The sequence below is a fragment of the Gammaproteobacteria bacterium genome, from assembly GCA_036383255.1.
Classification (GTDB): Bacteria; Pseudomonadota; Gammaproteobacteria; order Natronospirales; family REEB76; genus DASUBN01.
On the sequence record DASVOS010000009.1, the window covers coordinates 1 to 56,057 of the forward strand.

At 66.7% G+C, this 56,057-nt stretch carries 55 protein-coding genes and 3 tRNA genes (1 of these 58 running past the window's edge); 39 read left to right on the forward strand and 19 right to left on the reverse strand.

Annotated elements, in window-relative coordinates; genetic code table 11:
• The first annotated feature begins 157 nt into the window (after positions 1-157).
• Entirely contained in the window at positions 158-1,366 is a 1,209-nt protein-coding gene (locus VF651_04615; protein ID HEX7964982.1) for a UbiH/UbiF/VisC/COQ6 family ubiquinone biosynthesis hydroxylase, read from the forward strand.
• A 129-nt stretch (positions 1,367-1,495) separates the two neighbouring features.
• Here VF651_04615 and acs read toward each other — a convergent pair whose 3' ends face one another.
• The 4 genes from acs to queF all read right to left on the reverse strand — a co-directional run bounded on the left by acs (position 1,496) and on the right by queF (position 5,649).
• The gene (gene acs / locus VF651_04620) at positions 1,496-3,436 is read right to left on the reverse strand and encodes an acetate--CoA ligase (GenBank protein HEX7964983.1); all 1,941 of its coding nucleotides are present in this window, start codon (positions 3,434-3,436) and stop codon (positions 1,496-1,498) included.
• Positions 3,437-3,603: 167 nt separating this feature from the next.
• On the reverse strand, positions 3,604-4,494 hold the full coding sequence (gene gluQRS / locus VF651_04625) for a tRNA glutamyl-Q(34) synthetase GluQRS (GenBank protein ID HEX7964984.1): 891 nt from the start codon (positions 4,492-4,494) through the stop codon (positions 3,604-3,606).
• Between the two features lie 143 nt (positions 4,495-4,637).
• Positions 4,638-5,048, reverse strand: a complete 411-nt coding sequence (gene dksA / locus VF651_04630; protein HEX7964985.1) for an RNA polymerase-binding protein DksA — start codon at positions 5,046-5,048, stop codon at positions 4,638-4,640.
• A gap of 211 nt (positions 5,049-5,259) precedes the next feature.
• Positions 5,260-5,649, reverse strand: a complete 390-nt coding sequence (gene queF / locus VF651_04635) for a preQ(1) synthase (GenBank protein ID HEX7964986.1) — start codon at positions 5,647-5,649, stop codon at positions 5,260-5,262.
• An 89-nt stretch (positions 5,650-5,738) separates the two neighbouring features.
• Between queF and smc the strand changes: the two genes are divergently transcribed.
• The 4 genes from smc to VF651_04655 are packed head-to-tail and all read left to right on the forward strand — an operon-like array spanning position 5,739 to position 12,566.
• Positions 5,739-9,233, forward strand: a complete 3,495-nt coding sequence (gene smc, locus VF651_04640; protein HEX7964987.1) for a chromosome segregation protein SMC — start codon at positions 5,739-5,741, stop codon at positions 9,231-9,233.
• A 9-nt stretch (positions 9,234-9,242) separates the two neighbouring features.
• Positions 9,243-9,875, forward strand: a complete 633-nt coding sequence (locus tag VF651_04645) for a cell division protein ZipA C-terminal FtsZ-binding domain-containing protein (protein HEX7964988.1) — start codon at positions 9,243-9,245, stop codon at positions 9,873-9,875.
• Positions 9,876-9,903: 28 nt separating this feature from the next.
• Positions 9,904-11,988, forward strand: a complete 2,085-nt coding sequence (ligA, locus tag VF651_04650; GenBank protein ID HEX7964989.1) for an NAD-dependent DNA ligase LigA — start codon at positions 9,904-9,906, stop codon at positions 11,986-11,988.
• Positions 11,989-12,035: 47 nt separating this feature from the next.
• Positions 12,036-12,566 carry a DUF1499 domain-containing protein gene (locus tag VF651_04655; GenBank protein HEX7964990.1) on the forward strand — a complete coding sequence of 177 codons (531 nt, stop codon included), beginning with the start codon at positions 12,036-12,038 and terminating at the stop codon, positions 12,564-12,566.
• 62 nt (positions 12,567-12,628) lie between these two features.
• On the opposite strand, the gene VF651_04660 is transcribed toward VF651_04655, so the two are convergent.
• Genes VF651_04660 through VF651_04675 form a run of 4 tightly spaced genes read right to left on the reverse strand, consistent with a single transcriptional unit; the run spans position 12,629 to position 14,624 of the window.
• On the reverse strand, positions 12,629-13,498 hold the full coding sequence (locus VF651_04660; protein ID HEX7964991.1) for a peptidylprolyl isomerase: 870 nt from the start codon (positions 13,496-13,498) through the stop codon (positions 12,629-12,631).
• Positions 13,499-13,517: 19 nt separating this feature from the next.
• A complete protein-coding gene (locus VF651_04665; protein HEX7964992.1) occupies positions 13,518-13,787 on the reverse strand; it encodes a BolA family protein in 270 nt (89 codons plus the stop codon).
• Between the two features lies 1 nt (position 13,788).
• The gene (locus tag VF651_04670) at positions 13,789-14,088 is read right to left on the reverse strand and encodes a YciI family protein (protein HEX7964993.1); all 300 of its coding nucleotides are present in this window, start codon (positions 14,086-14,088) and stop codon (positions 13,789-13,791) included.
• Positions 14,088-14,624 carry a septation protein A gene (locus VF651_04675; protein HEX7964994.1) on the reverse strand — a complete coding sequence of 179 codons (537 nt, stop codon included), beginning with the start codon at positions 14,622-14,624 and terminating at the stop codon, positions 14,088-14,090. Before VF651_04675 ends, VF651_04670 begins: the two co-directional genes overlap by 1 nt.
• Before the next feature lie 73 nt (positions 14,625-14,697).
• On the opposite strand from VF651_04675, the gene VF651_04680 reads away from it, so the two are divergent.
• From VF651_04680 to rluB, 6 genes are read left to right on the forward strand one after another with little or no spacing between them, the layout of a single operon-like run.
• Positions 14,698-15,321: an L-threonylcarbamoyladenylate synthase gene (locus tag VF651_04680; GenBank protein ID HEX7964995.1), complete on the forward strand. Its 624-nt coding sequence runs from the start codon at positions 14,698-14,700 to the stop codon at positions 15,319-15,321.
• 21 nt (positions 15,322-15,342) lie between these two features.
• On the forward strand, positions 15,343-16,002 hold the full coding sequence (locus VF651_04685) for a site-2 protease family protein (GenBank protein ID HEX7964996.1): 660 nt from the start codon (positions 15,343-15,345) through the stop codon (positions 16,000-16,002).
• Positions 15,999-17,216 carry a tryptophan--tRNA ligase gene (locus VF651_04690; protein ID HEX7964997.1) on the forward strand — a complete coding sequence of 406 codons (1,218 nt, stop codon included), beginning with the start codon at positions 15,999-16,001 and terminating at the stop codon, positions 17,214-17,216. The genes VF651_04685 and VF651_04690 overlap by 4 nt, the downstream gene beginning before the upstream one ends.
• 5 nt (positions 17,217-17,221) lie before the next feature.
• Entirely contained in the window at positions 17,222-18,115 is an 894-nt protein-coding gene (locus VF651_04695; protein HEX7964998.1) for a ScpA family protein, read from the forward strand.
• A complete protein-coding gene (scpB, locus tag VF651_04700; protein HEX7964999.1) occupies positions 18,105-18,779 on the forward strand; it encodes an SMC-Scp complex subunit ScpB in 675 nt (224 codons plus the stop codon). Before VF651_04695 ends, scpB begins: the two co-directional genes overlap by 11 nt.
• Positions 18,779-19,609 carry a 23S rRNA pseudouridine(2605) synthase RluB gene (gene rluB, locus VF651_04705; protein HEX7965000.1) on the forward strand — a complete coding sequence of 277 codons (831 nt, stop codon included), beginning with the start codon at positions 18,779-18,781 and terminating at the stop codon, positions 19,607-19,609. The genes scpB and rluB overlap by 1 nt, the downstream gene beginning before the upstream one ends.
• 1 nt (position 19,610) lies before the next feature.
• On the opposite strand, the gene VF651_04710 is transcribed toward rluB, so the two are convergent.
• From VF651_04710 to VF651_04735, 6 genes are read right to left on the reverse strand one after another with little or no spacing between them, the layout of a single operon-like run.
• Positions 19,611-20,363, reverse strand: a complete 753-nt coding sequence (locus VF651_04710) for a YciK family oxidoreductase (GenBank protein ID HEX7965001.1) — start codon at positions 20,361-20,363, stop codon at positions 19,611-19,613.
• A 7-nt stretch (positions 20,364-20,370) separates the two neighbouring features.
• Positions 20,371-21,201 (reverse strand): squalene/phytoene synthase family protein, encoded by an 831-nt coding sequence (locus VF651_04715; protein HEX7965002.1) that lies wholly within the window; start codon positions 21,199-21,201, stop codon positions 20,371-20,373.
• The gene (locus VF651_04720; GenBank protein ID HEX7965003.1) at positions 21,198-22,394 is read right to left on the reverse strand and encodes a DNA recombination protein RmuC; all 1,197 of its coding nucleotides are present in this window, start codon (positions 22,392-22,394) and stop codon (positions 21,198-21,200) included. Before VF651_04720 ends, VF651_04715 begins: the two co-directional genes overlap by 4 nt.
• Positions 22,391-23,083 carry a phosphoglycolate phosphatase gene (gene gph / locus VF651_04725; GenBank protein ID HEX7965004.1) on the reverse strand — a complete coding sequence of 231 codons (693 nt, stop codon included), beginning with the start codon at positions 23,081-23,083 and terminating at the stop codon, positions 22,391-22,393. Before gph ends, VF651_04720 begins: the two co-directional genes overlap by 4 nt.
• Positions 23,074-23,781 (reverse strand): bifunctional 2-polyprenyl-6-hydroxyphenol methylase/3-demethylubiquinol 3-O-methyltransferase UbiG, encoded by a 708-nt coding sequence (gene ubiG / locus VF651_04730; protein HEX7965005.1) that lies wholly within the window; start codon positions 23,779-23,781, stop codon positions 23,074-23,076. The genes gph and ubiG overlap by 10 nt, the downstream gene beginning before the upstream one ends.
• 2 nt (positions 23,782-23,783) lie before the next feature.
• Positions 23,784-25,121: a TRZ/ATZ family hydrolase gene (locus tag VF651_04735; GenBank protein ID HEX7965006.1), complete on the reverse strand. Its 1,338-nt coding sequence runs from the start codon at positions 25,119-25,121 to the stop codon at positions 23,784-23,786.
• A gap of 316 nt (positions 25,122-25,437) precedes the next feature.
• Between VF651_04735 and gyrA the strand changes: the two genes are divergently transcribed.
• The 11 genes from gyrA (at position 25,438) to sugE (ending at position 37,209) form a co-directional block, all read left to right on the forward strand.
• Positions 25,438-27,984, forward strand: a complete 2,547-nt coding sequence (gene gyrA, locus VF651_04740; GenBank protein HEX7965007.1) for a DNA gyrase subunit A — start codon at positions 25,438-25,440, stop codon at positions 27,982-27,984.
• Positions 27,965-29,086, forward strand: coding sequence for a 3-phosphoserine/phosphohydroxythreonine transaminase (gene serC, locus VF651_04745; GenBank protein ID HEX7965008.1), 1,122 nt, complete (start codon positions 27,965-27,967; stop codon positions 29,084-29,086). The genes gyrA and serC overlap by 20 nt, the downstream gene beginning before the upstream one ends.
• On the forward strand, positions 29,079-30,212 hold the full coding sequence (gene hisC, locus VF651_04750; GenBank protein HEX7965009.1) for a histidinol-phosphate transaminase: 1,134 nt from the start codon (positions 29,079-29,081) through the stop codon (positions 30,210-30,212). Before serC ends, hisC begins: the two co-directional genes overlap by 8 nt.
• A 2-nt stretch (positions 30,213-30,214) precedes the next feature.
• Entirely contained in the window at positions 30,215-31,531 is a 1,317-nt protein-coding gene (aroA, locus tag VF651_04755; GenBank protein HEX7965010.1) for a 3-phosphoshikimate 1-carboxyvinyltransferase, read from the forward strand.
• On the forward strand, positions 31,528-32,211 hold the full coding sequence (gene cmk / locus VF651_04760) for a (d)CMP kinase (protein HEX7965011.1): 684 nt from the start codon (positions 31,528-31,530) through the stop codon (positions 32,209-32,211). The genes aroA and cmk overlap by 4 nt, the downstream gene beginning before the upstream one ends.
• Positions 32,212-32,335: 124 nt before the next feature.
• Positions 32,336-34,015, forward strand: coding sequence for a 30S ribosomal protein S1 (gene rpsA / locus VF651_04765; GenBank protein HEX7965012.1), 1,680 nt, complete (start codon positions 32,336-32,338; stop codon positions 34,013-34,015).
• Positions 34,016-34,118: 103 nt separating this feature from the next.
• Positions 34,119-34,421 (forward strand): integration host factor subunit beta, encoded by a 303-nt coding sequence (locus tag VF651_04770; GenBank protein ID HEX7965013.1) that lies wholly within the window; start codon positions 34,119-34,121, stop codon positions 34,419-34,421.
• Positions 34,422-34,449: 28 nt separating this feature from the next.
• Positions 34,450-34,743 (forward strand): LapA family protein, encoded by a 294-nt coding sequence (locus VF651_04775; GenBank protein ID HEX7965014.1) that lies wholly within the window; start codon positions 34,450-34,452, stop codon positions 34,741-34,743.
• Positions 34,733-35,947 carry a lipopolysaccharide assembly protein LapB gene (gene lapB, locus VF651_04780; protein HEX7965015.1) on the forward strand — a complete coding sequence of 405 codons (1,215 nt, stop codon included), beginning with the start codon at positions 34,733-34,735 and terminating at the stop codon, positions 35,945-35,947. The genes VF651_04775 and lapB overlap by 11 nt, the downstream gene beginning before the upstream one ends.
• 30 nt (positions 35,948-35,977) lie before the next feature.
• Entirely contained in the window at positions 35,978-36,877 is a 900-nt protein-coding gene (gene galU, locus VF651_04785; GenBank protein HEX7965016.1) for a UTP--glucose-1-phosphate uridylyltransferase GalU, read from the forward strand.
• A gap of 2 nt (positions 36,878-36,879) precedes the next feature.
• Positions 36,880-37,209, forward strand: coding sequence for a quaternary ammonium compound efflux SMR transporter SugE (sugE, locus tag VF651_04790; GenBank protein HEX7965017.1), 330 nt, complete (start codon positions 36,880-36,882; stop codon positions 37,207-37,209).
• On the opposite strand, the gene VF651_04795 is transcribed toward sugE, so the two are convergent.
• On the reverse strand, positions 37,206-38,054 hold the full coding sequence (locus VF651_04795; GenBank protein HEX7965018.1) for a glycosyltransferase: 849 nt from the start codon (positions 38,052-38,054) through the stop codon (positions 37,206-37,208). The genes sugE and VF651_04795 overlap by 4 nt on opposite strands.
• 66 nt (positions 38,055-38,120) lie before the next feature.
• On the opposite strand from VF651_04795, the gene VF651_04800 reads away from it, so the two are divergent.
• Positions 38,121-38,195, forward strand: a tRNA-Asn gene (locus VF651_04800).
• Positions 38,196-38,222: 27 nt separating this feature from the next.
• Here the strand turns inward: VF651_04800 and VF651_04805 are convergent.
• On the reverse strand, positions 38,223-39,413 hold the full coding sequence (locus VF651_04805) for a pyridoxal phosphate-dependent aminotransferase (protein ID HEX7965019.1): 1,191 nt from the start codon (positions 39,411-39,413) through the stop codon (positions 38,223-38,225).
• A 62-nt stretch (positions 39,414-39,475) separates the two neighbouring features.
• On the opposite strand from VF651_04805, the gene uvrB reads away from it, so the two are divergent.
• From uvrB to VF651_04865, 12 genes are all read left to right on the forward strand, one after another.
• Entirely contained in the window at positions 39,476-41,500 is a 2,025-nt protein-coding gene (gene uvrB / locus VF651_04810) for an excinuclease ABC subunit UvrB (protein HEX7965020.1), read from the forward strand.
• A 15-nt stretch (positions 41,501-41,515) separates the two neighbouring features.
• Complete coding sequence (locus tag VF651_04815) at positions 41,516-41,881, forward strand: VOC family protein (GenBank protein HEX7965021.1); 366 nt, start codon at positions 41,516-41,518, stop codon at positions 41,879-41,881.
• 81 nt (positions 41,882-41,962) lie between these two features.
• Positions 41,963-42,039, forward strand: a tRNA-Val gene (locus tag VF651_04820).
• Between the two features lie 78 nt (positions 42,040-42,117).
• Entirely contained in the window at positions 42,118-44,043 is a 1,926-nt protein-coding gene (gene thrS, locus VF651_04825) for a threonine--tRNA ligase (GenBank protein ID HEX7965022.1), read from the forward strand.
• Between the two features lie 57 nt (positions 44,044-44,100).
• Positions 44,101-44,619, forward strand: coding sequence for a translation initiation factor IF-3 (gene infC, locus VF651_04830; GenBank protein ID HEX7965023.1), 519 nt, complete (start codon positions 44,101-44,103; stop codon positions 44,617-44,619).
• A gap of 120 nt (positions 44,620-44,739) precedes the next feature.
• On the forward strand, positions 44,740-44,937 hold the full coding sequence (gene rpmI, locus VF651_04835) for a 50S ribosomal protein L35 (protein ID HEX7965024.1): 198 nt from the start codon (positions 44,740-44,742) through the stop codon (positions 44,935-44,937).
• Between the two features lie 15 nt (positions 44,938-44,952).
• Positions 44,953-45,309 carry a 50S ribosomal protein L20 gene (gene rplT / locus VF651_04840; protein HEX7965025.1) on the forward strand — a complete coding sequence of 119 codons (357 nt, stop codon included), beginning with the start codon at positions 44,953-44,955 and terminating at the stop codon, positions 45,307-45,309.
• Between the two features lie 109 nt (positions 45,310-45,418).
• Positions 45,419-46,444, forward strand: a complete 1,026-nt coding sequence (pheS, locus tag VF651_04845) for a phenylalanine--tRNA ligase subunit alpha (GenBank protein ID HEX7965026.1) — start codon at positions 45,419-45,421, stop codon at positions 46,442-46,444.
• Positions 46,445-46,451: 7 nt separating this feature from the next.
• The gene (pheT, locus tag VF651_04850) at positions 46,452-48,833 is read left to right on the forward strand and encodes a phenylalanine--tRNA ligase subunit beta (protein ID HEX7965027.1); all 2,382 of its coding nucleotides are present in this window, start codon (positions 46,452-46,454) and stop codon (positions 48,831-48,833) included.
• A gap of 3 nt (positions 48,834-48,836) precedes the next feature.
• A complete protein-coding gene (gene ihfA, locus VF651_04855; GenBank protein HEX7965028.1) occupies positions 48,837-49,139 on the forward strand; it encodes an integration host factor subunit alpha in 303 nt (100 codons plus the stop codon).
• Complete coding sequence (locus VF651_04860; GenBank protein ID HEX7965029.1) at positions 49,117-49,473, forward strand: MerR family transcriptional regulator; 357 nt, start codon at positions 49,117-49,119, stop codon at positions 49,471-49,473. Before ihfA ends, VF651_04860 begins: the two co-directional genes overlap by 23 nt.
• A 101-nt stretch (positions 49,474-49,574) precedes the next feature.
• Positions 49,575-49,651: transfer RNA gene (locus tag VF651_04865), tRNA-Pro, on the forward strand.
• 539 nt (positions 49,652-50,190) lie between these two features.
• On the opposite strand, the gene VF651_04870 is transcribed toward VF651_04865, so the two are convergent.
• Positions 50,191-50,643 carry a hypothetical protein gene (locus VF651_04870; GenBank protein HEX7965030.1) on the reverse strand — a complete coding sequence of 151 codons (453 nt, stop codon included), beginning with the start codon at positions 50,641-50,643 and terminating at the stop codon, positions 50,191-50,193.
• 168 nt (positions 50,644-50,811) lie between these two features.
• Here VF651_04870 and VF651_04875 point away from each other — a divergent pair, with 168 nt between their 5' ends.
• Positions 50,812-52,416: an acyl-CoA dehydrogenase family protein gene (locus VF651_04875; GenBank protein HEX7965031.1), complete on the forward strand. Its 1,605-nt coding sequence runs from the start codon at positions 50,812-50,814 to the stop codon at positions 52,414-52,416.
• Here the strand turns inward: VF651_04875 and VF651_04880 are convergent.
• Entirely contained in the window at positions 52,413-53,171 is a 759-nt protein-coding gene (locus VF651_04880) for a hypothetical protein (protein HEX7965032.1), read from the reverse strand. The two genes, VF651_04875 and VF651_04880, sit on opposite strands and share 4 nt — an antisense overlap.
• A gap of 46 nt (positions 53,172-53,217) precedes the next feature.
• Between VF651_04880 and VF651_04885 the strand changes: the two genes are divergently transcribed.
• Positions 53,218-55,011, forward strand: a complete 1,794-nt coding sequence (locus VF651_04885) for an ABC-F family ATP-binding cassette domain-containing protein (GenBank protein HEX7965033.1) — start codon at positions 53,218-53,220, stop codon at positions 55,009-55,011.
• 8 nt (positions 55,012-55,019) lie between these two features.
• Here VF651_04885 and VF651_04890 read toward each other — a convergent pair whose 3' ends face one another.
• Positions 55,020-55,337 (reverse strand): hypothetical protein, encoded by a 318-nt coding sequence (locus VF651_04890; protein ID HEX7965034.1) that lies wholly within the window; start codon positions 55,335-55,337, stop codon positions 55,020-55,022.
• Positions 55,338-55,463: 126 nt separating this feature from the next.
• On the opposite strand from VF651_04890, the gene VF651_04895 reads away from it, so the two are divergent.
• Positions 55,464-55,775, forward strand: coding sequence for an antibiotic biosynthesis monooxygenase family protein (locus tag VF651_04895; GenBank protein HEX7965035.1), 312 nt, complete (start codon positions 55,464-55,466; stop codon positions 55,773-55,775).
• 85 nt (positions 55,776-55,860) lie between these two features.
• Positions 55,861-56,057: the start of an NfeD family protein gene (locus VF651_04900; GenBank protein ID HEX7965036.1), read on the forward strand. It continues 232 nt past the right edge of the window; the window shows 197 of its 429 coding nt (coding positions 1-197); it begins with the start codon at positions 55,861-55,863; its stop codon lies beyond the right edge, outside the window.

The window sequence follows — 56,057 nt, forward strand, 5'->3', positions numbered from 1 at the left end:
CTGGGTGCGCAAGCTGTAATTTTTATGTGATTTGCTCCTGCGCAGGCAGGAGCCCCGTTGAAACGGCGGAACTGGGCTCCTGCCTGCGCAGGAGCACGGTGATTTTAAGGTGGGCTTAAACTTCCCAATCCCGCGCCAACCGCCTAGATAGACCCTCATGCAACGCTTCGACGTCGTCATTCTGGGTGGGGGCCTTGTCGGCCTGACCCTTGGTATCGCGCTTTCCGGCCATGGCGTTCGCTGCGCCGTGATCGATCCGGCGGACCCGGTGGAAACCACGGCGGCGGGCTTCGACGGGCGCGTTTCGGCGATCTCCTCGACCAGCCACGCCATGCTTTCCGCCATCGGCGTCACCGCCTTTCTGGAGGGCAAGGGCTGTCCAATCGACCGTATCTGGGTCAGCGACGGACTGGAGCCGGGTGCTCTCGACTTCGCGCCGGACGCAGACGACGGCGTCATGGGCATCATGTTCCCCAATCGCGACCTGCGCGTGGCCTTGCGGCAGGCGGCGGAGAAGGCGGATAATCTCACCCGCTTCCAGCCCGACCGCGCCACCCATGTCGATCGCAACGCCGATGGCGTAACGCTGACGCTGGCGAGCGGACAGACGCTCCATGGCGCGCTGCTGGTCGCGGCGGAGGGCCGCAACAGCCCGACCCGCGAGACGGCGGGCATCCGCACGACGCGCTGGCAATATAAGCATGTCGCGATGGTGACGGCGATCGACCATGAAACGTCCCACGCCAATACGGCTTATGAGATTTTCTACCCCGGCGGCCCGTTCGCGCTGCTGCCCATGTTGCCCGGAACCCGCTCCGCCATCGTGTGGACCGTGCCGACCGAGCAGGCGCCGGCAATGATGAAATTGTCCGAACGCGCCTGGCTGGCCGAGGCGCAAAAGCGCATGGGCGGCTTCCTGGGCGAGATTTCGCTGGCGGGGCCGCGCTCCTCCTATCCGCTTGGGTTCCACCATGCGGCGCGCATCACCGACACGCGGCTCGCGCTGGTGGGCGACAGCGCGCACGCCATCCACCCGATCGCGGGACAGGGGCTGAACCTGGGCTTCCGCGATGTCGCCGCGCTGGTGGAAGTGCTGGTGGAGGGCATGCGCCTCGGCCTCGATCCCGGCGATGCGCAGCTGCTCGCGCGCTACCAGCGCTGGCGCGGTCTCGATGCGATGATGACCAGCGTGGCGATGGACGGGCTGGTCCGGCTGTTCGACGTGCCGGGCAAAATTCCCTCCCTGATCCGCCGCGCAGGGCTGGCCGCCGTGCAGCGCACGCCGATGCTCAAGGATCGGTTCATGGGCGAAGCGCGCGGGGAATCGGGCGCGCTGCCCAAGTTGCTGATTGGTGAGATGGTTTAGGGTTCTTTCCCGTCATTCCAGCGCAAGCTGGAATCTCAGGAGAGGGCGCGCAACATGGCCTGAGACCCCAGCTTGCGCTGGGGTGACGGTTTCATTGAGACTTCGCCTTCCACCCCACCGGGCCGCCGCTTACCCCTGACGATTGGCGACCAGATTTTCCACCACCGACGGGTCGGCGAGCGTGCTGGTGTCGCCCAGCGCCTGCGCCGATACTTCGCCTTCCGCGATCTTGCGCAGGATGCGGCGCATGATCTTGCCGGACCGGGTCTTGGGAAGATAGGCGGTCCACTGGATCGCGTCGGGCGTCGCGATGGCGCCGATCTCCTTGCGCACCAGCGCCAGGAGCTCCTGGCGCAACTGCTCGTCCGGCGTGACGCCGGTCATGGTGGTGACATAGGCGTAGATGCCCTGGCCCTTGATGGGGTGGGGGAAACCTACCACCGCCGCCTCGGCCACCTTCTCGTGCAGAACCAGTGCGCTCTCCACCTCGGCGGTGCCGAGGCGGTGACCGGAGACGTTGATCACATCGTCCACCCGGCCGGTGATCCACCAGTAGCCGTCAGCGTCGCGGCGTGCGCCGTCGCCGGTGAAGTAGTTGCCGGGGTACTGCTTGAAGTAAGTGTCGAAGAAGCGCTGGTGGTCGCCGTACACGGTGCGCATCTGTCCCGGCCAGGGGAAGGTGATCACCAGGTTGCCGGAAGCCGCGCCCTCCAGCAGCTTGCCGGTGCCATCCACCAGCGCCGGGCGCACGCCGAAGAACGGCAGGGTGGCGGAGCCGGGCTTGAGGTCCATGGCGCCGGGCAACGGCGAGATGAGGATGCCGCCGGTCTCGGTCTGCCACCAGGTGTCCACGATGGGGCAGCGTTCCTCGCCCACCACGTGGTAGTACCACTCCCAGGCTTCCGGGTTGATAGGCTCGCCCACGCTGCCGAGGATGCGCAGCGACTTGCGGGAGGTCTTCTTCACCGGCGCGTCGCCCTGGGCCATGAGCGCCCTGAGCGCCGTGGGCGCGGTGTAGAAGATGTTCACCTTGTGCCGGTCCACCACCTCCCAGAAGCGGGAGGCATCCGGGAAATTCGGCACGCCCTCGAACATCAGCGTGGTGGCGCCGTTGGCGAGTGGGCCGTACACGATGTAGCTGTGGCCCGTGACCCAACCCACGTCGGCGGTGCACCAGTACACGTCACCGTCCTGGTAGTCGAACACATACTTATGGGTGATGGCGGCATACAGCAGGTAACCGCCGGAGGTGTGCAGCACGCCCTTGGGCTTGCCGGTGGAGCCGGAGGTATAGAGGATGAACAGTGGATCCTCGGTATCCATTGACTCGGCCAAGCACTCGGAGGATTCCTTCGGTACGGTCTCGTGGTACCAGATGTCGCGCTTGGCATCCCATCCGATCTCACCGCCGGTGCGCTTCAGCACCAGCAGGGTATGGACGTTGGGACAGGCCTTGAGTGCCTCGTCGCAGTTGGCCTTGAGGGGGATCTTCTTGCCGCCGCGCAGGCCCTCGTCGGAAGTGATGAGCACACGGCAGTCGGAATCCAGGATGCGGTCCTTGAGGGACTCGGGGGAGAAGCCGCCGAACACCACCGAATGCACGGCGCCGATGCGCGCCGCAGCCAGCATGGCCACCGCTGCCTCCGGCACCATGGGCATGTAGATGCAGACCCGGTCGCCCTTCTTCACGCCGCGGCGCTTCAAGAGGTTGCCCAGGCGGCAGACCTCCGCGTGCAGTTCCCGGTAAGTGAGCTTGCGCTGATCCCGGGGGTCGTCACCCTCCCACAGGATCGCGGTCTGGTCGCCGCGTTCAGCGAGATGCCGGTCCAGGCAGTTGGCGCTGACATTGAGGCGGCCGCCCTCGAACCAGCGGATCTCGGCCTTGTGGTAGTCGAACTTGAGGACCCGGTCCCAGGGTTTCTCCCAGTCCAGGAAGGTCTTGGCCTGCTCGGCCCAGAACCCCTCCGGGTCCTCCACGGAACGGCGGTAAAGGGCCTGGTAACGGGCCTTGTCCAAGAGAGGCACGCGCGCGGGTCGGGCAGGGACCGGATAGACCTTATCGTCGGACATTGGGGCCTCGGGCTGGATTCTTGGGAGAATTCTTCGGTCGGCCTTACCTTAGTACAGCTAATGGTGGGCTCCAACGAAGCGTGAAGTAAATCGGGTCAATACCTCAGGAAATCAAGATAGAGTTCCTTATATAACAATGGGATACCTTGGATTCATCACTGAAATTCTCAGTCAATCCGCAGCTGCCTCAGGCCCTTGAGCGTGCCCGGCTGCCAGTTGGCTCGAGCCCAGGCCCAGACCTCTTCTATAGATGCGTGCTGGAGCGATTGAGGCGGCAACTGACGCAGTTGTGCCAGGGCCTGCCACAGGGTCGAACCCGGCCGGGAAAGGTCCAGGGGCGCCGCCTGGGTCTGTTTGCTGAGCTTCTCGCCGGCCTGGTTCACCGCCACCGGCAGGTGCATATAGATAGGGTGCGGCAGGCCTAGCAGGGTCTGTAGATGGAGCTGCCGGGGAGTGGAGAGCAGGAGGTCCGCACCCCTCACCACGTGGTTGACGCCGGACCAGGCGTCGTCCAGCACCACCGCCAGCTGGTAGGCATGGCAGCCGTCGGCCCGGCGCACGATGAAGTCGCCGATGTCGCGGCTGAGGTCCTGGCAGATGCGTCCCTGCAGCCGGTCCTCGAAGCAGATGTCGCCGGCGGGCACCTTGAGGCGCAGCGCCCGGGCACGGCGGCCTTCCGGCAAGCCGCCACGGCAGGTACCGGGATAGACGGGGCCCTCGATGCCTGCCAGGGCGCTGTCGGCGATCTCGCTACGGGAACAGGCGCAGGGGAAGGCCGCGCCGTCCTGGACCAGTCTTGCCAATGCTTCCTCATAGGCCTCGGACCGGCCGCTCTGGTAGAGCACCGCCCCATCCCACTCAAAACCCAGCAGTGTCAGCGCCCGCAGGATCTCGTCGGCGGCGCCAGGCACTTCCCGCGGGCCGTCCAGGTCCTCCATGCGCAGCAGCCAGCGCCCGCCGTGGGTGCGGGCATCCAGGCAGCTGCCGAGGGCCGCCAGGAGGGAGCCGGAATGGAGGGGGCCGGTTGGGGAAGGGGCGAAGCGCCCGACGTAGGTCATGCGACTGATAGTACTAAAAGAAAAAGAGCGGGCCGCAGAGCGGCGAACGGGCTGCCAGGAGCAGCCCAGGTCATTCGGGACGCTTAAACCTAACCCTCAAAAAGAAAAAGGCCCTAGAAGGGCCTCTTTCTATCCGGTGGCTTTTAGCCTCCCATTTGCTTTTCTCGAATCTCATCCAGCTGCTTGCAGTCGATGCACTGGGTGGCGGTGGGGCGCGCCTCCAGGCGGCGGATGCCGATCTCGACGCCGCAGGTCTCGCAGAAGCCGTAGTCGTTGGCATCCAGGTTGCCCAAGGCCTCATCGATCTTCTTGATGAGCTTGCGCTCGCGGTCGCGGGTGCGCAGTTCCAGGCTGAACTCGGATTCCTGGGTGGCCCGGTCGTTCGGATCCGGGAAGTTGGCGGCCTCGTCCTGCATGTGGTGCACGGTACGGTCCACTTCCTCCATCAGCTCGCGCTTCCAGCCCTGCAGGATGTTGCGGAAGTGCGCCCGCTGAGCGTCGTTCATGTACGGCTCGCCCTTCTTGAGGGGATAGGGCGTGAAGCCGCGGAACATGTCGCCGGCGCCGCGGGAGGCGGTCTTCCGGGGGGCGGGCTTGGCCGGAGCTTTCTTGGCAACCGCCTTCGGCGCCGCCTTGGGGGCGGCCTTCTTGGCGGGCTTGGCGGGGGCGGCTTTCTTCTTAGCCGGCATTGGGGGGCTCCTGGGCCTGATTAAAAAGCGGGCGGTGTTATACCGGATTGGCCGGGGGGCCGCAAGTTTACCGGTTCTAGGGCAGGGCCACCGCGGGCGGGGCCTGCCAGCCGGGGGCGCGGTGCTCCGCCACCACCGTGGTGAAGATCCCGCCGCGCACGTTGAACTCCGCGCTGAGGCGCATGAACTTGGGCGACAGGGTCCGGGACAGGTCGTCGAGGATACGGTTGGTCACGTCCTCGTGGAAGTGGCCCTCGTCACGGAAGCTCCACATGTAGAGCTTGAGCGCTTTCAGCTCCACGCAGAGCTTGTCGGGGACGTACTCCAGCAGCATCTCGGCGAAGTCCGGCTGCCCGGTCTTGGGACACAGGCAGGTGAACTCAGGCACGCGGATGCGGATGGTATAATCCCTTCCTTCGCGCGGGTTGGGAAAAGTCTCGAGTTCTTTGCTGGGTCGGGTGGTCATCAGGGGCCATCTGGCTCTGCGTTTCCGGGGCGGCGATACTTTACACTACCCGCTCAATACTGGCCATTTTTGCAGCACCGGCGAGGCACATGCGGCTCTCCAAGATAAAGCTCGTGGGGTTCAAATCCTTCGTGGATCCCACCCTGATCCATTTCCCCAGCAACCTCGTGGGCATCGTCGGCCCCAACGGATGCGGCAAGTCCAACGTCATCGATGCGGTGCGCTGGGTGCTGGGCGAGACCTCCGCCAAGAACCTGCGCGGCGACTCCATGGCGGACGTGATCTTCAACGGCTCCTCCGCCAGGAAGCCGGTGGGCACCGCGTCCATCGAGCTCATGTTCGACAACTCGGACGGCGCGCTCGGCGGCCAGTACGCCAACTACGCGGAAGTGTCGGTGCGCCGCGAGGTGGTGCGCGACGGCACCTCCAACTACTACCTGAACGGCGTGCGCTGCCGCCGCCGCGACATCACCGACCTGTTCCTCGGCACCGGCCTGGGTCCCCGCAGCTACGCGATCATCGAGCAAGGCACCATCTCGCGCCTCGTCGAGTCCAAGCCGGATGAGCTGCGCGTGTTCCTGGAGGAGGCCGCCGGCATCTCCAAATACAAGGAGCGCCGCCGCGAGACCGAGAACCGCATCCACCACACCAAGGAGAACGTGGAGCGGCTCAACGACCTGCGCGACGAGGTGGAGAAGCAGATCGAGCGGCTGCAGCGCCAGGCGCGCGCCGCCGAACGGTATAAGGAGCTGAGCGAGGAGAAGCGCAAGACCAAGGCCGAGCTGCAGGCGCTCAACTGGAAGACCCTCGACGCCGACGTGGGGCAGAAGGACTCCATCATCCGCGAGCGTGAGACCTCGCTCGAAGCGGCGGTGGCCGAGCAGCGCTCCATCGAGAGCGACATCGAGAAGGCGCGGGTGCGCCATGACGAGTCAACCGACTCCTTCAACCAGGTGCAGGGCCGCTTCTACGAAGTGGGCGCCGCCATCGCCCGTGCCGAGCAGGCCTTGCAGCACGCACGCGAGCTACGCAAGCGCCAGCAGTCGGAACTGGAGCAGACCGAGGCCCAGTGGCACGAACTGAACGGCCACATCACCCGCGACAAGCAGCAGGTGGAGACCCTCGGCGCAGAGATCACCGGCCTCGAGCCCGCGTTCGATGCGGCCAAGCAGGCCGAGAGCCGCGCCGCCGAGGCGCTGGCCCAGGCCGAGAAGGCCATGCAGGACTGGCAGACCAACTGGGAAGCCTTCAACAAGGGCGTGAGCGACCACACCCAGACCGCCGAGGTGGGCCGCGCCCAGGTGGAGCAGCTCGAGCGCCAGCTCATGCAGATGCTGCAGCGCCGCGAGCGCGTCGAGGCTGAGCGCAAGCAATACGCCGCCGACCAGCAGCAACAGGCCCTCACCAACCTCGAGGGCGAGGCGCAGGCGGCGGAAGCGAAGCTGCAGCGCCTGCAGAGCGAGCTCGCCGAGATCCTGAAGGACCTGGAGGCGCGCCGCGCGCAGGAGCAGCAGGCGTCCCGCGCGCTGCATGAGCTGCGCAGCAAGCTGGAGGACAACCGCGGCCGCGTGGCGTCCCTGGAGGCGCTGCAGCAGGCTGCGCTGGGCAAGAGCCGTGAGCAGGTGAACGCCTGGCTCAAGCAGAAGCGACTGGATTCCTCACCACGCCTGGCCGAGAGGCTGAGCGTGGACGCGGGCTGGGAGCGCGCCGTGGAGACGGTGCTGGGATGGCACCTGGAAGCGCTGGTGGTGAGCGAGTCCGCGCCCAAGCCGGAAGAGCTGGCCGGCCTCACCGCCGGTTCCATGACCTTCATCGAGACCGCTGAGCAGGCGGCGCCCGGCCAGGGCCTGATGCAGAAGGTGAAGGGCCCCGCGGCATTGACCGATTTCCTGCGGGGCGTGCAGGTGGCCGACTCCCTGGCGGAGGCGCTGCAGCAGCGCTCGCGCCTGGGTGAGGGCGAGTCCGTCATCACCCGCGACGGCATGTGGCTCGGGCGCCACTGGCTGCGCGTGATCCGCGACAACGACGAGCGCGCCGGCGTGCTGGCCCGCGAGCAGGAGCTGCGCAACCTCAAGCAGCAACTCACCGACAACGAGAAGGCGGCCGCGGAACTCGCGGCGAAGCTCGACGGCCAGAAGGCCGACATCAAGGAGCTGGAGACCCGCCGCGAGCTCCTGCAGATGGACGTGAACCGCGCCAACCGCGAGGCCGCGGACGCGCAGGCCAAGTTCAAGGCCGCGCGCTCCACCCAGGAGCAGATCGCCGCGCGCCTCAAGACCCTGGAGAACGAGGCGGCGGAGATCGCCGGGCTCGTGTCCCAGGCGGAGCAGGACATCAAGGCCGCCCGCGGCCGGGTCGAGAGCGCCCTCAAGGCGCTCCAGGAGCTGGAGAACAAGCGCACCGGCATCACCGGCGAGCGCGATGCCTTGCGCGCGAAGCTCGATGGCGAGCGCCAGAAGTCCGCCCGGGAGCGCGACGCGGCCCACGAGGCGGCCCTGAAGCTGGAAGCGCGCCGCTCGCAGAAGGCCTCCACCGAGCAGGGCATGGTGCGCATGCAGTCGCAGGTGGCGCAGCTCGACCAGCGCCGCACCGAGCTCAAGCGCTCCACCGAGGAAGCGCTGCAGCCCATGCACGTTCAGGAGCAGGAACTGAAGGGCATGCTCGACAAGCGCACCCGCGTGGAGGCGGAGCTGGCGGAAGCCCGCCGCGCCGTGGAAACGGTGGCGGAGCAGATGCGCCAGCTGGACCAGGCGCGCATGGTGCGCGAGCGCAAGGCCGAGGCCCTGCGCGAGGAGGTGCAGCGCCTGCGTCTCGACAGCCAGGAGGTGCGCGTCAGGCGCGAGACCATCGTGGCGCAGCTCAAGGAAGACGGCTTCGAGCTGCAACAGGTGCTCGAGGGCACGGCCGAGGGCGCGGAGGTCGGCGCCTGGGCCGAGAAGCTGGCGGAGACCGAGCAGCGCATCGCGCGTCTCGGCGACATCAACATGGCCGCCATCAGCGAGTACGCCGAGCAGTCCGAGCGCAAGCAGTACCTGGATGCGCAGCTCGCCGATCTCACCGAGGCGCTCACCATCCTCGAGGACGCGATCAAGCGCATCGACCGCGAGACCCGCACCCGCTTCAAGGAGACCTTCGACAAGGTCAACTCGGGACTCTCCGCGAACTTCCCCAAGCTCTTCGGCGGCGGCCACGCCTACCTGGAGCTGACCGGCGAGGAGCTCCTGGATGCCGGCGTGGCCATCATGGCGCGCCCGCCGGGCAAGCGGAACAGCAGCATCCACCTTCTGTCGGGCGGCGAGAAGGCGCTCACCGCGGTGGCGCTGGTGTTCTCCATCTTCGAGCTCAACCCCGCGCCGTTCTGCATGCTGGACGAGGTGGACGCGCCGCTGGACGAGGCCAACATCGGCCGCTTCTGCGACATGGTGCGAAGCATGTCGGACCGGGTGCAGTTCATCTTCATCAGCCACAACAAGAGCACCATGGAGATGTCGAACCAGCTGATGGGCGTCACCATGCACGAGCCGGGGGTGTCGCGGCTGGTGGCTGTGGACGTGGAAGAAGCCGTGCGCATCGCCGCCATGTAAGGAGGCCGCGTGGAGCTGCGCCTCATCCTGGTCCTCATCGGCGCGGTCATCATCGCGGCCATCTGGCTGTTCTCGAAGCAGCGCGCGCCGGCGGCCCAGGACCGGTCCGCGCCGCGCTCCGCGCCCACGCTGGGCGAGGGATCCTTCCCCGAGGACGAGTTCCCCTCCGAGACCGTGCCGGGCAGCTCCGCCAAGAGCGCGCCGGTGCGCGAGCAGGGCGAGCAGCTCATCCTCGCGCTGCACGTGATGCCGCGCGCGGCGGCGCGCTTCCCCGGTGCCGCGCTGCGCCAGGCCTTCGATGCCTGCAACCTGAAGTTCGGCCGCTACCATGCCTTCCACCGCCTGGAAGGCGGCGAGTCGGTGTTCAGCGTCGCCAACGTGGTTGAGCCCGGCACCTTCGATCCCGGGACGCTGGACGCCAACGAGTATCCGGGCCTCACCCTGTTCATGCTGCTGCCGGGCCCGCGCGGCGGAGTGGCGTCCTACGCCGACATGCTCGCCACCGCGCGGCAGCTTGCCCAGGCCCTGGACGGCGAGGTGCTGGACCAGGAGCGCAGCACGCTGACGCGCCAGACCGCGCGCCACATCCGCGAGCGCATCATCACCTTCGAGACCCAGCGCAAGCTCCGCCGTCCTTCCTGAGCGCCGCCGCCGCAGGTAGACTGGAAGCATGACCAGCCGACGCGACGCCGAGCACAAGCTGCGCGCACTGCGCGAGCAGCTCCAGCACCACAACTACCGCTACTACGTGCTCGACGATCCGGAGGTCCCGGACAGCGAGTACGACCGCCTCATGCGCGAGCTGCAGGCGCTGGAGGCGGAGCACCCCGAGCTCATCACCCCCGATTCGCCCTCGCAACGCGTGGGCGGCGCGGCGCTCACCGCGTTCGGCGAGGTGCGGCACACGATGCCGATGCTGTCGCTGGAGAACGCGTTCGAGGCAGAGGACGTGCGCGAGTTCGACCGGCGCATCCGCGAGCGGCTGGAGGTGGAGGAGGTCGAATACAGCTGTGAGCCCAAGCTCGACGGCCTCGCCATCAGCATCCGCTACGAGGACGGCAAGCTCGCGCGCGCCGCCACCCGTGGCGACGGCGCCACCGGCGAGGACGTGACCGCGAACGTGCGCACCATCAAGGCGGTGCCGCTGCAGCTCCTGGGCAAGGGCTGGCCCCGGGTGCTGGAGGTGCGCGGCGAAGTCTACATGCCAAAGAAAGGCTTCGAGGCGCTGAACCAGCGCCTCGCTGAGATGGGCGAGAAGACCTACGTGAACCCCCGCAACACCGCCGCCGGCAGCCTGCGCCAGCTCGACCCGCGCATCACCGCGTCGCGGCCGCTGGAGTTCTACGCCTATGGCCTGGGCGAGGTCGAGCCCGACACGCTGCCCGGGCGGCACAGCGAGATGCTGGAGAAGCTGCGCGGCTGGGGCCTCAGGGTCAACCGGGAGACGCGCCGGGTGAAGGGCGTGGACGGATGCCTCGCGTACTACGCCGACATCGGCGCCCGGCGTGACGGCTTGCCCTACGAGATCGACGGCGTGGTCTACAAGGTGGATCGCAACGACTGGCGCGAGGAGCTCGGTTTCGTGGCGCGGGCGCCGCGCTGGGCCGTGGCCCACAAGTTCCCGGCCCAGGAGATGATGACGGTGCTGAACTCGGTGGATTTCCAGGTGGGCCGCACCGGCGCGCTCACGCCCACCGCGCGCCTGGAGCCCGTGTTCGTCGGCGGCGTCACCGTCAGCAACGCCACGCTGCACAACATGGACGAGGTGGAACGCAAGGACATCCGCATCGGCGATACCGTGATCGTGCGCCGCGCCGGCGACGTGATCCCCGAAGTGGTGGGGGTGGTCTTGCCCAGGCGTCCCAAGGGCGCGCGCAAGGTGAAGCTGCCGAAGAAGTGCCCGGTGTGCGGCTCCGAGGTGGTGCGGCCTGAGGGAGAGGCGGTGGCGCGCTGCAGCGGCGGGCTGTTCTGCGCGGCCCAGCGCAAGCAGCTCATCCAGCATTTCGCGGCGCGCCGCGCCATGGATATCGAAGGTTTGGGCGAGAAACTGATCGACCAGCTCGTCGAGCAGGAGCTGGTGCGCACCCCGGCGGACATCTACCGGCTGAAAGCCGAGACCTTCTCCGAACTGGAGCGTATGGGCGAGAAGTCGGCCCAGAACCTCATGGACAGCATCGAGAAGAGCAAGGACACCACCCTGGCGCGCTTCCTCTACGCGCTCGGCATCCCGGACGTGGGCGAGACCACGGCAGGCGACCTGGCCCGCCACTTCGGCGGGTTGGAAGCGCTGGAGGAGACTGCGGTGGCCTACGAGAAGCTGCGGCTCAAGCTGGGGGATGAGGATCCCAAAGAGGCCGAGAAGCAGCTCAAGGAACTGGACCTGCGGAAGGTGGAGGGCATCGGCCCCCGGGTCGCCGAGCAGATCGGCGCGTTCTTCGGCCAGGCCGGCAACCGCAAGGTCATCGCAGATCTGCGCAAGGGCGGCGTGCACTGGCCGGCGGGCGCTGGACGCGCCACGGCCCCGCAGACCCTGGCGGGCAAGACCCTGGTGCTCACCGGCACGCTGCCATCCATGACCCGCGACCAGGCCAAGGACCTCATCTTGTCGCACGGGGGCAAGGTGGCGGGCAGCGTCTCCAAGAAGACCGATTACGTCGTGGCCGGCAGCGAAGCCGGGTCCAAGCTCAAGGAAGCGGAGCGTCTCGGCGTGACGATCCTGGACGAGGCGGGGCTGACGAGGCTCCTGCAATCCTGAGCCGGGTGTTGCTAGAATGAACCCGACTTAATCCACGCGAGCTAGGGATGTCCCCATACCGGAACCTGCGATGGCACTGGCTGCTGGCGGCGCTGCCGCTGCTCCTGAGCGCCTGTACCGGTCCGCTCTCGCCCGACTACGGGCCGCGCGAAGGCAAGCTCCCCGCCTGCCAGCCGAACCAGGATTGCGCCTCCAGCCAGGAGGCGGACCCCAAGCTCTACATCGCGCCGCTGCGCTACAAGCCGAGCCACGTCAATTCGCAGGTGGACCGTGATCAGGCACACGCGGACCTGGTGGCTGCAATCAACGCAGTAGGCACCGCGCGCATCGTCTCCAACCACCGGCACTACGTGCGCGCCGAGTACCCGGCCGCTAGCCACGACCAGCGCGACACCAATTACTACTACCAGCCCGATGCGGCGGTGGACGAGGTCCAGTTCTATCTCTCGCCCACGGACTACAGCATCGACATGTACTCAGTGGTGAAGCTCGGCATCCTGGACAGCGGCGAGAGCCGCGAGCGCCTGGAGAAGATCCGCGCCTACTTCGAGAAGCTGCAGCAGCATCCGCGCAACTGATCCCAAAAAAAGAGACGGCCGGTTCATCACCGGCCGTCCCGTCCCAACACTTCAGCTTCTATTTATTTCGCGGGCGCCGCGGTGGCCGGAGCCGGTGCGCTGGCGGCCGCGGGGGCCGCGATCACGACCTTGGCGCCGTCGTTGAGCTGCTTCAAGTAGTCGTCCACCGCCTTGCGCTGCATGTCGTTCATGATCTGGGCGCGCAGCTGGTCCAGGCCCGGCGGCGTCACGTCGCGCACGTCCTCGAGCTGGATCACGTGCCAGCCGTACTGGCTCTGCACCGGCCGCTGAGTGACCTCGCCCTTCTTGAGCTTGGACAGGGCGCCGGTGAACTCCGGCACCATGCGGCTGCCCGGGAACCAGTCGCCGAGCTCACCGCCCTGGGCCGCGCTGCCGCGATCCAGCGAGTGCTGCTTGGCGAGCTTCGCGAAGCTCGCGCCCTTGCCGAGCTGCGCGATGATGTCCTTGGCCTCGGATTCGTCCTTCACCAGGATGTGGCGCGCCTTGTACTCGTGGCTGTCCATGGACTTGATCCGCTCGGCATAGGCGGCCTTGATGTCGTCCTCGGTGGCCGCGTGCTGCTTGAGGTAGTCCTGGATGAACATCTGGGCCAGGATGCTGTTGTTGCTGACCTGCAGGTCCGCCTGGACCTCGGGCTTCTTGTCCATGCCTGACTTGCGGGCCGCCTGGGCCAAGAGCTCCATGTTCACCAGCGTCTTCACCACGCTGGCTTTCTGGACGGGGTTCAGCACGGGCTCCTGCCCGCCGGTCTGCTCGCGCACGAAGGCGCGCAGGTCGCCGTTGGTGATGGCAGTGCCATTCACGGTGGCGAGCACTTGGGCGTCCGCGCCGTCGCCGGCGGGCTTCTTGCCGCAGGCGAGGATGCCGGCGGCCAGGAGCGCGATGAGCATGAGTCGGGATACGGTTCGCATACGGGTTCCTTGAGGTGGGTTATCCGATTTCTTCCGGGGTCAGTGCCGAGATGCTGAGGGCATGGACGTCGCTCTGCATGAGCTCGCCCACAGCGGCGTACACCATGCGGTGCCGTTGCACCCGGGTATGGCCGGCGAAGGCGGAGGACACCACCCGCACCGTGAAGTGGCCGCGGCCGTCCCGCGCGCCGGCATGGCCCGCGTGCAGCGCGCTGTCGTCGCGCACGTCCAGCTCCAGCGGAGCGAAACGCTCGCGCAGGCGGCTGGCGATGGCGGCGGGGCGGTCCATGTCAGGGCAAGGTCTTGCGGAACGGCTTGACGGTGACGCGGGCGAACACGCCCGCCTCGACATAAGGGTCCGAGTCGGCCCAGGACTGGGCTTCGGCGCGGCCGGGGAACTCCGCCACCACCAGGGTGCCGGTGAAGCCGGCTGCGCCCGGGTCCTCGGCGTCGATGGCCGGGTGCGGACCGGCCAGCAGCAGCCGGCCCTCGCGCTTGAGCTGCTCGAGCCTCGCCAAGTGGGCGGGGCGTGCGCCGAGGCGCTTGGGGAGGGAATCCTGCACGTCTTCACAGATGATCGCGTACCACATCACTTGTCCTCTTTCGGCATATGGCGCGCCAGGTACAGGCTCTGCAGCACCGCGAACGCGATGAGCAGGCCGGTGACGCCCCAGACCTTGAAACGCACCCAGGCATCGGTGCTGAACGCATAGATCACATAGACGTTGAGGGTGCCCAGGAACAGGAAGAACAGGCCCCACATGAGGTTGAGCCGGGTCCACACCGGATCCGGCAGCTGCACCTTCTCTTCCAGGGCGCGGCGGATGAGCGGCTTACCGCCCACGAACCGGCTGCCGAGGAACACGAGGCCGAGCAGCCATTCCACCACCGAGAACTTCCACTTGATGTAGACCGGGTCGTGCAACAGCAGCGTGACGCCGCCGAACACCAGCGCCGCGACCGCCACCATGAGCGGCAGCGTCTCGACCTTGCGGGTGCGCCACCAGGAGGTCGCCAGCACCAGCACGCTGCCCACCATGATGACGGCGGTGGCGGTGTAGATGCCTTTCCAGAGGTAGCTCAGGAAGAACGCGGCGAGCAGGAGGAATTCGAGCAGCGAGGACATGTCTTGGGTGCCAGGGAGGCGGGGCGCGGCTATCATAGCGTATCTGCGCCCGGAGGGCGCGAGCGCCCGGTCAATGAGCCAGTATTTCAGCCTCCATCCGGTCAACCCGCAGCTTCGCCTCATCCGCCGCGCCGTCGAGATCCTGCGCGCCGGCGGCGTGGTGGTGTACCCCACGGACTCCTGCTACGCGCTGGGCTGCCACCTGGGGGACAAGGACGCCATGGAGCGCATCCGCCGCATCCGCCAGGCGGACAAGGATCACAACTTCACGCTGGTGTGCCGCGACCTCTCCGAGATCGCCACCTATGCCAAGGTGGACAACCCGACATTCCGGCTGCTCAAGGCCTGCACGCCCGGACCCTACACCTTCATCCTGGAAGCGACCCGCGAGGTGCCGCGCCGGCTGCAGCATCCCAAGCGCAAGACCATCGGCATCCGCGTGCCGGACCATCCGGTGCCGCGCGCCCTGCTGGAGGAGCTGGGCGAGCCGGTGATGAGCTCCACGCTCATCATGCCGGGCGAGGACATGCCGCTGACGGACCCGGAGGAGATGCGCGCGCGGCTCGAGCACCAGGTGGACCTCATCCTGGACGCCGGTCCCTGCGGTTCCGATGCGACCACGGTGGTGGACCTGTCGGGGGAGGCGCCGCGGGTGTTGCGGGCCGGAAGAGGGGACCCGGCGCCCTTCGGCGGCTGAACGGGCCTGTATAATGCGCGCATGCCGGAATTCAGCCTGGTCCAGAAGATCCTACTCATGGGTATCCCCATCCTGTTCGCCATCACCGTGCACGAGGTGGCGCACGGCTGGGTGGCCAACAAGCTCGGGGACCCCACGGCGCGCATGCTGGGCCGTCTGACGCTCAACCCCATCAAGCACATCGACCCGGTCGGCACCCTCCTGATACCCGCGCTGCTGCTGCTGGTCGGCACGCCGTTCCTGTTCGGCTGGGCCAAGCCCGTGCCGGTCACCGCCCAGAACTTCAAGAAGCCCCGCACCGGCATGGCCTGGGTGGCCGCCGCGGGGCCCGCCTCTAACCTGCTGATGGCGCTGATCTGGGTCGGCGTGGCCTGGTCCGCCGCCACCTTCGGCGGCGCGGTGCCCTACATCCTGCCGCTCTACTGGATGGGCATCTACGGCGTGATCGCGAACGTGGGTCTGGGCGTGCTGAACCTGTTCCCGCTGCCGCCGCTGGACGGCAGCAAGGTGCTGGCGGGACTCCTGCCGGCGCGCGCCGCCCGCGCCATGTACCGGATCGAATACATGGGACTGCTGCTGGTCGCCATACTGTTGATGACCGGCGTGCTCGGCCGGCTGCTGAGCCCGATCATCCTCTACCTGGTCAACCTGTTGCTGGCCCCCGTGCCGGAGCTCCATTGAACGCAGTCATCCCCGGCAACCACCGAGTGCTCTCCGGCATGCGTCCGACCGGCCGCATGCACCTCGGCCATTACCACGGCGTGCTCAAGAACTGGCTGAAGCTGCAACATGAGTACGAATGCTTCTTCTTCGTGGCCGACTGGCACGCGCTCACCACGGGCTACGAGGACGTGCGCGGCATCGAGGACGCGGTGTGGGACATGCTGGTGGACTGGTTCGCGGTGGGCGTGGACCCGGGCCGCGCCAACCTGTTCATCCAGTCGCGCGTGATCGAGCACGCGGAACTGCACCTCCTGCTCTCCATGATCACGCCGCTCGGCTGGCTGGAGCGGGTGCCGACCTACAAGGACCAGCAGGAGAAGCTCTCCGACAAGGACCTCTCCACCTACGGTTTCCTGGGCTACCCGGTGCTGCAGGCCGCCGACATCCTCATCTACAAGGCCGGCTACGTGCCGGTGGGCGAGGACCAGGTGCCGCACGTGGAACTGACGCGCGAGATCGCGCGGCGCTTCAACTTCGTGTTCGGCCGCGAGCCGGACTTCGAGGCCAAGGCCGAGGCGGCGGTGAAGAAGCTCGGCAAGAAGAACGGCAAGCTCTACTCCGACCTGCGCAAGCGCTACCAGGAGCAGGGCGATACCGAGGCGCTGCAGGCCGCGGCCGCCATCGTCACCGGCAACCAGAACCTGACTCTCGGCGACCGCGACCGACTGATCGGCCACCTGGAGGGCGGCGGCCGCCCGATCCTCACCGAGCCGCAGCCGCTCCTCACCGAGGCCGCGCGCATGCCGGGCCTGGACGGGCAGAAGATGTCCAAGTCCTACGGCAACACCATCGGCCTGCGCGAGGATCCCAAGCAGGTGGAGCAGAAGCTCAAGACCATGCCCACCGATCCCGCGCGGGTGCGGCGCAGCGACCCCGGCAACCCCGAGAAGTGCCCGGTGTGGGAGTTCCACAAGGTATATTCCGACCAGTCGACCCGCGACTGGGCCTGGAAAGGCTGCACCACCGCCGGCATCGGCTGCCTGGACTGCAAGAAGCCGGTGATCGAAGCCGTATTGAAGGAGCTCGCGCCGATCCGCGAGCGCGCCCAGGAGATCGAGGCCAACCCCGAGGCGGTGCGCGCCGCGGTGGCCCAGGGCTGCGAGGCGGCGCGTGCGGTGGCACGGGACACGATGGACGAAGTACGCCAGGCCGTGGGCCTGGCCCAGCGGTAAACGAGATGCAGAACGAAGAGAACAAGCTTATCGGCGCCGAGCCTGCCCCCGAGCAGGCGGAGATGCCCTTCGCCATCGTGCAGGGCACGCCCTACACCACGCTGCCGCGGGACCTCTACATCCCGCCGCAGGCGCTGGAGGTGTTCCTGGAGGCCTTCGAGGGCCCGCTGGACCTCCTGCTGTACCTCATCCGCCGCCAGAACCTGGACATCCTCGACATCCCCATCGCCGAGATCACCCGGCAGTACATGGAATACATCGAGGTGATGAAGGAGATGCACCTGGAGCTCGCCGGCGAGTACCTGGTGATGGCCGCGATGCTGGCCGAGATCAAGTCGCGCATGCTGCTGCCGCGCCCCCCCATCGAGGAGGGCGAGGAAGTGGATCCGCGCGCCGAGCTGGTGCGCCGCCTGCAGGAGTACGAGCGTTACAAGCAGGCGGGCGAGGACATCGACGCCATGCCGCGCGTGAACCGCGACGTGTATCCGGCCCAGGCCGAGGTGCATGAGAACCGCGCCGTGCAGCTGGTGCCGGACGTGACCATGAAGGAGCTCCTGGTCGCGTTCAAGGAGGTGCTGCACCGCGCCGACATGTTCTCGCACCACCACGTGGGACGCGAGCAGCTCTCGGTGCGCCAGCGCATGTCCGACGTGCTGGCCGGCCTGCAGGGCGTGGACTTCCGCGAGTTCACCAGCCTGTTCACGCCGCAGGAAGGGCGCCTGGGCGTGGTGGTCACGTTCCTGGCGCTGCTGGAACTCATCAAGCAGCACCTCATCGAGCTGGTGCAGGCCGAGGCCTTCGCGCAGATCCACGTGAAGGCGTCTGCGGGGGTGCACGAGGTGGATTTGGAGAAGATCGAGATCGACGTGGACGGGGAGGAGTCGGCCCATGAAGCCTGAGCAGAAGAAAGACCTGAGGAACATCGTCGAAGGCGCGCTGCTGGCCGCCGGGCGTCCGCTCACGCTGGACGAGCTCATGGCGGTATTCCCGGACGACAGCCGCCCCGACCGCGGCGAAGTGCGCAAGGCGCTGGAGGCGCTGCAGCAGGAGTTCGAGGGCCGCGGCATCGAGCTGAAGGAGGTCGCCTCCGGATTCCGCATCCAGGTGCGCAAGGAGCTGGCCTCCTACATGGGTCGGCTGTGGGAGGAGCGCCCGGCTCGCTACTCGCGCGCGCTCTTGGAGACCCTCGCGCTGGTGGCCTACCGCCAACCCATCACCCGCGGCGAGATCGAGGAGGTGCGCGGCGTGACCGTCAGCACCCACATCATCCGCACCCTGCAGGACCGCAACTGGGTCCGCGTGGTGGGCCACCGCGACGTGCCCGGCCACCCGGAGATGTTCGGCACCACCAAGGAGTTCCTGGACTACTTCAGCCTGAAGAGCCTGGACGAACTGCCGACGCTCGCGCAGCTGCGCGACATCGAGAGCATCAACGCCGAGCTCGACTTCGGCACCGAGACGCCGGCGCTCGCGGCGGTGCCGGTGGCCGCGCCGCGGCTGGCGGAGGACGAGGCCTCGAACATGGACGATGACGGCGGCGAAGCCGGCGTCACCACCCACTGATGGACAAGGACGCAGCAGCCGGTGAGCGCCTGCAGAAGGCGCTGGCTGCCGCCGGCCTGGGTTCACGCCGCGAGATCGAGGGCTGGATCGCCGCCGGCCGGGTGACGATCAATGGCAAGCCCGCCAAGCTCGGCGACCGCATCCAGCCCACCGACCGCGTCGGCGTGGACGGCAAGCTGGTGAAGGCGCTGGAGCACGTCGGCGACATGCGCCGCCGCGTGATTCTCTACCACAAGCCAGAAGGCGAACTGACCACCCGCAAGGACCCGGAAGGACGCCCCACGGTGTTCGAGGCGTTGCCGCGCCTGCGGGGCAGCCGCTGGGTCTCGGTGGGACGCCTGGACACCAACACCTCGGGCCTGCTGCTCTTCACCAACGACGGCGCACTCGCCAACAAGCTCATGCACCCCTCCGCCGAGGTGGAGCGGGAGTACGCGGTACGGGTACTGGGCAAGGTCAGCGACGAGCAACTCCTGGCCCTGAAGCGCGGCGTGAGCCTGGAAGACGGCATGGCCAAGTTCGACGACATCCGCGAGGCGGGCGGCGAGGGCGCGAACCACTGGTACCACGTGATCCTGAAGGAAGGCCGCAACCGTGAGGTGCGCCGGCTCTGGGACGCGGTGGGCCTGACCGTGAGCCGCCTGATCCGTGTCCGTTACGGCGCACTCAGCCTGCCGCGCAACCTGCCGCGGGGCGCGTGGCGGGACGCTACGGAAGAAGAAACCCATGCCTTGCTGGCGACGGCGAAGATGCCGGTAGAGAAGAAGGCGGCGCCCAAGGCGCCGCGCAAGAGACTCACCCTATCAAAGCCGAGACGCTCACCCCGCTGAATCACTGGGCGTCGAACTGCTGCCCCGTCACGCCCTTGCTGTCCGGCCCCAACAGATACAGATAAGTCCCCACGATGCTCTCGGGCGTCGCGAGCTTCTCCCGGTCTTCCGCCGGGAAGGCCAGGCGGCGCATCTCGGTCTTCACCGGTCCCGGGTTGAGGCTGTTGACCCGCAGGGTCTTCCGGAACTCCGTCTCGTCCGCCAGCATGGCCGAGAGGCTCTCGATGCCAGCCTTGGACACGGCGTAGGCGCCCCAATAGGCGCGCGGCTTGCGAGCCACGCCGGAGGAAGTGAACACCACCGAGGCGTCCGGCGACTTGTAGAGGAGTTCGAGGCAAGCCTTGCTCAGCATGAACGGCGCCGTGAGGTTCACCTGCAGCACCTGCTGCCAGATGTGAACCTCGTGGTGCTCGATGGGGGAGCGCTCGCCTAGGATGCCGGCGTTATGCAAGAGGCCATCGAGCCGGCCGTACTCCTTGTCCAGCACGCCGACCATGTCCTCGTAGTCCTTGTAGCGGGCGCCCATGAGGTCCATGGGGTAGATGCCGGGCTTGGGCGCGCCCGCCGCCACCAAGGCATCGTAGGTCGCTTCCAGCTTCTTCACGGTCTTGCCGAGCAGCACCACCGTGGCGCCGTGGGCGCCCAGCGCCACGGACACAGCGCGGCCGATGCCGTCGCCGGCGCCGGTCACCAAGATCACGCGGTCCTTCAGTAGATCCTTCGCGGGAGAGTAATCGCGCTTGTTCTCGGCCATGAGTGCTCTATCTCGATTTGCGCGCGGTGTTCCAGGCAGTGAACAGCGCAGACAGGGGGTGCAATTCTACGGGCTCCGCCGCGCGGCTGGAACCCGCATGCTCCTGCTTGCGCTCGCGCTTCAGGGCCAGTGTGCTGCGGATACGCCAGGGGATGAGCGCATGACGCTCGCCCACGGGCGTGCTGCGGATCGCGTCCGCGTGCATGGCCCGGGCGCGGTCGCCGTAATCTTTCACCAAGGCGAGCACCGCGGGATCGCCCTGGGTCTCCCCGTGGATGTGCTTGTCGATGCCGTGCAGGCGCAGGTCCTCGGCGGCGAAGAGCAAACGGCCCTGCAGCGCCTGCGCCACGCCGCGGCTGGCGATGTCCGCGAGGCAGGCGGCGTTGCCCAGGAGCCGCGCCGAGAGCAGGGCTGCCTCTGAACCAGCGCCGGCCAATAGGGCTGACAGTTCCGATAGGGCTCCGGAATGGCGGTAGCTGTAGCGCTTCACGTCCTCGAAGGCCGGCAAGCCGGCACCTGCGATGTCCATGCGCGCACCGGTGACGAGGTCCAGGAACGCCTGCTGGCAGCCCTTGAGGGCAGCCATGTAGGGCATGAGCGCCTGGGTGAGGGGGTGGCGCGCCTTGCCGGCGTAGAGCAGGGCGATCTCTTCTTCCCACCAGCGCAGCTTCACGTCCGCCACGCCCGGGTCCCGCACTTCCCGCGGCACCTCACGCAATTCCAGATAGACCGCATGCAGTGCCGTCTGGGCGGCGCGCTGCCCAGGGGAGATGAAAGTGAGGGAAAGGCGGAAGTCTAGAGGAGCGGTCGCGAGCTTCGCTTCAGCCTGGGTGCTCATGCGTCCGGCTTCTTGCCGTCGGTGATGCGTGCCGCGGTCTCTACCGGCTCCAGCTCCGGCATCTCCTTCTTGGACTGCACGCCGAGTTCGGTGAAGCGGCGCGCCGCCGGCAGCACCTGCCGCTCCAGGGAGCCCACCGCGTTGTTGAAGTGCTGCACGCTGTTCTCCAGGGCGCCGCCGATCTTGGCCATGTGCTCCGCGAAGGTGGCGATGCGCTGGTGCAGGGTCTCGGCGTGTTCGCGGATGCGCTCGGCGTTCTCGGCGAGGGCCACCTGGCGCCAGCCGTAGGCCACGGCCTTCAGCAGCGCCACGAAGCTCGTGGGCGTCGCCAGCATCACCTTCTGCCGCAAGGCTTCTTCGATCAGGCCGGGTTCCCGGTCCAGCGCTGCCGAGAGGAACTGGTCGCCGGGGATGAACAGGATCACGAAGTCCGGGCTGGTCTTGAACTGGTCCCAGTAGCGCTTGCCCGCCAGCTCCTTGATGCGTTCCCGCACCTTGCGGGCGTGGCCGGCGAGGTGGGTGTCCCGCGCCTGGACGTCGGCGGCCTCGATGGCGGAGATGTAGCTGTCGAGGGAGGTCTTGGCGTCCACCACCAGCTCGCGGTTGTCCGGCAGGCGGATCACCATGTCCGGGCGCAGCGCGCCATCCTCGGTGCCGGTATGCAACTGCTCGACGAAGTCGCAGCGCTCCACCATGCCGGCGAGTTCCGCGAGGCGCTTCAGCGTCATCTCACCCCAGCGGCCCCGCACCTCGGGACGGCGCAGAGCGTTCACGAGGTTGCGGGTCTCCTGGCCGAGCTGCGACTGGCCTTCGGACATGAGCTTGAGCTGGGTGGAGATGCTGCCGAAGGATTCCTTGCGCTCCTTCTCGATCTCGCGGATCTGCTCCTCGGTCTTCTTCAAGGTCTCGTTGATAGGCTTGATGAGCTCGGCGAAGGCTTGCTGCTTCTTGTCCAGTTCGCCCCGGGCCTCGGCCTGGTAGCGGCTGAGGTTCTGGTTCGCGAGTTCCAGGAAGGCCTGGTTGTTGCCCTTGAGGGCATCGCTCGCCAGCGCCTTGAAGGTGGTCTCAAGATCCGTGCCGGCCTCGGCCTTGGCCTTGTAGGCGGCGTAGCGGGTGGCGGCGATGGCATAGCCCACCGCGAGCCCGGCACCCAGCACCACGACGCCGATTAGGACCAGCAGAGCCGGGCTCATGCGCCCGCTCCCGCCGCGGCACGGGGCGCGGGCTGGGTGGCGAGCCAATCCAGGAGCTCGCTCGGGTGCTTGATGCTGTGGTCGGGCTTCCACACGTCGGGCCGTTCCTCCTCGCCGAGGTAGCCGTAGAGCGCCACCACCGCCAGCATGCCGGCGGCATGGGCGGACTGCACGTCCCGCTCCGCGTCACCCACGTACACGCCTTGGGCGGCGGGCAGGCCGCAGAGGCCGGCGGCGTGGAGCAGGGGATCGGGGTGCGGTTTGCGCCGGGCGAGGGTGTCGCCGCTCACCACGCAGGCGGCGCGCTGGCGCACCCCGCAGGCTTCCAGCAGCGGTTCCGTGAGCCAGCCCGGCTTGTTGGTGACGATGCCCCACGTACGGCCCTGGCACTCAAGCGCGTCCAGCACCTCAGGCATGCCGTGGAACAGGTGCGTCTCGCGGGTGAGCCTGGCCTCGTAGAGGGCGAGATAGCGGGTGCGCATCTCGGAGAAGCGGGCGTCCTGGGGCTGGATACCGAAGCCGAGCTTGAGCAGGCCCATGGCGCCATGGGAGACCCAGGGGCGGATGCGGTCCGCCGTGAGGGGCGGCAGGTTGTGCTCGGCCCGCAGCTCGTTGAGCGCCGCGCCCATGTCCGGCGCGGTATCCATGAGAGTGCCGTCCAGGTCGAAGAGCACGAGGTTCAGGTCCATGCCGCCTTGCTGAAATGCATGAAGTAGTTCACGTCCAGGCCCGGGGCCATGCGATATCCCCGGGTGAGGGGATTGTAGTGCAGCCCGGTGCTGTGCCGGAGCGTGAGCCCCGCTTCCCGCGCCCAAGCATCCAGCTCCGAGGGCCGGATGAACTTGGCGTACTCGTGGGTGCCGGGCGGGATGAGCCTAAGCAGGTACTCGCCGCCCAGGATCGCCAGGGCGAAGGCCTTGGGCGTGCGGTTGAGGGTGGAGAACACCACTTGGCCGCCGGGCTTGAGCATCGTGGCGCAGGCACGGATCACCGAGCCCGGGTCCGGCACGTGCTCCAGCATCTCGAGACAGGTGACCACGTCGAAGGCGCCGGGCCGTTCCGCTGCCAGCGCTTCGGCGCTGATGTGCAGGTACTCCACCTGCCGGCCGCTCTCCTTGAGGTGGAGCTTCGCCACCTTGAGCGCGCCCTCAGAGAGGTCGATGCCCGTGACCTTCGCGCCGCGGCCGGCCATGCCCTCGGCCATCAGGCCGCCGCCGCAGCCGATGTCCAGCACGGTGCGGCCGGCGAGGGGAGCGCACCGGTCGACATAGTCCAGGCGCAGCGGATTGATGGCGTGCAGCGGCTTGAACTCGCCGCCCGGGTCCCACCAGCGCGCGGCGATGGCATCGAACTTGGCGATCTCATCTGCGTCGAGATTGGCATGCATGGTCATGCGCTCCGGGCCGCGGCCGGGCCCGCGCCGATACGCCCGCACCAGTCGTCGGCGCGATTGAGGATCGCCGGCAGGTCCATGCGCGTGAGGCGCCGTTCCTGCAGCAGGCGCTTGCCCGCCACCCACACGTCACTGACCTGCTCGCGACCCACGGCGTAGACCAGCGTCGAGACCACGTCGTGCACCGGCTGGGTCTCGGCCCCGCCGAGATCCAGTGCCGCCATGTCTGCCCATTTGCCGGGCGTCAGGGAACCCAGGTCCTTGTCGAGTCCCAGGGCGCGGGCACCGTTGAGCGTCGCCATGCGCAGGGCCGTAGCGGCGGGTACCGCGGTGGGGTCACCGGCGACGCCCTTGGCCAGGAGCGCCGCAGTCTTCATCTCCGCGAACATGTCCAGGGTGTTGTTGCTGGCGGCGCCGTCGGTGCCGAGCGCCACGTTCACGCCGGCCCCGAGCAGCTTCGCCACCGGGCAGAAGCCGGAGGCGAGCTTGAGGTTGGAAGAGGGGCAGTGCACCACGCTGATGCCGTTCTTCGCGCCCTCGGTGATCTCCGCGTCGTCAAGCTGGGTCATGTGCGCCGCCAGCAGCGAGGGCGTGAACAAGCCGAGACCCGCCAAGCGCGCGATGGGCCGCATGCCGTGCCTGGCTTCGCTGTCCGCCACCTCGCCCGCGGTCTCGTGCAGGTGGGTGTGCACCGGCAGGTCCAGTTCATCCGCCAGGGTGCGGATCTTCACCAGCCAGGGATCCGAGACGGTGTAGGGCGCGTGGGGTGCCAGGGTGAAGCTGAGCAGGGGGTCGTTCTTGTGCTGGTCCCGCAGGGCGAGGCCCTTGGCGATGTATTCCTCGGGGCCGCTGCCCCAGGAACTGGGGAAATCGAACACCACGAGCCCCAGCGCCGCGCGCATGCCGGCCTGGCGTACCGCCTGGGCCGCCGTCTCCGGGAAGAAGTACATGTCGCCGAAGCAGGTGGTGCCGCCGCGCAGCATCTCGGCCACGGCGAGCTCGACGCCATCGCGCACGAAGTCGGCGTTGGCCCAGCGGTTCTCCACCGGCCAGATGTGGTCCTTGAGCCACTGCATCAGCGGCAGGTCGTCCGCGAGGCCGCGCAGGAGCGTCATGGCGGCATGGGTGTGGGCGTTCACGAGGCCGGGGATGAGCGCGTGGCGCTCGAGCATCACTTCCTCGGCGGCCTCGAAGCGCGCGCGCGCCTCGGCGGAGGGGAGCAGCGCGACGATGCGGCCGTGTTCGACGGCCACCGCGTGGTTTTCCAGCACGCGGCCTGCCGGCTCCACCGGTACGACCCAGCGGGCATGGACCAGCGTCTCGACCGTCTGCATCACAAGGGATCCATCGTGCGACCTTGAGCCGCTAGTCTATAGAAATGCCGCTGCGGTCGCTGTGTGCGTGCACGAGCCGCGCACAACACGCTCGAAAATGACCGCTTCGGATGCAGGGCGATGCACGCCTTGGCGGCGGTCCGAGGGGCGCGGAAAGCGGCCATGAAACCGGGCAAAAATCCGCCGGTTTCCGGGGCAAATACCCGCACGGAAGTATTTGAAACCGCTCGATAAATCGGCCTTTTGTGGTAACATATTCGTTCTGATTTTCCCGCCCCCGGCGGCTCAAAAAAACCCTTAGAAATCCAGCTCTTGCATGGCCGATTTTGCCCGCGAGCTCGCGCTCGTCAACCTCGAAGAGGAGATGAAGCAGTCCTACCTGGATTACGCCATGAGCGTGATCGTGGGTCGGGCGCTGCCGGACGTGCGCGACGGCCTGAAGCCGGTGCACCGCCGCGTCCTCTACGCCATGCAGGAGCTCGGCAACGACTACAACAAGCCCTACAAGAAGTCCGCCCGCGTCGTCGGCGACGTCATCGGTAAGTACCACCCCCACGGCGACGTGGCGGTGTACGACACCATCGTGCGCATGGCGCAGCCGTTCTCGATGCGCTACGTGCTCATCGACGGCCAGGGCAACTTCGGCTCCGTGGACGGTGACGCCCCGGCGGCCATGCGTTACACCGAAGTGCGCATGGCCAAGATCGCGCACGAGATGCTGGCCGACATCGACAAGGAGACGGTGGACTTCGTCCCGAACTACGACGAGTCCGAGACCGAGCCCTCGGTGCTGCCGGCCAAGCTGCCGAACCTGCTGGTCAACGGCTCCTCGGGCATCGCGGTGGGCATGGCCACCAACATCCCGCCGCACAACATCCGCGAGACGATCGGCGCCTGCATCGCGCTGATCGACGACCCCAGCCTAAGCATCCACGACCTCATGAAGCACATGCCGGGGCCGGACTTCCCGACCGGCGGCATCATCAACGGCGCGCGCGGCATCCACGAGGCCTACTTCACCGGCCGCGGCCGCATCTTCGTGCGCGCCAAGTGCCATGTGGAGGGCAAGGAAGGCGCCAAGCAGTCCATCATCGTGACGGAACTGCCGTACATGGTGAACAAGGCGCGCCTGCTGGAGCGCATCGCCGAGCTGGTGAAGGACAAGAAGCTCGACGGCATCACCGAGCTGCGCGACGAGTCCGACAAGGACGGCATGCGCATGGTGATCGAGCTGCGCCGCGGCGAGAACACCGAGGTGATGATCAACAACCTCTACCAGCACACCGCCATGCAGACGGTGTTCGGCATCAACACCGTGGCGCTGGTGGACGGCCAGCCCAAGCTACTCAACCTGAAGGACCTGCTGGAGGCGTTCCTGCGCCACCGCCGCGAGGTGGTGACCCGCCGCACCGTGTTCGACCTGCGCAAGGCGCGCGAACGCGCCCACGTGCTGGAAGGACTGGCGGTCGCGCTCGCGAACATCGACGAGATGATCGAGCTCATCAAGCGCTCGCCCAATCCCGCCGAGGCCAAGACCGGCCTCATGGGCCGCGACTGGGCGCCCGGCATGGTGACCGACATGCTGAAGCGCGCCGGCGCTGAGGCCTCGCGTCCGGACGGCCTGGACGCGGCCTTCGGCCTGGTCAAGGGGAAGTACAAGCTCTCCGACGCCCAGGCCCAGGCGATCCTGGACCTGCGCCTGCACCGCCTCACGGGCCTGGAGCAGGAGAAGATCGTCGGCGAGTACAAGGAGCTGCTCACGCTCATCGGCGAGCTGCGCGCGATCCTGGCCGACCCGGACAAGCTGCTCAAGGTGATCCGCGGCGAGCTCATGGCGCTGCGCGAGGAATACGGCGACGAGCGCCGCACCGTGATCATCTCCGACCAGGAGGACCTCACCATCGAGGACCTCATCACCGAGGAGGAGGTGGTGGTGACGCTGTCCCACGCCGGCTACGCCAAGTCACAGCCGGTCTCCACCTATCGCGCGCAGCGGCGCGGCGGCCGCGGCAAGGCCGCCACCGCGGTGAAGGACGAGGACTTCGTGGACAACCTGTTCGTGGCCAACACCCACGACACGGTGCTGTGCTTCTCCAGCATCGGCAAGGTCTACTGGCTCAAGGTCTACCAGTTCCCGCAGGCCGGACGCGGCGCGCGCGGCAAGCCGATCGTGAACCTCTTGCCGCTGGCCGAGGGCGAGCGCATCACCGCGGCCATGCCTGTGAAGGACTATTCCGCCGACAAGTTCGTGTTCATGGCGACGCGCGACGGCACGGTCAAGAAGACCTCGCTCGACAACTTCTCGCGCCCGCGCTCCAGCGGCATCATCGCCGTGGAGCTGAACGAGGGTGACGGCCTGGTCGGCGTGGCCATCACCGACGGCCAGCGCGACGCGATGCTGTTCGCCTCCAACGGCAAGTCCATCCGCTTCAAGGAAGCCGACGTGCGGCCCATGGGCCGCAACGCCGCCGGCGTGCGCGGCATCCAGCTCGCCAAGGACGAGCACGTCATCGGCCTCATCATCGTGGGCGAGGGCGATGTGCTCACCGCCACCGAGCACGGCTACGGCAAGCGCACTCCGGCCGCGGACTACCCGGTGCAGGGCCGCGGCGGCCAGGGCGTGATCTCCATCCAGACCACCGAGCGCAACGGCAAGGTGGTGGGCGCCATCCAGGTGGCGCCGGATTCCGAAGTGATGCTCATCAGCAACGCCGGCACCCTGGTGCGCACCCCGGCGCAGGACATCTCGGTGATCGGCCGCAACACCCAGGGCGTGCGGCTGATCCGGCTCGCGGAGGGCGAGCTCTTGGTGGGCGTGGACCGCATTGAGGGGGACGAGGGCGATGAGAACGGCGCAGGCTGACAAGCCCGGCACGCTGGTGGAAGGGCGCGGCTACAACTTCGGCGCCGGCCCGGCGATGCTGCCGACCGAGGTCATGCTGGAGCTGCGCGAGGAGCTCCTCGACTACCGCGGCACCCGCCAGTCGGTGATGGAGATGGGCCACCGCACGCCCATGTTCGAGCCGATCGCCGCCGACTGCGAAGCCACGCTGCGCTCGCTTATGGACATCTCCGAGGACTACGTGGTGCTGTTCCTGCAGGGTGGCGCCGCCACCCAGTTCGGCATGGTGCCCTTGAACCTCGCGCCGGCGCCGGAAGGCAAGGCGGACTACGTGGTCACCGGCCACTGGTCGAACCGGGCCTGGCAGGAAGGGCAGAAGCTCGCCCAGGCGAGCCTCGCCGCCGACGCCAAGGACTCCGACTACAAGGACATCCCGCCGGTGTCCTCCTGGAAGGTGCGCCAGGACGCCGCCTACCTGCACTACACCGTGAACGAGACCATCGGCGGCGTGGAGTTCCTCTCCATCCCCGAGGTCGGCGTGCCGCTCGCGGCGGACATGACCTCCATGATCCTGTCGCGGCCGGTGGACGTGGACAAGTACGCGCTGATCTACGCCGCCGCCCAGAAGAACCTCGGCATCGCCGGCCTCACGGTGGTGATCGCGCGTCGCGACAGGCTGAAACCCATCGCGCCCGGCATCCCGACCATGATGGATTACCGTGCCCACGCCGAGCAGCACTCCATGCTCAACACGCCATCGGTGTACCCGTGGTACGTGTGCGGCAAGATGCTGCACTGGATCAGGAAGGAGGGTGGCGCCGCCGCCATGGCCGAGCGCAACAAGCGCAAGGCGGAACTGCTGTACGCGCGGGTGGACCGCACCGGCTTCTACTTCAACAAGATTGCCAAGCCCGTGCGCTCCATCATGAACGTGCCGTTCAACTGCGCCGACAAGGCGCTGGAGCCCAAGTTCCTGGAGGGTGCGGAGGCCGCGGGCCTGCTCAACCTCAAGGGCCACCGCTTCGCCGGGGGCATGCGCGCCAGCATGTACAACGCCATGCCGGAAGAGGGCGTGCGGGCCCTGATCGCGTTCATGGACGACTTCGAACGCCGTCATGGCTGAGTTCGACCCGCTCCAGTTCTGCATGCCGGGCGTGCGGGCGCTGCACCCCTACGAGCCCGGCAAGCCCATCTCGGAGCTCGAGCGCGAGCTCGGCATCACCGGCATCATCAAGCTCGCCTCCAACGAGAATCCGCTCGGCACCTCGCCCAAGGCGCTGGTGGCGATGCGCGCCGCGCTGGACGATACCGCGCTCTACCCCGACGGCAACGCCTTTGCGCTCAAGCGCGCGCTGGCGGAGCACCACGGCACCGGCACCGCGAACATCCTGGTGGCGACGGGCTCCGACCATATCCTGGAGATGGTGGCGCGGGCATTCCTGGGCGCCGGCCGCTCGGCGGTGATCTCCCGCTACGGTTTTGCGGTGTACTCCATCGTTTCCCAGGCGGCAGGCGCGGAGCTCATCGTCGCCGATGCGCTGCCGGCGGACCATCCGAAGCAGCCTTACGGCCACGACGCGGCGAAGATGGCGGCGGCCATCCGCCCCGACACCCGCGTGGTGTTCATCGCCAACCCCAACAACCCCACGGGCACGTGGCTGGACAAGCGCGAGCTCGCCGCGCTCCTGGAGAAGGTGCCGAAGGACTGCCTGGTGCTGTTGGACGAGGCTTACTTCGAGTTCGCCTCGGACTTCACGCAGGACTACCCGGACGGCAGCACGCTGCTGGCGCGCTTCCCGAACCTCATCGTGATGCGCACCTTCTCCAAGATCTACGGCCTCGCAGGCGCGCGCGTCGGCTACGCGCTCGCGCATCCGAAGCTGGTGGAGCTCTTGAACCGCGTGCGCCTCTCGTTCAACCCCAACAGCATCGGCCAGGCGGGTGCCGTCGCGGCGCTGGGCGACCAGGACCACATCCGCGAGACCCTCGAGCTCAACCGCACGGAATTGCCGAAGCTGGACGCCGGTCTAAAGGCCATGGGCCTCAGGACCATCCCTTCCATCTGCAACTTCGTCACCGTGGACGTGGGTCGCCCCGGCCGCGCCGTGTTCCAGGCGCTGCTCAAGGAGGGCGTGATCGTGCGTCCCCTGGACGGCTACGGCATGCCGGACCATCTGCGCATCAGCATCGGGCTCGCGGAACAGAACACGCGCCTCCTCACGTCCCTGAAGAAGGTCCTCGGCGCCTGAGCATGGCACCGCGGCTGGACTACACGGTCACGCCGGGCGGCTCGCTGCAGGGGAAGCTGCGGCTGCCGGGCGACAAGTCCATCTCCCACCGCGCGCTCATGCTGGGCGCCATCGCCGAGGGCGACACCGAGATCGAGGGCTTCCTCACGGGGGCCGACTGCCTGGCGACGCTCGCAGCCATCCGCGCCATGGGCGTGCAGGTGGACGAGCGCGGCCCTTCGCATCTCGTGGTGCATGGACGCGGGCTGCACGGCCTCAAGCCGTCTCCCAAGCCCATCGACCTCGGCAACTCCGGCACCGCCATGCGCCTCTTCATGGGCCTCTTGGCGGGGCAGGGTTTCGAGGCCACCCTCACGGGCGATGAGTCCCTGAGCAGGCGGCCCATGAAGCGCGTGATCCATCCGCTCATGGCCATGGGCGCCAGCATCGAGTCGCGCAACGGCTTCGCGCCCATCACGCTGCACGCCATCCAGCCGCTGGAACCGGCGCGCCACGTGCTCAAGATCGCCAGCGCCCAGGTGAAGTCGGCGCTCCTGCTCGCGGGCCTCTACGCAGGCGGCTACACCTGGCTCAAGGAATCCGGCCCGAGCCGCGACCACACCGAGCGCATGTTTCACAGCTTCGGCGTGCACGTGTTGCGGGAGAGCGGCTGGCTGGGTGTCCACGGCGGCGAGATCCTGCGCGGCACGCGCATAGAAGTACCGGCTGACCTGTCCTCGGCGGCGTTCTTCATGGTGGGCGCGGCCATGACGCCCGGCAGCAAGCTCGTCTTGGAGGGCGTGGGCGTGAACCCGACCCGCGACGGAGTGATCCGCATCCTGCGCCTCATGGGCGCCCACATCGAGATCCACCACTCGCGCTTGGGCGGTGGTGAACCGGCGGCGGACATCCTGGTGCAGGGCGGCAGGTTGCGCGGCATCGATGTCACTCCTGAGCTCGTGGCGCTCGCCATCGACGACATCCCCGCGGTGCTGGTGGCGGCCGCCTGCGCCGAGGGCATCACCCGCGTGCACGGCGCCGGCGAGCTCCGGGTGAAGGAGAGCGACCGGCTGCAGGCCATGCAGGCGGGCCTCGAGGCTCTGGGTGTGACGGTGAATTCGGGTCCCGATTACATCAATGTGAACGGGACGCCGCGCCTCAAGGGCGCCGAAATCCGGAGCGAAGGCGACCATCGCATCGCCATGGCCTTCGCCGTGGCGGGCCTGCGCACGGAGGGCCCGCTGCGGGTGCAGGACTGCGCGAACGTGGACACCTCCTTCCCGGGTTTCGTGGCCATGGCCCGGGAAGCCGGCTTGCAGATCACGGAGCAGCGTGCATGAGCATCCCGGTCATCGCCATCGACGGCCCCAGCGGTTCCGGCAAGGGCACCATCGCCCGCGCCGTGGCGGCACGCCTGGGGTGGAGCCTCCTGGACAGCGGCGCTCTCTACCGGCTCCTGGCCATCGCGGCGGAGGAGGCGGGGGCGGGCATCGAGGCGCCCGCCAGGCTCGGGCAGCTCGCCCGGTCCCTGCGCATCGAGTTCAGCCAGGACGCCGCCGGCGGCGAACGCATCCTCATGGACGGCAAGGACGTGAGCCTCCAGGTGCGGGCCGAGGCCACCGGCGAAGCGGCCTCGCGCCTCGCGGTGATCCCGGAAGTGCGGGCGGGTCTTCTGGACCTGCAGCGGGGTTTTCGCCGGGCGCCGGGCCTCGTGGCGGACGGCAGGGACATGGGGACGGTGGTCTTCCCCGACGCCGGGCTCAAGATCTTCCTCACGGCGAGCGTGACCGAGAGGGCCCAAAGACGTTATAACCAGTTGATAGAGAAAGGATTAACTGCTAACCTTGACGGCCTTTTTCGTGACATAAGTGCCCGGGACGAGCGGGATAGGACCCGCGCCATCTCCCCCCTGGAGCCCGCCGCCGACGCGGTGCGGCTGGATACCACCGGAGTGGGTATCGGCCAGGTGGTGGCACGTGTCATGGAACTGGCCGGCGAGCGCTTGGGACTCACCGGTTAACGACTGACGAAGGGCAGGACAGGACGTCCACCGCCCATTTTTTAAACAACCCGTCAGCCCGAAGGATCGGGCGCGGTGCAACAACCACAGGTGCCCCTCGCGAGGGGGGTGTAAACAACTCAACATGACCGAATCATTCGCACAACTTTTCGAAGAGAGCATCAGCAAGAAGCAGATGCAGTCAGGGTCGATCCTCAAGGCCCTGGTGGTGGAAATCCGGCCCGATGTCGTCATCGTCAATGCCGGTCTCAAGTCGGAAGGGGTCATCCCCGCCGAACAGTTTTACAACGAACAGGGTGAGCTGGAAGTCGCCGTGGGCGACGAGGTCGAAGTCGCGCTCGATGCATTCGAGGACGGCTTCGGCGAGACGCGCCTGTCGCGCGAGAAGGCCAAGCGCGCCCGTTCGTGGACCCGTCTCGAGGATTCCTTCAACAAGGGCGAGATCGTCAAGGGCTTCATCACCGGCAAGGTGAAGGGCGGCTTCACCGTCGAGATCGACGGCGTGCGCGCGTTCCTGCCCGGCTCGCTGGTGGACGTGCGCCCGGTGCGCGATCCCGTGTACCTGGAAGGCAAGGAGCTCGAGTTCAAGGTCATCAAGCTCGACCAGCGCCGCAACAACGTGGTGGTCTCCCGCCGCGCGGTCGTCGAGCAGGAATACAGCGCCGAGCGCGAAGAGCTGCTCACCAAGCTGCAGGAAGGCGCGGTGGTCAAGGGCGTGGTCAAGAACCTCACCGAGTACGGCGCGTTCGTCGACCTCGGCGGCATCGACGGCCTGCTGCACATCACCGACATGGCCTGGAAGCGCGTCAAGCACCCGTCCGAGGTGGTTGCCGTGGGCCAGGAGATCGACGTCAAGGTGCTCAAGTTCGACCGCGAGCGCAACCGCGTCTCGCTGGGCCTCAAGCAGCTGGGCGAGGACCCGTGGGTCGACATCGCGCGCCGCTACCCGAACGGCACCCGCCTGTTCGGCAAGGTCACGAACCTGGCCGACTACGGCTGCTTCGTGGAGATCGAGCCGGGCGTCGAGGGCCTGGTGCACGTCTCCGAGATGGACTGGACCAACAAGAACATCAACCCGGCCAAGGTCGTCCAGGTGGGCGACGAGACCGAGGTGATGGTGCTGGACATCGACGAGGAGCGCCGTCGCATCTCGCTCGGCATGAAGCAGTGCAAGCCGAACCCCTGGGACGACTTCGCCGCCAGCCACGAGAAGGGCGACCGCATCAAGGGCAAGATCAAGTCCATCACGGACTTCGGCATCTTCGTGGGCCTGGACGGCGGTATCGACGGCCTGGTGCACCTCTCCGACATCTCCTGGGACATGCCGGGCGAAGAGGCGGTGCGCAACTACAAGAAGGGTGACGAAGTGGAAGCGGTCGTGCTGGCGGTGGACGCCGAGCGCGAGCGCATCTCCCTCGGCGTCAAGCAGATGGAGAAGGACCCCTTCTCCAACTTCCTGGCCGACCACCCGAAGGGCAGCATCGTGAAGGGCAAGGTCACGGCTGTCGACGCCAAGGGCGCCAACATCGACCTGGGCAACGGCATCGAGGGCTACCTGCGTGCCTCCGAGCTGTCGCGTGACCGCATCGAGGACGCGCGCACCGTGCTGAAGGAGGGCGACGAGATCGAAGCCCGCTTCACCGGCGTGGACCGCAAGAACCGCACCCTGAGCCTGTCCGTGAAGGCGAAGGAGATGCAGGAAGAAGCCCAGGCCATGGAAGACTATGGCCGCGGCGGCCAGGGCGGCACCACCGCCCTCGGCGACCTGCTCAAGGAGCACATGGGCGGTTCCAAGGAAGACTGATGATGAATCGGCGCCCGCGGATTTGACACCGCGGGCGCCGACTTCATGACGAAGCGTCAAGAAACGGGGTCAGGGGCTAAACTCGTTCGGCACAAGGCAGGGCATGACAAAGTCTGAGCTGATCGAACTGATATCGCGCAAGCAGAGCCACCTCGCCGCCAAGGACATCGAACTGGCGGTGAAGATGATCCTGGAGCGCATGAGCACGGCGCTCTCCACGGGCCGGCGCATCGAGATCCGCGGCTTCGGCAGCTTCTCGCTGCACTTCCGCCCGCCGCGCATGGGGCGCAACCCCAAGACCGGCGACGCGGTAGCGCTGCCGGGCAAGTACGTGCCGCACTTCAAGCCGGGCAAGGACCTGCGTGACCGAGTCAACAGCGACGAAGATGCCACGGCCGAAGCCTGAGCAATTCCGCCGGCGGCGGTGAACCACCATGCTCCGCTGGATCACCCTCATCTCCCTGGTCTCACTGTTCATCGTGGCGCTGTTCCTGGCCTACGCCAACGGCGTCATGGTGCAGCTCGACTACCTCGTCGGCAGCGACGAGGTGCACCTGTCATCCGCGCTCCTGGGCGCCGCGGTGCTGGGCTGGCTGCTCGGCCTCGCCAGCGCCTTCGGCGTGGTGTTCCGCCTGAAGCGGGACATGCGCCGTCAGCGCCGCAGCCTGGAAGAGGCCGAATCCGAGATCCGCAACCTGCGCAGCGTGCCGCCCCGCGATGAACGCTAACGCCGGCGCCATCGCCTTCACGCTGATCGTGGCCGCCGGCTTCGGCGGCTGGTTCCTGGCGCGCTGGACCCGCGCCGGGCAGCGCCACCTGCCGGCCAAGTTCGCCAGCGCCGAGTACTTCAAGGGCCTGAACTTCCTGCTCAACGAGGAGCCGGACAAGGCCATCGAGGTGTTCATCCGCATGGCCGAGGTGGACTCGGACACGGTGGAGACGCATTTCGCGCTGGGCAGCCTGTTCCGCCGCCGCGGCGAAGCGGACCGCGCCATCCGCATCCACCAGAACCTGATCGCGCGGCCGAACCTCAGCCGCCAGCACCGCGCCGACGCGCTCTACGAGCTGGCGCAGGATTACCTGCGCGCGGGCCTGATGGACCGGGCCGAGACCATCCTGCTCGAGCTCCTGGACGCGCCGTCCTACACCGAGCAGGTATTGCACAGCCTGGTGACGCTGTACGAGATGCAGCGCGACTGGGAGCAGGCCATCGCCATGCGCAAGCGCCTGGAGTCCCTCACCACCGATCCCGAGAACAAGATCATCGGCCAGTACTACTGCGAGCTGGCGCAGTCGGCGCTGCTGGCACAGGACGTGACGCTCGCCCACAAGTACCTGAAGAAGGCCCAATCCCAGGACAAGGACTGCGTGCGCGCGCACCTGATGCTGGCGCAGATGGCGGAGAACGCCTCCGATTGGGGCGAGAGCCGCCGCCAGTACCAGTCGGTGCTGGAGCACGAGATCCGCTATGCCACCGAGGTGCTGCCGGCGCTGTCGCGCATGGTGCGCCGCCAGGACGGCGACGTCGCTTTCGCGGAGCTGCTGCAGAAGCTCAAGGGCTCTTCCCCGAAGGCAGTGCGCTACATCGGCCTCGCCGCCATCATGGACGACAGCCTGGACGACCCGCTTTCCCGCGAATGCGTGACCGAGTACCTGCGCACCGAGCCGACGCTGCAGGGTTTGTACCAGATGCACGCGGCGCTGGCCGCGCGCCACGGCGGCCAGGCCGCTGCCGACGTGGAGCCGCTGCGGGTGGCGGTGCGCAACCTCATGAAGAACGGACCGCGCTACCGCTGCGAGGAGTGCGGCTTCCGCAGCCGCACCCTGTACTGGCAGTGCCCCACCTGCAAGACCTGGGACAGCACCGTGCCGTTCCACGAGGTGCTGCTCTCCGGCCCCGGCCAGAGCGTGCATCCCAAGCCGATGATCTGAAGAACCTTAAAGGTTAAAGAGGCGAACTCAATGTCCACCCCCCGCATCCGCAAAGCCGTGTTCCCCGTGGCGGGGCTCGGCACGCGCTTCCTGCCTGCCACCAAGGCTTCTCCCAAGGAGATGCTGCCGGTGGTGGACAAGCCGCTGATCCAGTACGCGGTGGAGGAGGCGGTGCAGGCGGGCGTGGAGGTGCTGGTGTTCGTGACCAGCCGCACCAAGCGGCCCATCGAGGACCACTTCGACAGCGCCTACGAGCTCGAGACCGAGCTCGCGCGCCGCGGCCGCAAGGCCGAGCTGGAGATGGTGCAGAGCATCGTCCCGCCGCACGTGACCTGCGTCTACATCCGCCAGGCGGAGGCGCTGGGACTAGGCCATGCCGTGCTCTGCGCCGAGGCGGCGGTGGGCCATGAGCCCTTCTTCGTGATCCTGGCGGACGACCTCATCGACGGCGGCAAGCGCTCGGCACTGCAGCAGATGGCGGACGTGTACGCCAAGCACCAGTCCAGCGTGGTGGGCATCGAGCGGGTGAAGCCCGATGAGACGCAGCGCTACGGCATCATCAGCCCCCGCGACGTGGGACCTCGCTTGCACGAGGTGCAGGCCATCGTGGAGAAGCCGAAGCCCGAGGTGGCGCCCTCGAAACTGGGGGTGGTGGGACGCTACATCCTCACGCCGCGCATCTTCGAGCTCATCAAGAGCACCGGCCGCGGCGCCGGCAACGAGATCCAGCTCACCGACGCCATCGCCGCGCTGCTGGAGTTCGAGAAGGTCTACGGCTACGAGTTCGAGGGCGTGCGCTACGACTGCGGCAGCAAGCTCGGCTACCTGCGCGCCACCGTGGAGTTCGGCTTGAAGCACACGGAACTCGGCGACACGTTCCGCGATTACCTGAAGATGATCGGTTCCGACCTCACTTCCGGCAGGAAATAATGATGAGTCCGGCCCAAGCCTGGGCCCTGCTGGTCGTCGCCGGCCTGTTCGAGGTGGCCTGGGCCATCGGCCTCAAGTACACGGAAGGGTTTACCCGGACAGTCCCCACGACGCTCACCTTCGCAGCCATGCTCGTGAGCATGGGCCTGCTCGGACTCGTGACCCGGCAGCTTCCCATCGGCACTGCCTACGCGGTGTGGACCGGCATCGGCGTGTTCGGCACCGCGGTGCTGGGCATGTATCTATTCGGGGAGTCAGCGGCGATGATCAGGCTTGTGAGCTTGGCGTTGATTTTGACGGGAATCGTCGGTCTCAAGCTGACGACCGCTTAGCGCTCTTTCGGGTTCTTGACGGCCTCATCGGCCTCTTTCTCCGCCGCCCGGATGAGCTTGCGCAGGTTCTTGAACCCGCGCAGGTAGAGCCGCAGGCGATAGGTGAACACCGTCCAGGCGGAGAAATGCTTCTTGGCGAACATGAGCTCGCAGAAGTAATAGGACTGCTCGAAGAAGTTGTTGCGTACCCCCGTGCCCACGCCGCCGCTGGCGCTGCGGTGGTGGAAGAGGGCGGCGGAGGCGGAGAACTTGAAGGTCAGCCCAGCCTTGAAGGCGCGCCGGGCGTAGTCGCTCTCCTCGCGCACCGATACGCCCCGGAAGTTCTCGTCGAAGTAGCCGATGCGCTCCACCACCTCGCGGCGGATGGAGAAGTTGCAGCCGGTGATGTTGTTGGTGGCGCCGTCCCGGTCGTAGTTGTCGCCGCCCTTGAAGCGCAGCGAATCCGTGAGCCAGGTGGGCTGGGCCGGGCGCTTGGAACCGTGCTCCGTGACCCGGCCCTGCACCACGTGGGTTCCGTCGGCATGGGCGGCCACGTGCTTGGCGATGAAGTCCGGCTCGAAGCTCACGTCGTCATCCGTGAACACGATGACCTGCCCCCTGGCCCGGCGCAGACCCTCGTTGCGGGCCTTGGTGACCGAGGCGAAATCGGGACGGACGTGGGTGAAGCGGCCCTGGTTCGCCTCCAGGAACGCCTGGGTCTCCGGGTTGTGAGCCTTGGTCTGGTCGATGACCAGGATCTCCAGGTCCGGGCAGTCCTGGGCGAAAGCGCAGCGCAGGGTGCCCACCAGGAGCTCCTCGCGGTTGTAGGTGGGGATGACGAGGCTGGCTGCGATGCGGTCCGACATGCCTTGCGGGCCCTGTTTTCATTGACCCCTGTGGGGTGCTTGATTAAACTATGCGCCCTTCGAGATTCCCCGGTAGCTCAGTGGTAGAGCAGTCGACTGTTAATCGACTGGTCGCTGGTTCGAATCCGGCCCGGGGAGCCACTTTCCAGCCTTCCTCCACCTGATACTTCAGCCCGCCTTCTCCAGGAACGCGGCGATGCGGCCCATGGCGCCCTTGAGGTTGTCCATGCTGGTGGCGAAGGATATGCGCAGGTGCCCGGGCGCGCCGAAGGCCGAGCCCGCCACCGCTGCCACGCCGCCCTCCACCAGGAGCTTCTCCGCCAGTACGTTGTCGTCCTTCAGCTTCAGGCGGGTGATGACCTTGGAGAAATCCGCGAAGGCGTAGAACGTGCCGTCCGCCGGCAGCATGGAGACCCCGGGCATGGCGGTGAGCGCCATGTGCACGTAGTTGTGGCGCTCGCGGAAGGCCTTGCACATCATCTGCACGTATTCCTGGCCGCCGTTGAGCGCCGCTTCCGCGGCCGCCTGGGAGATGGAAGAGGGGTTGGATGTGCTCTGGGACTGCATGTTGCCCATGGCCTTGATGACGGGTTCCGGGCCGCCGGCATAGCCGATGCGCCAGCCGGTCATGGCGTAGGCCTTTGAGCAGCCGTTCAGGACGAGGGTCCTCTCATACAGGTCCGGACAGGCCATCACGATGTTGCAGAAGGGCTCGCCGTGCCAGATGAAGGGCTCGTACATGTCGTCGGTGGCGATGAGCACCTTGGGGTGCCTGCGCAGCACCTCGCCGAAGGCCAGGAGCTCCTTGCGCCGGTAGGCCATGCCCGTCGGGTTGGAGGGGCTGTTGATGACCACGAGCCGGGTACGCTTCGTGATGCTCTTCTCGAGCTGCTCCGGCGTGAGCTTGTAGTGCTGCTCGGGGCCGGCATAGGGCATCACCGGCGTGCCATCGGCGATGGCCACGATCTCGGGATAGGACACCCAGTAGGGCGCCGGCACCACCACCTCGTCGCCCTTGCCGATGACGGCCTGGCAGAGGTTGAAGAAGCTCTGTTTGCCCCCAGATGAGACCAGGATCTGGGACGGCGTGTAGGTCAGTCCGTTGTCGCGCTTGAATTTCTCGACCACCGCCTTGCGCAGGGCCAGCGTGCCCTCCACCGCGGTGTACTTGGTCTGGCCGGCGCGCATGGCGCGGATCGCGGCCTCCTTTACATGTTCCGGCGTGTCGAAGTCCGGCTCGCCGGCGCCGAGGCCGATGATGTCCTTGCCCTCGGCCTTGAGGGCCGCGGCACGCGCCGTGACGGCGAGCGTGGGCGAGGGCTGAAGACGCCGGGCGCGTTCAGAGAGTTCGATGTCCAAGGAGAGGCTCCATCCAGGCGGGCGGGGCGGTATCATCATAAAGGAAAGGCAGAACCAGCACCATGAGCGACGGATTCCGCATCGCATCCGACTACAAGCCCGCCGGCGACCAGCCGCAGGCCATCGCCACGCTCACCGCGGGCCTGAAGGACGGGCTCGCGCGCCAGACGCTGCTCGGCGTCACGGGCTCCGGCAAGACCTTCAGCATCGCGAACGTCATCCAGAACCTGCAGCGCCCGGCGCTGGTGCTGGCGCCCAACAAGACCCTGGCGGCGCAGCTCTACGGCGAATTCAAGACCTTCTTCCCCGACAATGCCGTGGAGTACTTCGTCTCCTACTATGACTACTACCAGCCGGAGGCCTATGTCCCCTCGTCGGACACCTATATAGAGAAGGACGCCTCCATCAACGAGCACATCGAGCAGATGCGGCTGTCCGCCACCAAGGCGATCCTGGAGCGCAAGGACACCATCATCGTGGCCACGGTGTCCGCCATCTACGGCCTGGGCGACCCCAACTCCTACCTCAGCATGGTGCTGCACATCAGCCGCGGCGAGAAGATCGACCAGCGCGCCATCCTGCGCCGGCTCGCCGAGATGCAGTACACCCGCAACGACCTGGACTTCTCCTCCGGCACCTACCGGGTGCGGGGCGAGATCATCGACATCTTCCCGGCGGAATCGGACCGGGAAGGCTTGCGCATCGAGCTCTTCGACGATGAGGTGGAATCGCTCACGCTGTTCGACCCGCTCACCGGCGCCAGCATAAGGCCGGTGCCGCGCTACACCGTGTATCCCACCAGCCACTATGTGACGCCGCGGGGCACGCTGCTCGAGGCCATCGACAAGATCAAGGCCGAGCTCAAGCCGCGCCTGGATGAACTGCGACAGGCCAACAAGCTCGTCGAGGCCCAGCGCCTGGAGCAGCGAACCCTGTTCGACATCGAGATGATGGCGGAGATCGGCTACTGCAGCGGCATCGAGAACTACTCGCGGCACCTGTCCAACCGCAAGGCTGGCGAGCCGCCGCCCACGCTGTTCGACTACCTGCCTCCGGAAGCGATCCTGGTGATCGACGAGAGCCACGTGACCGTGCCGCAGCTCGGCGCCATGTACAAGGGCGACCGCTCCCGCAAGGAGACGCTGGTGGAGTACGGGTTCCGCCTCCCTTCGGCCCTGGACAACCGGCCGCTGCGCTTCGAGGAGCTGGAGGCCCGTTCGCCACAGACCGTGTTCGTCTCGGCCACGCCGGGTCCCTACGAGAAGCGCACCGGCGACCAGACGGTGGAGCAGGTGGTCCGTCCCACGGGGCTCGTCGACCCCCGGGTCGAGGTCCGGCCGGCCCGCACCCAGGTGGACGACCTGCTGTCGGAGGTGAAGCAGCGCGCAGAGCGCAAAGAGCGCACCCTCGTCACCACCCTCACCAAGCGCATGGCCGAGGACCTGACCGAATACTTCGCCGAGCACGGCGTGAAGGTGCGCTACCTGCATTCCGACATCGAGACCGTGGAACGCACCGAGATCATCCGCGACCTGCGCCTGGGCGTGTTCGACGTGCTGGTGGGCATCAACCTGCTGCGCGAGGGCCTGGACCTGCCGGAAGTCTCGCTGGTGGCGATCCTGGACGCGGACAAGGAGGGTTTCCTGCGCTCCGAGGGCTCGCTCATCCAGACCATCGGCCGCGCCGCCCGTAACGTGAACGGCATGGCCATCCTCTATGCCGAGCGCGTCACCGGCTCCATGCAGCGGGCCATGGATGAGACCGACCGGCGCCGCCAGAGACAGGAGGCCTACAACCAGGCCCACGGCATCTCCCCCCAGGGCATCCAGAAGGCGGTGGCGGACGTGATGGAGGGAGCGCGGGCCTACGCCGCCGGCGTGCGCGCGCCGCTGCCCAAGGCCGCCGACGAGCGGGCCCGTTACGAGGCCATGGGACCCGAGAAGCGCCTCAAGCTCATCAAGCAGCTGGAACTCGAGATGCAGAAGCATGCCCGCAACCTGGAGTTCGAGGAAGCGGCGCGGGTGCGGGACGACATCCGGCGTCTGCGGGAGATCGACATGGGTCTGCCGGACGTGAAGGCCGGCTGAGCAGAGGAGAACATGATGGAACCCACGTTGGGCAACGGCAAGATCTGCTACATCGAGATCCCCGCCACTGACGTGGCACGGTCGGCGGATTTCTACGCCAAGGTGTTCGGCTGGCGGACCCGCAAGCGCGGCGACGGTCACCTGGCCTTCGACGACGGCGTGGGGCAGGTGAGCGGCAGCTGGGTGAAGGGACGTCCGCCCCAGGGTGGCCCCGGCCTCCTGGTCTACATCATGGTGGATGACGCCGCCGCCATGCTGGAGGCCATCGTGGCCAACGGTGGCGAAGTGGTACAGCCCATCGGCGCCGATGCGCCGGAGATCACCGCGCGCTTCCGTGATCCGGCGGGCAACGTGTTCGGCCTCTACCAGCAACCCGCCTGAAAGATACGCGCATAGCGGCTAAGTAGCCGGAAACCTTGCTGTTTTTAGCCCATTCCGGTATCGTTACGCGCTGAATTCAGTAGGCGTGTAGCTCAGCTGGTTAGAGCACCACCTTGACATGGTGGGGGTCGTTGGTTCGAGTCCAATCACGCCTACCAACACATACGAGAGTTTGTCTTTCCGACAACCCGAAGCACGCGGCCCCTCGTATAGGCCGCCACTGTAAGGAGAAGCGCATGCCCGCCATCACGCTGCCTGACGGTTCCAAACGCGAATTCCCCAACCCGGTCACGGTCGCCGAGGTGGCTGCCAGCATCGGCCCCGGCCTCGCCAAGGCCGCGCTCGCCGGCAAGGTGGACGGTAAGGTGGTGGACACCTCGTTCACGATCGATCACGACGCGCCGCTCAGCATCGTCACCGAGCGCGACGCGGAAGGCCTCGACGTCATCCGCCATTCCACGGCGCACCTCCTGGCCCAGGCGGTGAAGCAGCTCTTCCCGGAAGCACAGGTCACCATCGGTCCGGTGATCGAGGATGGCTTCTACTACGACTTCGCCTTCAGCCGGCCCTTCACGCCCGAGGACCTGGCCGCCATCGAGAAGCGCATGGAGGAACTCGCGGGGCAGGACCAGAAGGTCACCCGCAGCGTGATGCCCCGCGACGAAGCCGTGAAGTTCTTCCGCGACATGGGCGAGAAGTACAAGGCCGAGATCATCGCCAGCATCCCCAGCGCCGAGGACATCTCCCTCTACCGCCAGGGCGACTTCATAGACCTGTGTCGAGGCCCCCACGTGCCGAGCACCGGCAAGCTCAAGGCCTTCAAGCTCATGAAGGTGGCCGGCGCCTATTGGCGCGGCGACTCCAAGAACGAGATGCTGCAGCGCATCTACGGCACCGCCTGGACCGACAAGAAGGCCTTGCAGGCCTATCTCACGCGCCTGGAAGAGGCCGAGAAGCGCGACCACCGCCGCATCGGCCGCGAGCTGGACCTGTTCCACACGCAGGAAGAAGCGCCGGGCATGGTGTTCTGGCATCCGCGCGGCTGGGCGCTGTGGCAGCAGGTGGAGCAGTACATGCGCCGTGTGTACTCCTCCAGCGGCTACCAGGAGGTGCGCGGCCCGCAGATCATGGATAAGACCATCTGGGAGAAGACCGGCCACTGGCAGAACTTCCGCGACAACATGTTCGTGACCCACTCGGAAGAGCGGGACTTCGCCATCAAGCCCATGAACTGCCCAGGCCATATCCTCATCTACAAGCACGGGCTCAAGAGCTACCGGGACCTGCCGCTGCGCTTCGGCGAGTTCGGAGCCTGCCACCGCAACGAGCCCTCCGGCGCCCTGCATGGCCTCATGCGGGTGCGCGGCTTCACCCAGGACGACGGCCACATCTTCTGCACCGAGGACATGATCCAGGCGGAATGCGCGGCCTTCACGGCCCTGCTGCAGAAGGTCTATAAGGACTTCGGGTTCACGGACATCATCTACAAGGTGGCCACCCGTCCGGCCAACCGGGTCGGCGAGGACGCCCTCTGGGACCGCGCCGAGAAGGCCCTGATGGATTCCCTGACGGCCTCCGGCTGCGAATTCACGGTGTCACCGGGGGAGGGGGCGTTCTACGGCCCCAAGATCGAGTATTCCCTGAAAGACGCCATCGGCCGGGTCTGGCAGTGCGGCACCATGCAGGTGGACTTCAACATGCCCGGCCGCCTGGGGGCCGAGTTCGTGGGGGAGGACGGGGCCAAGCACGTCCCGGTCATGCTGCATCGGGCCATCGTAGGGTCCATGGAGCGTTTCGTGGGCATCCTCATCGAACACTTCACCGGCCGCTTCCCGGCCTGGCTGGCCCCGGTCCAGGCGGTGGTCCTCACCATCACCGACCGGCAGGCCGGATACGCCCAAAACGTGGTCGAGACCCTGAAATCCCATGGAAATCAGGGATTTCGGGTGGAATCCGACTTGAGGAACGAGAAGATAGGCTTTAAAATACGCGAACATACGCTCCAGCGCGTCCCCTACCTCCTGGTGGTGGGCGACAAGGAGATGGAAACAGGTTCCGTGGCGGTGCGCACCCGCGAAGGCCAGGACCTGGGCAGCCTCAAGCTCGAGGATTTCGCCCGGCGTCTTGAAGCCGAGGTGGTCAGCCGCGGAGTGGCAGCCTGAACCGCGTCCCGTATGCGTTGAGGGGACGGGTTCAGGTTTATTTTTGGAGGATCAGGTATCAGCTCTGAGAAGCGCGCCCGGCGAAACGGGGAGATCACGTCGCCCAAGGTCAGGGTCATCGGCCCGGACAACCAGCAGATCGGAATCATGTTCACCCGCGAGGCCGTCCGCTACGCCGAAGAGGCGGGACTGGATCTCGTGGAGGTGTCGCCCACGGCGGAACCGCCGGTCTGCCGCGTGATGGACTTCGGCAAGTACCTGTTCGAGGTCAACAAGAAGCAGCAGGTCGCGCGCAAGAAGCAGAAGCAGATACAGGTCAAGGAAGTGAAGTTCCGTCCGACCACGGACGAGGGCGACTACCAGATCAAGCTGCGCAACCTGACGCGCTTCCTCACGGAAGGCGACAAGGCGAAGGTGACCCTGAGGTACCGCGGGCGCGAGCTGCTGCACCAGAACATCGGTGTCGAGATCCTGGAGCGCATCAAGAAGGATCTGGAGGAAGTGGGGCAGATCGAGCAGTTCCCGCGCCTCGAGGGCAAGCAGATGGTGATGATCATCGGCCCGAAGAAGAAATGAGTTTCCAGCGCTAAGAAGTCGATGCAACAAAAGTGACGGCCCAAGCGTCACCCCTGGCGAACACCTCAACGCCGCTTCTGAGCGGGGCCAGGCTACCAGTAACAATCAGGAGTTTCAGTCATGCCCAAGATCAAGACCAACCGGGCAGCCGCGAAGCGCTTCCGCGCCACCGGCACCGGCAAGTACAAGCGTGGCCAATCGCACAAGCGCCACATCCTCACCAAGAAGAGCAGCAAGCGCAAGCGTCAGTTGCGCGGCTCGACGCTCGTGGTCCCCCAGGATCACTTCCGCGTCAAGCAGATGCTGCCCTGGTCGTAAGGAGAGGATAGAAACATGGCACGCGTAAAACGTTCAGTCACCAGCCGGGCCAAGCACAAGAAGGTCATCGGCAAGGCCAAGGGCTATTACAACGCCCGCCGTAAGAACATCCGCACCGTCAAGCAGGCGGTGATGAAGGCAGGCCAGTATGCCTACCGCGACCGTCGCGACAAGAAGCGCGACATGCGCGGCATCTGGATCGCCCGCATCAACGCCGCGGCGCGCCTCTCGGGGCTGTCCTACAGCCGCTTCATGAACGGCCTGAAGAAGGCGAAGATCGAGCTGGACCGCAAGGTGCTGGCCGACATCGCCGTGTTCGACAAGGCCGGCTTTGCGGCCCTCGCCGAGAAGGCCAAAGCCAGCTTAGCCTGAGACGAATGATGGCCCGCTGAGGGGCTTTCAATCAGAGCAAGTGGGGGAAGGCCGCACAACGGTCTTCCCCCTTTTCTTTTTGGGGTACACGGGGTAATAAGAACGTCCCATGAGCACCGACCTCGACAAGCTGATCACCGAGGCTGAGTCCAAGGCCGCCGCCTGCACCACGCTCGCGGCCCTGGATGAGGTACGCGTGCACTACCTCGGCAAGAAGGGCGTGATCACCGCCGAACTGCAGACCCTCGGCAAGCTGCCGGGCGCCGAGCGCGCCGCCGCCGGCCAGCGCATCAACGTGGTGAAGCAGGCGGTCACTGAACTACTGGATGCGCGCAAGACCGAACTGGAACAGGCGGATCTCGCCGCCAAGCTCGCCAGCGAGGCGGTGGACGTGAGCCTGCCGGGACGCGGCCAGGAGGCTGGCGGCCTGCACCCTTCCACCCGCATCATCGAACGGATCCAGACGCTCTTCGAACGGCTGGGCTTCAGCATGGAATCCGGTCCCGAGATCGAGGACGAGTTCCACAACTTCGACGCGCTGAACTTCAAGGCCGACCACTCGGCCCGCGCCGAGATGGACACTTTCTACCTGAAAGACAGGCCTTTCCTGCTGCGCACCCATACCTCGCCCGTGCAGATCCGCTCGATGCTGAAGCACGGCGCGCCGATCCGGGTGATCGCCGCCGGCCGCACCTACCGCCACGATTACGACATGACCCACACGCCCATGTTCCACCAGGTGGAGGGCCTCTTGGTGGACGAGAACGTGAGCATGGCGCATCTGCGCGGCACGCTCACGGACTTCATGCAGCGGTTCTTCGAGCAGGAGGACCTCAAGCTGCGCTTCCGCCCGTCCTACTTCCCGTTCGTGGAACCGGGCGCGGAGGTGGACATCAGCTGCGTGTTCTGCAGGGGCGCCGGCTGCCGCGTGTGCAAGCATACCGGTTGGCTGGAGGTGCTGGGCTGCGGCATGGTGCACCCGAACGTGCTCAAGGCCTGCAAGATCGACCCGGAGCGCTACACCGGCTGGGCCTTCGGCATCGGCGTGGAGCGCCTGGGGATGCTGCGCTACGGCATCGACGACATCCGCATGAACTACGACAACGACCTGCGCTTCCTGCGCCAGTTCCGCTGAGGCACCCATGAAGATCAGCGCGAACTGGCTCAAGGAATTCGTGAAGCTCCAGGACGATGCCCAAGGCATCGGCCGCAAGCTCGGCTCGGGCGGCGTGGAAGTGGCGTCCGTGACGCCATCCATCCCGGCCTTCGAGAAGGTGTGCGTGGGCCAGGTGAAGAGCCTGGAGAAGCACCCCTCGGCGGACAAGCTGAACGTCTGCCAGGTGGACATCGGCGACGGCAAGCTGCACCAGATCGTCTGCGGCGCGCCCAACGTGCAGGCGGGCATGAAGGCGCCGGTGATCCTGCCGGGCGGCAAGTTGCCGGACGGCACCGTGATCAAGCAGGCCGCCCTGCGCGGTGTGGATTCCTCCGGCATGCTGTGCTCCGCCCGCGAGCTCGGCCTCTCGGAAGAGGCCTCGGGACTCTTCGCGCTGCCGGCGGATGCGCCCGTGGGCAAGGACCTGCGTGAGTACCTGGGCGGTGGGGACTGGCTCATCGAGATCGAGATCACGCCCAACCGCGGCGACTGCCTCAGCATCCTGGGCGTGGCGCGCGAACTCGCGGCGCTCTACGGCAAGCCGCTGGAGAAGACCGAGGTGCCGCCGGTGAAGGCGGCCATCAAGGACGTGTTCCCGGCGGAGATCCAGGCGGAGAAGGCCTGTCCCGTGTTCGCTACCCGCGTCATCAAGGGCCTGCGCGCCGACGCCGTCACGCCGCTGTGGATGCGCGAGCGCCTGCGTTCCGCGGGCTTGAAGCCGATCCACCCGGCGGTGGACGTGACCCAGTACGTGATGCTGGAGCTCGGCCAGCCCATGCACGCCTACGACCTGAAGCGCCTGGACGGCGGCCTCACCGTGCGCATGGCGAAGGCGGGGGAGAAGACCAAGCTCCTCAACGGCCAGGTCTACGAAGCCCAGCACGACGTGCTGGTGATCGCCGACAAGAGCCGGCTGCAGGGCTTCGCGGGGATCATGGGTGGCGGTGAGTCCAACGTGACCGCCGGCACCACCGATGTACTCCTGGAAGCTGCGTTCTTCACGCCCGCCGCCATCAGCGGCCGCCCGCGGCGCATGGACCTGCTCACGGATGCTGCCTACCGCTTCGAGCGGGGCGTGGATCCGACGGGACAAGCCCGCGCCATCGAGCGCGCCACCCAGCTCATCCTCGAGATTGCCGGCGGCCAGCCGGGCCCCGTGAGCGTGGTCACGGCTGAGGCGACCCGCTTCCAGGGCGCGCCCATAAGGCTGCGCCGTGCGCGCCTCGCCGCACTGCTCGGCATCAGCGTGCCGGACAAGGAGGTGGAGGGCATCCTCACGCGCCTCGGGTTCATGGTGAAGGCGGACAAGGAAGGGTGGATGGCTACCGCGCCCAGCCACCGCTTCGACATCGAGATCGAGGAAGATCTGATCGAGGAGGTGGGCCGGGTCCACGGCTACGACCGGATTCCGGCACTCCAGTACCCCTCGCGCCAGGGCATGGCGCCTCTGCCGGAAGCCCGGGTGGACTTAAGGCGCCTGCGGCAGGTCTTGGTGGAGCGGGGCTACCAAGAGGTGGTGACCTACAGCTTCGTGGACGCAGGCCTGCAGGCCCAGGTCTACGGGTCCAACGGTATGGCCCTACCGCTCGCCAACCCCATCACCGCAGACATGGCCGAGATGCGCATGGGCCTGTGGCCTGGGCTGCTCAAGGTCTTGCAGTACAACCTGAACCGGCAGCAAGACCGCGTCCGGGTATTTGAGACTGGTTTGATATTCTATTCGCAAGCCGATGATATAAAACAAGAAAATATCATCGCTGGACTGGTCTCCGGACCCGAGTTCCCACTCCAGTGGGGTGAGACGGACCGGCCGGTGGATTTCGCCGATCTCAAGGGCGATATCGAGGCGCTGCTGAGGCCCGCTGGGGCTGCCGGCCGCCTGGAGGTCCAGGCTTCGGCTTTGGGTGCCCTGCATCCCGGCCAGTCAGCCCGGTTGATGCTGGATGGAAGGGAACTGGGCTGGATGGGTTCCGTGCACCCCAGGCTGGTCAAGGCACTGGACCTGCCTCAGGGTGCCCTAGTGTTCGAAATCCGCCTGGAGATGCTTTTAGGGGGCAAAATCCCGGCTTTTGAGCCAATCTCCCGGTTCCCGGCGGTAAGGCGGGACTTGGCGGTGGTAGTGGAAGAGAAGGTTACGGCTGGGCAACTTTTGGCCATGGCCCGGGAGGCCGCCGGGAGCCTGCTCCAAGAGGCCAGGATCTTCGATATCTACCGTGGTCCGGGCATAGATTCTGGACGAAAAAGCGTCGCTTTAGGCTTGATTTTACAAGACTCTTCGCGCACTCTTACTGACGAAGACGCTGATGGGACCATGCAGCGGGTGGCTGACCGTCTCCGGCGGGATTTGGGCGCAACAATACGAGATTAAGTAATGGCGCTGACCAAAGCCGAGATGGCCGAGGCCCTGTTCCAGGAGCTTGGCCTGAACAAGCGCGAGGCCAAGGAGCTGGTGGACCTGTTCTTCGAGGAGGTCCGCCTCGCCCTGGCCGAGGGCCGGCAGGTCAAGCTGTCCGGGTTCGGCAATTTCGACCTCCGCAAGAAGAACCAGAGGCCGGGGCGCAACCCCAAGACGGGGGAGGAGATCCCCATCACCGCCCGCCGGGTGGTGACCTTCCGTCCGGGACAGAAGCTCAAGGCACGGGTGGAGACATATGCTGGAAGCCGGGAACAATAGCGAGCTCCCCCCGATTCCGGGGAAGCGCTACTTCACCATCGGTGAGGTGAGCGACCTGTGCGGCGTGAAGCCGCACGTGCTGCGCTATTGGGAGCAGGAGTTCCCCCAGCTCAAGCCCGTGAAGCGCCGGGGCAACCGCCGCTACTACCAGCGCCACGACGTGCTGGTGATCCGCCAGATCCGCAGCCTCTTGTACGAACAGGGCTTCACCATCGGCGGCGCCCGCCAGCAGCTCTCCAGCGACGGCGCCAAGCAGGACATCACCCAGAGCCACCAGATCGTGCGCCAGATGCGCGTCGAGCTGGAAGAGCTTCTCCAGCTTCTGAAGCGCTGATAAGGCGCTGAATCTCAAACGGGTTTAGCGGAATCTTAGGCTTGGCGTATAATTACGCCCCTGCCAAGGGCCCGTCCGGGCCATCAGTCAGTTGAATCAGTCGGGGCGTAGCGCAGTCTGGTAGCGCACTTGCATGGGGTGCAAGGGGTCGGAGGTTCAAATCCTCTCGTCCCGACCAATTCAACTTCAAAACACCTAAATGGGTTCAGAAAGGGCAAGTCCCTCCGGCTAAGAGAGGATTTGAACCTCCGAACCTTTTATTTCGGGGTCGGAGGTTCGTTTTGCCCTACGCATCAGCCCCGGGCAAAACTCCGGGACCCACATCCCTGTGGGCCCGCCGGATGCTTCGCATCCGGCCCTCTCGTCCCGACCAATTCAACTTCAAAACACCTAAATGGGTTCAGAAAGGGTAAGTCCCTCCGGCTAAGAGAGGATTTGAACCTCCGAAACGATATATGCGGGGTCGGGGGTTCAGCTTTTGCGCTCTCTCGCTATCTATCCCTGCTCCGCGTGGCGCTGTGCGTCTCGCCCTCTCGTACCGATTGAAAATTCAAGCTGGCTGTCACAAAAGATTCATGAACCTACCCGTCTATCAGATGGATGGGAGGGACTAGCCAATGGATGCGGGGGTGCCCAGTATCTTGCTCGACGTCGGGTCATGGTTCAGACAAAAAAGCCCGGCTCGCGCCGGGCTTTTCGTTTCTGCATGCATGAAGCTCACGAGTTGGGTTTGGCTTCCTGGGCCTCCTGCAGGTACTTCACCACGTCCTTGGCTTCGCCCTGAGCACCCTTCACGCTGTCCTTCTTGAGCGAGTCCTTGGCTTCGGTGAGCGCCTTGTCCAGCTTCTTGTGCTGGTCGCTCTTGCTGTCCACGTCGTTCATGGCGCCCTTGCCCATGCCCTTGCAGGGATCCTCGGCATTGGCGTTGTACTCAGGACCCTGCGGACCCACCAGGCAATTCACCACGTGCTGCATGTGCTCATGCACCATCTTGATGTCGCCGCTGCTGGCGGACATCTGGGCGTGAGTGAGGGCGGTGGATATCTCCTTGGAGATGTCCACGCCGGAGCTGCCGGGGTTCATGCCGGTATCGGGCGCGCCGGCGGCGAAGCCGGCGCTGGCCAGCAGCAGGGCGGGCAGGGCGGATATCAAAACGGTCTTGTGTTTCATGGTCACTCCTTCGGTCGGTTCAGGGTACGCGATGCATCGCGGCTGCGCGCAGGCGGCCCATGTGCATGCGAAGTGGCTATTAAAACCCCCTCGCGCTGAAAAGGTCGAACCGAATTGACAGTTGCGGCTGCGGCGTACTTAATGTGTCGGTGAATGTCGTGAGGCGCCATGAACGGAAACGTAGAGTTCTTCCAGGAAGGACCTGAATTGGGTAACCAATATCAGGATGACGAGGCGCTGCGCGCGTGGCTAGGCCGGCGCGTGCCTGAGACGATGCTGTCCGGCATCGAGCCAGGCCTGGCGAACCTGGGCGCGCGGGCGGCAGGCGAGATGCTGGCGCTCACGGCGGCGGCGGAGGCGCAGCCGCCGCGTCACGTGCCCTACGATGCCTGGGGCCGACGCGTGGACCGCATCGAAGTGTCGGATGCTTGGAAGGCGCTGCATCGCATCGCCGCGGAGGAGGGCATCGTCGCCACCGCCTACGAACGCAAACAAGGGGAATGGTCGCGCCTGCACCAGTTCGTGCGCCTGCATCTCTATACGCCGTCTTCCGCCATCTATTCCTGCCCGCTGGCCATGACCGACGGCGCGGCACGCACGCTTGAGCTGTTCGGCGACGCACTACTGAAGCAGGACGTGCTGCCGCATCTCGTCAGCCGCGATCCGCGGGCGTTCTGGACCTCGGGGCAGTGGATGACGGAGCGTAGCGGCGGCTCGGACGTGAGCGGCACCTCCACCGAAGCGCGGCTCGAAGACGGCCGCTGGCGGCTCCATGGCACCAAGTGGTTCACCTCCGCCACCACCTCCGAAGTCGCCGTGACCTTGGCGCGGGACCCGGAGGCAGAGGGACGCCTGAGCCTCTATCTCCTGCAGCTGCGCGACGCGGAGGGCAAGCTGAACGAGATCTTCGTGCACCGGCTCAAGCCCAAGCTGGGCACCTGGGCGCTGCCCACCGCGGAGCTCACGCTGCAGGGCACGCCGGCAGTGCGCATCGGCGAGCCGGGAAAGGGCGTGAAACAGATCGCGACGGTGCTGAACATCACGCGCCTCTATAACGCGGTCTCCGCCGTGAGTTACATGCGCCGTGGCCTGGCGCTGGCGGTGGATTACGCCGGCAAGCGCCTCGCCTTCGGCAAGCCCATCCTCGAGCAGCCCCTGCATCATGAGACCCTCTCGGAACTGGATGCGGAGTACACCGGGGCCCTGCACCTGGTGCTGCACCTGGGCGTGCTGCTCGGCCGCGGCGAGACGGGCAAGGGCACGCCGGCGGAGACCGCGCTGCTGCGTCTGCTCACGCCAGTCGCGAAGCTGTATACCGCCAAGCAGTCCATCGCCACCGCCAGCGAAGTGCTGGAGTGCTTCGGCGGCGCGGGGTATATAGAGGACACGGGCCTGCCGCGGCTGTTGCGGGACTGCCAGGTGCTCTCCATCTGGGAGGGCACCACCAATGTGCTGTCCCTGGACGTGCTGCGGGCGCTGGAGGACCCGGCGTCCTTCAAGGCCTACGCGGCGGACGTGGCTGCGCGCACCGCGGCCATGCAGGGCAAGGAGCTCGCCGGGTTCCGCGACCAGATCACCGCCGGGGTCGAGGCCATGGGGACCTGGCTCAAGGGTGCGGCGCAGGACCGTGAAGCGCTGGAGCGGGGCGCGCGGCGCCTGGCCTTCAGCATGGCGCGTACTTACACCGCCTCACTGCTGGGCCTGGCTGCTGCCGAAGGGTGGATGGAGCCGGACGTGCTGCGCCACTGGTGCCGGACGCTGCCGCGCGGCTAGTGGGAAGCCCGGGCCGCGCGCTGTGGGAAGATGAGGATGCCGGCCACGATCAGCACCACCAGCACCGCCGATGCGGCATAGCGGCTCAGAGCCAAGCCGCCCTGGTCATGGGGCTTGTCGAGGAAATCCCCCACCACCGCGCCGAGGGGCCGCGTGAGGATGAACGCCGTCCAGAACAGCAGCGTGTGATCCAGCTTCGTCCAGAGATACGCCGCCGCCGCCAACAGCAGCAGCCCGCCGAAGATCGCCGCTGCGCCGAGATAACCCAAGCCCGCCGAGTCCGCGGTCCAGTCGCCCAACGCGGTGCCCAGGGTCTGGGAGAACATGATGGTGATCCAGTAGAACATCTCGGCCTTGGGTGTGCTTACGCTCGTGATGGAGACAGAACCCAGGGTGCGATGCCAGAGGAACAGCGAGCCCAGCACCAGCGCCAGCAGCAGCGAGCTGCCGCCGGCGTAGCCGATGCCGAGGGAGCGGTCGGCGAAGTCCGCGAGTGTGGTGCCCACGGTGGTGGTGGCGATGATGGTGGCCCAATAGAGGAAGGGGCGGAAACCCCGGGCCCTGACCTGTGCCAGGACGAAGCCGATGAAGATCACCGCGAAGATGGCGGTACCTGCGAGGTAGCCCAAACCCATGGACATGGAGACCGCGTCGCCGCCGGTCTCGCCCAGGGTGGTGGCGAAGACCTTGATGGCCCAGAAGACCAGGGTGACTTCCGGTACCTTGCTCAGGGCATGTCGGGCGTCGTCTCTCATGTCCTGGATATGAGACCATAGCGCGCCCTCCGATACCAATCCGTCCATGGCATCCGACCTCCTCGTCAGCGTCCAGGGTTTGAGCAAGTCCTACGGGCTGCAGAACCTTTTCTCGGGCATCACCCTGAGTTTCCACGCGGGGGAGAAGCTGGGCCTCATCGGGCCCAACGGCTCCGGCAAGTCCACGCTGCTCAGGATCCTGGCGGACGTGGAGACCCCCGACGAAGGGCAGGTGGCACGGGCCGGTTCCACCCATCTCGTGTACCTGCCTCAAGAAGACAGGTTCTCCGCCGGCGCCACCGTGGAGTCGGCGCTGCTGGATGCGCTGCCGGCACACCAGAGGGATGCCGGACTCAACTCCATCCGCGATCTCCTGCGGGAGATGGCCTTCGCGGACCTGGGGCAGAAGGTGGATTCCCTCTCGGGCGGCTGGCGCAAGCGCCTGGCTGTCGCCTGCGCGCTGGTGCAGGAGCCGGACCTTTTGCTGCTGGACGAGCCTACCAATCACCTGGACCTGGAAGGCATCCTGTGGCTGGAAGCGCTGCTGAAGTCGGCGCGCTTCGCCTTCGTGCTGGTGAGCCACGACCGTTACTTCCTGGAGAACGCCACCAACCGCATCGTGGAACTGAACCGCCGCTATCCGGACGGTTATCTGCGGGTGGAAGGCAACTACAGCGAATTCCTGCAGCGGCGCCTCGCGGTCTTCGACCAGCAGGACCGCGAGGAGCGGGTTTTGGAGAACACGTTCCGCCGCGAGCTGGAGTGGCTGCGGCGGGGACCCAAGGCCCGCACCACCAAGGCCAAGGGGCGCATCGATGCCGCCTATGAGCTGAAGGACGAGCTGCAGGCCACCCGCGGCCGCAACGCACTGACGAGATCCGCCGAGATCGAGTTCGACGCCACCGGCCGCAGGACCCGCAAGCTGGTGGAGCTCAAGGACGTGACAGTGGAGCGGGGCGGGCGGCGGCTGTTTTCCGGACTGGACCTCACGCTGGGGCCGGGCAGCTGTGTCGGGGTGCTGGGGCGCAATGGCAGCGGCAAGAGCAGCCTGATCCAGCTCCTGCGAGGCGAGCTCAAGCCCAGTGCCGGCAGCATCACCTGGGCGGACGACCTCAAGGTGGTGAGCTTCGACCAGAAGCGCGAGCAGCTGGACCGGAGCCTCACCCTGAAGCAGGCGCTCTCGCCCACCGGCGAGAGCGTGATGTTCCAGGGCAAGCCCCTGCACGTGAGCGCCTGGGCCCGGCGCTTCCTGTTCCCCACCGAGAAGCTCGGGCTGCCGGTGGCGCGGCTCTCGGGCGGCGAGCAGGCGCGGGTGCTGATCGCGCGGCTGATGCTGCAGCCCGCCGACCTGCTGCTGCTGGACGAGCCCACCAACGACCTGGACATCGCGACGCTGGAGGTGCTGGAAGATAGCCTGGCGGAGTTCCCGGGTGCGCTGGTGCTCATCACCCACGACCGCTTCCTCATGGACCGCCTGAGCGACCGGCTGCTGTACCTGGACGGGAGCGGCCACGTCACGTTCTTCGCGGACTACGCTCAATGGCTGGAAGCGCGCCGCAGTGCGGTGCCGGCGCCGATGGCATCGCAGGCGGTGGCGCCGGCCAGGAAGCCCGCCGCGCCCGGTTTGAGCTATGAAGAGAAGAAGGAGCTCGACCGGATGGAGAAGAGGATCGAGAAGGCCGAGGCGGAAGTGAACGCCATCCAGGAACGGCTGCACGACCCTGCCATCATGAGCGACGCGGCGAAGCTCAAGGAGATCTACGGCAGCCTGGAAGCCGCCCGGACCAAGGTGGCGGAACTGTACACGCGCTGGCAGGAATTGGAATCCCGCAATGCGTGAAGGCGGTCTCAGCAGCTGTCGCCGCTGAACCTGGTGCCGTCGAAACGGCAATGCACGAGGATGTCGCTCTCGTCCGAGAGCTCGAAGTCGCGGACGTAGCGCTGGCCTCCCACGTCGGCTTCCAGGCTGTGGGCACCGTAGTCGATGTCCCAGTTGCAGCTCGCCTGTGAACGGGCCGTGCAGGGCTTGCCGCCGTCCAACTTGAACAACACGTCGCCGGCAGTGAGGTTGTCGACACGCACGCTGTAGGTGATGCCGAGTTCAGGCGCCGTGGCGGCCGCGAGGCAAGGCGCGAGCAGGAGCGCGAGTCCGATGATCCGTCGCATGGAAAACCCCATCCCTATGCAGCGTCTCTTGCCCTAAGCATACCCACGGCGGCCGAGCCCTGGCCAGCCCGGCTGGCGCTATACTGATGGCCTGAGAAGGGGTGGCGGTAAAGGGGGCCACGTGCCGTGAAACCCGGTTACATCTGCGTGTGGGAGTTCCTGGCGGCCCCCGGCAAGGTGGAGGAGTTCAAGCGCCTCTACGGGCCGGAAGGGGATTGGGTGCAGCTGTTCCGCCGCGCGCCGGGCTACATTCGCAGCGAGCTTCATCAGGACCAGGCCAACCCGCAGCGCTTCATGACGGTGGATTACTGGGAATCCCAGGCGGCGGGCGATGCCTTCCGCAAGCAGTTCCTGCACGAATATGAGGAACTGGACGTGTGCTGCGAACAGTACACCGTGAAGGAAAGGGAGCTGGGCCGGTTCACGCCACTGGGCTGAAGGCCCGCGCCCGCCCGGCAGCCCGGGCATTGAAACCGGCACCGGCGGCCCTATCATCTATATCTATAGTCCTGGGAGGGGTTCCATGGAACACGAGATGGCTCTGGGCTTCCTGGCGGCGGGGATCATCCTCCTCGTGCTGGAGATGGCCAGCGTGACGTTCTACCTGGCGGCGCTGGCCTTCGCCTCGCTGCTCACCGCGCTCATCACCTGGCTCTATCCCATGAACGGCTGGCAGGGGGCGTTGGTGTTCACGCTGGGCTCCGCCGTGGCATTGCCCCT

Coding starts and splice junctions, on each gene's coding strand:
- VF651_04680 (HEX7964995.1), top strand. CDS start 14,698: ATGAGCCAGTATTTCAGCCTCCATCCGGTCAACCCGCAGCTTCGCCTC.
- cmk (HEX7965011.1), top strand. CDS start 31,528: ATGAGCATCCCGGTCATCGCCATCGACGGCCCCAGCGGTTCCGGCAAG.
- VF651_04670 (HEX7964993.1), bottom strand. CDS start 14,088: ATGTGGTACGCGATCATCTGTGAAGACGTGCAGGATTCCCTCCCCAAG.
- hisC (HEX7965009.1), top strand. CDS start 29,079: ATGGCTGAGTTCGACCCGCTCCAGTTCTGCATGCCGGGCGTGCGGGCG.
- VF651_04770 (HEX7965013.1), top strand. CDS start 34,119: ATGACAAAGTCTGAGCTGATCGAACTGATATCGCGCAAGCAGAGCCAC.
- gluQRS (HEX7964984.1), bottom strand. CDS start 4,494: ATGACCTACGTCGGGCGCTTCGCCCCTTCCCCAACCGGCCCCCTCCAT.
- VF651_04860 (HEX7965029.1), top strand. CDS start 49,117: ATGCTGGAAGCCGGGAACAATAGCGAGCTCCCCCCGATTCCGGGGAAG.
- VF651_04885 (HEX7965033.1), top strand. CDS start 53,218: ATGGCATCCGACCTCCTCGTCAGCGTCCAGGGTTTGAGCAAGTCCTAC.
- VF651_04685 (HEX7964996.1), top strand. CDS start 15,343: ATGCCGGAATTCAGCCTGGTCCAGAAGATCCTACTCATGGGTATCCCC.
- rpmI (HEX7965024.1), top strand. CDS start 44,740: ATGCCCAAGATCAAGACCAACCGGGCAGCCGCGAAGCGCTTCCGCGCC.
- uvrB (HEX7965020.1), top strand. CDS start 39,476: ATGAGCGACGGATTCCGCATCGCATCCGACTACAAGCCCGCCGGCGAC.
- VF651_04710 (HEX7965001.1), bottom strand. CDS start 20,363: ATGGCCGAGAACAAGCGCGATTACTCTCCCGCGAAGGATCTACTGAAG.
- ubiG (HEX7965005.1), bottom strand. CDS start 23,781: ATGCATGCCAATCTCGACGCAGATGAGATCGCCAAGTTCGATGCCATC.
- rpsA (HEX7965012.1), top strand. CDS start 32,336: ATGACCGAATCATTCGCACAACTTTTCGAAGAGAGCATCAGCAAGAAG.
- VF651_04655 (HEX7964990.1), top strand. CDS start 12,036: ATGTCCCCATACCGGAACCTGCGATGGCACTGGCTGCTGGCGGCGCTG.
- VF651_04775 (HEX7965014.1), top strand. CDS start 34,450: ATGCTCCGCTGGATCACCCTCATCTCCCTGGTCTCACTGTTCATCGTG.
- lapB (HEX7965015.1), top strand. CDS start 34,733: ATGAACGCTAACGCCGGCGCCATCGCCTTCACGCTGATCGTGGCCGCC.
- gph (HEX7965004.1), bottom strand. CDS start 23,083: ATGGACCTGAACCTCGTGCTCTTCGACCTGGACGGCACTCTCATGGAT.
- VF651_04880 (HEX7965032.1), bottom strand. CDS start 53,171: ATGAGAGACGACGCCCGACATGCCCTGAGCAAGGTACCGGAAGTCACC.
- gyrA (HEX7965007.1), top strand. CDS start 25,438: ATGGCCGATTTTGCCCGCGAGCTCGCGCTCGTCAACCTCGAAGAGGAG.
- galU (HEX7965016.1), top strand. CDS start 35,978: ATGTCCACCCCCCGCATCCGCAAAGCCGTGTTCCCCGTGGCGGGGCTC.
- VF651_04870 (HEX7965030.1), bottom strand. CDS start 50,643: ATGAAACACAAGACCGTTTTGATATCCGCCCTGCCCGCCCTGCTGCTG.
- scpB (HEX7964999.1), top strand. CDS start 18,105: ATGAAGCCTGAGCAGAAGAAAGACCTGAGGAACATCGTCGAAGGCGCG.
- serC (HEX7965008.1), top strand. CDS start 27,965: ATGAGAACGGCGCAGGCTGACAAGCCCGGCACGCTGGTGGAAGGGCGC.
- VF651_04875 (HEX7965031.1), top strand. CDS start 50,812: ATGAACGGAAACGTAGAGTTCTTCCAGGAAGGACCTGAATTGGGTAAC.
- pheT (HEX7965027.1), top strand. CDS start 46,452: ATGAAGATCAGCGCGAACTGGCTCAAGGAATTCGTGAAGCTCCAGGAC.
- VF651_04665 (HEX7964992.1), bottom strand. CDS start 13,787: ATGGACCGCCCCGCCGCCATCGCCAGCCGCCTGCGCGAGCGTTTCGCT.
- thrS (HEX7965022.1), top strand. CDS start 42,118: ATGCCCGCCATCACGCTGCCTGACGGTTCCAAACGCGAATTCCCCAAC.
- smc (HEX7964987.1), top strand. CDS start 5,739: ATGCGGCTCTCCAAGATAAAGCTCGTGGGGTTCAAATCCTTCGTGGAT.
- VF651_04695 (HEX7964998.1), top strand. CDS start 17,222: ATGCAGAACGAAGAGAACAAGCTTATCGGCGCCGAGCCTGCCCCCGAG.
- queF (HEX7964986.1), bottom strand. CDS start 5,649: ATGACCACCCGACCCAGCAAAGAACTCGAGACTTTTCCCAACCCGCGC.
- acs (HEX7964983.1), bottom strand. CDS start 3,436: ATGTCCGACGATAAGGTCTATCCGGTCCCTGCCCGACCCGCGCGCGTG.
- VF651_04735 (HEX7965006.1), bottom strand. CDS start 25,121: ATGCAGACGGTCGAGACGCTGGTCCATGCCCGCTGGGTCGTACCGGTG.
- sugE (HEX7965017.1), top strand. CDS start 36,880: ATGAGTCCGGCCCAAGCCTGGGCCCTGCTGGTCGTCGCCGGCCTGTTC.
- VF651_04715 (HEX7965002.1), bottom strand. CDS start 21,201: ATGAGCACCCAGGCTGAAGCGAAGCTCGCGACCGCTCCTCTAGACTTC.
- aroA (HEX7965010.1), top strand. CDS start 30,215: ATGGCACCGCGGCTGGACTACACGGTCACGCCGGGCGGCTCGCTGCAG.
- pheS (HEX7965026.1), top strand. CDS start 45,419: ATGAGCACCGACCTCGACAAGCTGATCACCGAGGCTGAGTCCAAGGCC.
- VF651_04675 (HEX7964994.1), bottom strand. CDS start 14,624: ATGTCCTCGCTGCTCGAATTCCTCCTGCTCGCCGCGTTCTTCCTGAGC.
- VF651_04890 (HEX7965034.1), bottom strand. CDS start 55,337: ATGCGACGGATCATCGGACTCGCGCTCCTGCTCGCGCCTTGCCTCGCG.
- VF651_04720 (HEX7965003.1), bottom strand. CDS start 22,394: ATGAGCCCGGCTCTGCTGGTCCTAATCGGCGTCGTGGTGCTGGGTGCC.
- VF651_04615 (HEX7964982.1), top strand. CDS start 158: ATGCAACGCTTCGACGTCGTCATTCTGGGTGGGGGCCTTGTCGGCCTG.
- VF651_04660 (HEX7964991.1), bottom strand. CDS start 13,498: ATGCGAACCGTATCCCGACTCATGCTCATCGCGCTCCTGGCCGCCGGC.
- rluB (HEX7965000.1), top strand. CDS start 18,779: ATGGACAAGGACGCAGCAGCCGGTGAGCGCCTGCAGAAGGCGCTGGCT.
- ihfA (HEX7965028.1), top strand. CDS start 48,837: ATGGCGCTGACCAAAGCCGAGATGGCCGAGGCCCTGTTCCAGGAGCTT.
- dksA (HEX7964985.1), bottom strand. CDS start 5,048: ATGTTCCGCGGCTTCACGCCCTATCCCCTCAAGAAGGGCGAGCCGTAC.
- ligA (HEX7964989.1), top strand. CDS start 9,904: ATGACCAGCCGACGCGACGCCGAGCACAAGCTGCGCGCACTGCGCGAG.
- VF651_04815 (HEX7965021.1), top strand. CDS start 41,516: ATGGAACCCACGTTGGGCAACGGCAAGATCTGCTACATCGAGATCCCC.
- rplT (HEX7965025.1), top strand. CDS start 44,953: ATGGCACGCGTAAAACGTTCAGTCACCAGCCGGGCCAAGCACAAGAAG.
- VF651_04795 (HEX7965018.1), bottom strand. CDS start 38,054: ATGTCGGACCGCATCGCAGCCAGCCTCGTCATCCCCACCTACAACCGC.